The organism is Candidatus Binatia bacterium (assembly GCA_026415395.1).
Lineage (GTDB): Bacteria > Desulfobacterota > Binatia > HRBIN30 > HRBIN30 > HRBIN30.
On sequence record JAOAHD010000003.1, the window covers coordinates 1 to 54,071 of the forward strand.

Annotated in this window: 68 protein-coding genes (1 of these 68 running past the window's edge); 40 read left to right on the top strand and 28 right to left on the bottom strand. The window is 57.5% G+C overall.

The annotated features are described in order from the left end of the window. From tuf to N3C12_02975, 33 genes are all read left to right on the top strand, one after another. On the top strand, positions 1 to 142 hold a 142-nt coding region (gene tuf / locus N3C12_02815; protein ID MCX8071372.1), incomplete at its 5' end, for an elongation factor Tu. 38 nt (positions 143 to 180) lie between these two features. Continuing rightward, positions 181 to 489, top strand: coding sequence for a 30S ribosomal protein S10 (gene rpsJ / locus N3C12_02820; protein MCX8071373.1), 309 nt, complete (start codon positions 181 to 183; stop codon positions 487 to 489). A gap of 76 nt (positions 490 to 565) precedes the next feature. Then, positions 566 to 1,225, top strand: coding sequence for a 50S ribosomal protein L3 (rplC, locus tag N3C12_02825; protein MCX8071374.1), 660 nt, complete (start codon positions 566 to 568; stop codon positions 1,223 to 1,225). Next, positions 1,209 to 1,841 (top strand): 50S ribosomal protein L4, encoded by a 633-nt coding sequence (rplD, locus tag N3C12_02830; protein MCX8071375.1) that lies wholly within the window; start codon positions 1,209 to 1,211, stop codon positions 1,839 to 1,841. Before rplC ends, rplD begins: the two co-directional genes overlap by 17 nt. Continuing rightward, positions 1,838 to 2,128 (top strand): 50S ribosomal protein L23, encoded by a 291-nt coding sequence (rplW, locus tag N3C12_02835; protein MCX8071376.1) that lies wholly within the window; start codon positions 1,838 to 1,840, stop codon positions 2,126 to 2,128. Before rplD ends, rplW begins: the two co-directional genes overlap by 4 nt. Positions 2,129 to 2,134: 6 nt before the next feature. Then, on the top strand, positions 2,135 to 2,956 hold the full coding sequence (gene rplB / locus N3C12_02840; GenBank protein MCX8071377.1) for a 50S ribosomal protein L2: 822 nt from the start codon (positions 2,135 to 2,137) through the stop codon (positions 2,954 to 2,956). A gap of 36 nt (positions 2,957 to 2,992) precedes the next feature. After that, a complete protein-coding gene (gene rpsS / locus N3C12_02845; protein ID MCX8071378.1) occupies positions 2,993 to 3,274 on the top strand; it encodes a 30S ribosomal protein S19 in 282 nt (93 codons plus the stop codon). A gap of 18 nt (positions 3,275 to 3,292) precedes the next feature. Continuing rightward, on the top strand, positions 3,293 to 3,640 hold the full coding sequence (rplV, locus tag N3C12_02850) for a 50S ribosomal protein L22 (protein MCX8071379.1): 348 nt from the start codon (positions 3,293 to 3,295) through the stop codon (positions 3,638 to 3,640). A 7-nt stretch (positions 3,641 to 3,647) separates the two neighbouring features. Continuing rightward, the gene (gene rpsC, locus N3C12_02855; protein ID MCX8071380.1) at positions 3,648 to 4,316 is read left to right on the top strand and encodes a 30S ribosomal protein S3; all 669 of its coding nucleotides are present in this window, start codon (positions 3,648 to 3,650) and stop codon (positions 4,314 to 4,316) included. Between the two features lie 40 nt (positions 4,317 to 4,356). Continuing rightward, a complete protein-coding gene (gene rplP / locus N3C12_02860) occupies positions 4,357 to 4,776 on the top strand; it encodes a 50S ribosomal protein L16 (GenBank protein ID MCX8071381.1) in 420 nt (139 codons plus the stop codon). A gap of 13 nt (positions 4,777 to 4,789) precedes the next feature. After that, positions 4,790 to 4,987 (top strand): 50S ribosomal protein L29, encoded by a 198-nt coding sequence (gene rpmC / locus N3C12_02865; GenBank protein MCX8071382.1) that lies wholly within the window; start codon positions 4,790 to 4,792, stop codon positions 4,985 to 4,987. Further along, positions 4,987 to 5,253, top strand: coding sequence for a 30S ribosomal protein S17 (gene rpsQ / locus N3C12_02870; GenBank protein ID MCX8071383.1), 267 nt, complete (start codon positions 4,987 to 4,989; stop codon positions 5,251 to 5,253). The genes rpmC and rpsQ overlap by 1 nt, the downstream gene beginning before the upstream one ends. A 43-nt stretch (positions 5,254 to 5,296) precedes the next feature. After that, entirely contained in the window at positions 5,297 to 5,665 is a 369-nt protein-coding gene (gene rplN, locus N3C12_02875; GenBank protein ID MCX8071384.1) for a 50S ribosomal protein L14, read from the top strand. 17 nt (positions 5,666 to 5,682) lie between these two features. After that, entirely contained in the window at positions 5,683 to 6,003 is a 321-nt protein-coding gene (gene rplX, locus N3C12_02880; GenBank protein MCX8071385.1) for a 50S ribosomal protein L24, read from the top strand. 9 nt (positions 6,004 to 6,012) lie between these two features. Beyond that, positions 6,013 to 6,555, top strand: coding sequence for a 50S ribosomal protein L5 (gene rplE, locus N3C12_02885; protein ID MCX8071386.1), 543 nt, complete (start codon positions 6,013 to 6,015; stop codon positions 6,553 to 6,555). Between the two features lie 20 nt (positions 6,556 to 6,575). After that, positions 6,576 to 6,761, top strand: coding sequence for a type Z 30S ribosomal protein S14 (locus tag N3C12_02890; GenBank protein MCX8071387.1), 186 nt, complete (start codon positions 6,576 to 6,578; stop codon positions 6,759 to 6,761). Between the two features lie 11 nt (positions 6,762 to 6,772). Continuing rightward, on the top strand, positions 6,773 to 7,171 hold the full coding sequence (rpsH, locus tag N3C12_02895; protein ID MCX8071388.1) for a 30S ribosomal protein S8: 399 nt from the start codon (positions 6,773 to 6,775) through the stop codon (positions 7,169 to 7,171). Positions 7,172 to 7,179: 8 nt separating this feature from the next. Then, on the top strand, positions 7,180 to 7,725 hold the full coding sequence (gene rplF / locus N3C12_02900; GenBank protein ID MCX8071389.1) for a 50S ribosomal protein L6: 546 nt from the start codon (positions 7,180 to 7,182) through the stop codon (positions 7,723 to 7,725). Between the two features lie 3 nt (positions 7,726 to 7,728). Next, a complete protein-coding gene (gene rplR / locus N3C12_02905) occupies positions 7,729 to 8,091 on the top strand; it encodes a 50S ribosomal protein L18 (GenBank protein MCX8071390.1) in 363 nt (120 codons plus the stop codon). 19 nt (positions 8,092 to 8,110) lie between these two features. Beyond that, positions 8,111 to 8,644 carry a 30S ribosomal protein S5 gene (gene rpsE, locus N3C12_02910; protein MCX8071391.1) on the top strand — a complete coding sequence of 178 codons (534 nt, stop codon included), beginning with the start codon at positions 8,111 to 8,113 and terminating at the stop codon, positions 8,642 to 8,644. Beyond that, positions 8,637 to 8,822 (top strand): 50S ribosomal protein L30, encoded by a 186-nt coding sequence (gene rpmD, locus N3C12_02915; GenBank protein ID MCX8071392.1) that lies wholly within the window; start codon positions 8,637 to 8,639, stop codon positions 8,820 to 8,822. Before rpsE ends, rpmD begins: the two co-directional genes overlap by 8 nt. After that, positions 8,823 to 9,266, top strand: coding sequence for a 50S ribosomal protein L15 (gene rplO, locus N3C12_02920; GenBank protein ID MCX8071393.1), 444 nt, complete (start codon positions 8,823 to 8,825; stop codon positions 9,264 to 9,266). It abuts the gene before it with no gap. Position 9,267: 1 nt separating this feature from the next. Next, a complete protein-coding gene (gene secY / locus N3C12_02925; GenBank protein MCX8071394.1) occupies positions 9,268 to 10,581 on the top strand; it encodes a preprotein translocase subunit SecY in 1,314 nt (437 codons plus the stop codon). Positions 10,582 to 10,669: 88 nt separating this feature from the next. After that, entirely contained in the window at positions 10,670 to 11,431 is a 762-nt protein-coding gene (map, locus tag N3C12_02930; protein ID MCX8071395.1) for a type I methionyl aminopeptidase, read from the top strand. Positions 11,432 to 11,479: 48 nt separating this feature from the next. Further along, positions 11,480 to 11,593 carry a 50S ribosomal protein L36 gene (gene rpmJ, locus N3C12_02935; GenBank protein ID MCX8071396.1) on the top strand — a complete coding sequence of 38 codons (114 nt, stop codon included), beginning with the start codon at positions 11,480 to 11,482 and terminating at the stop codon, positions 11,591 to 11,593. Positions 11,594 to 11,628: 35 nt separating this feature from the next. Further along, on the top strand, positions 11,629 to 12,012 hold the full coding sequence (rpsM, locus tag N3C12_02940; GenBank protein ID MCX8071397.1) for a 30S ribosomal protein S13: 384 nt from the start codon (positions 11,629 to 11,631) through the stop codon (positions 12,010 to 12,012). A 38-nt stretch (positions 12,013 to 12,050) separates the two neighbouring features. Then, positions 12,051 to 12,473, top strand: coding sequence for a 30S ribosomal protein S11 (rpsK, locus tag N3C12_02945; protein MCX8071398.1), 423 nt, complete (start codon positions 12,051 to 12,053; stop codon positions 12,471 to 12,473). 32 nt (positions 12,474 to 12,505) lie between these two features. After that, positions 12,506 to 13,132, top strand: a complete 627-nt coding sequence (rpsD, locus tag N3C12_02950) for a 30S ribosomal protein S4 (protein MCX8071399.1) — start codon at positions 12,506 to 12,508, stop codon at positions 13,130 to 13,132. Positions 13,133 to 13,178: 46 nt separating this feature from the next. Then, positions 13,179 to 14,204 carry a DNA-directed RNA polymerase subunit alpha gene (locus N3C12_02955; GenBank protein MCX8071400.1) on the top strand — a complete coding sequence of 342 codons (1,026 nt, stop codon included), beginning with the start codon at positions 13,179 to 13,181 and terminating at the stop codon, positions 14,202 to 14,204. Between the two features lie 37 nt (positions 14,205 to 14,241). Beyond that, positions 14,242 to 14,643, top strand: a complete 402-nt coding sequence (gene rplQ / locus N3C12_02960; protein MCX8071401.1) for a 50S ribosomal protein L17 — start codon at positions 14,242 to 14,244, stop codon at positions 14,641 to 14,643. A 329-nt stretch (positions 14,644 to 14,972) separates the two neighbouring features. Next, complete coding sequence (locus N3C12_02965) at positions 14,973 to 15,227, top strand: hypothetical protein (GenBank protein MCX8071402.1); 255 nt, start codon at positions 14,973 to 14,975, stop codon at positions 15,225 to 15,227. A gap of 9 nt (positions 15,228 to 15,236) precedes the next feature. After that, the gene (locus tag N3C12_02970; GenBank protein ID MCX8071403.1) at positions 15,237 to 15,371 is read left to right on the top strand and encodes a hypothetical protein; all 135 of its coding nucleotides are present in this window, start codon (positions 15,237 to 15,239) and stop codon (positions 15,369 to 15,371) included. A 444-nt stretch (positions 15,372 to 15,815) separates the two neighbouring features. Continuing rightward, positions 15,816 to 16,349 (top strand): hypothetical protein, encoded by a 534-nt coding sequence (locus tag N3C12_02975; GenBank protein MCX8071404.1) that lies wholly within the window; start codon positions 15,816 to 15,818, stop codon positions 16,347 to 16,349. A gap of 1,628 nt (positions 16,350 to 17,977) precedes the next feature. Here N3C12_02975 and N3C12_02980 read toward each other — a convergent pair. From N3C12_02980 to N3C12_03000, 5 genes are all read right to left on the bottom strand, one after another. Beyond that, positions 17,978 to 18,760: an enoyl-CoA hydratase gene (locus N3C12_02980; protein MCX8071405.1), complete on the bottom strand. Its 783-nt coding sequence runs from the start codon at positions 18,758 to 18,760 to the stop codon at positions 17,978 to 17,980. Between the two features lie 34 nt (positions 18,761 to 18,794). Beyond that, positions 18,795 to 19,784, bottom strand: coding sequence for a GTP 3',8-cyclase MoaA (gene moaA, locus N3C12_02985; protein MCX8071406.1), 990 nt, complete (start codon positions 19,782 to 19,784; stop codon positions 18,795 to 18,797). A 28-nt stretch (positions 19,785 to 19,812) separates the two neighbouring features. Next, on the bottom strand, positions 19,813 to 21,273 hold the full coding sequence (locus tag N3C12_02990; protein ID MCX8071407.1) for an amino acid permease: 1,461 nt from the start codon (positions 21,271 to 21,273) through the stop codon (positions 19,813 to 19,815). Positions 21,274 to 21,287: 14 nt separating this feature from the next. Further along, the gene (locus tag N3C12_02995) at positions 21,288 to 22,682 is read right to left on the bottom strand and encodes an amino acid permease (protein MCX8071408.1); all 1,395 of its coding nucleotides are present in this window, start codon (positions 22,680 to 22,682) and stop codon (positions 21,288 to 21,290) included. An 85-nt stretch (positions 22,683 to 22,767) separates the two neighbouring features. Next, the gene (locus tag N3C12_03000; protein MCX8071409.1) at positions 22,768 to 23,562 is read right to left on the bottom strand and encodes an undecaprenyl-diphosphate phosphatase; all 795 of its coding nucleotides are present in this window, start codon (positions 23,560 to 23,562) and stop codon (positions 22,768 to 22,770) included. 29 nt (positions 23,563 to 23,591) lie between these two features. Here N3C12_03000 and N3C12_03005 point away from each other — a divergent pair, with 29 nt between their 5' ends. Further along, a complete protein-coding gene (locus N3C12_03005) occupies positions 23,592 to 24,422 on the top strand; it encodes an HAD-IA family hydrolase (GenBank protein MCX8071410.1) in 831 nt (276 codons plus the stop codon). Between the two features lies 1 nt (position 24,423). On the opposite strand, the gene N3C12_03010 is transcribed toward N3C12_03005, so the two are convergent. The 10 genes from N3C12_03010 to uvrB form a co-directional block, all read right to left on the bottom strand. Continuing rightward, the gene (locus N3C12_03010; GenBank protein MCX8071411.1) at positions 24,424 to 26,379 is read right to left on the bottom strand and encodes a GMC family oxidoreductase; all 1,956 of its coding nucleotides are present in this window, start codon (positions 26,377 to 26,379) and stop codon (positions 24,424 to 24,426) included. 104 nt (positions 26,380 to 26,483) lie between these two features. Beyond that, the gene (locus tag N3C12_03015) at positions 26,484 to 27,365 is read right to left on the bottom strand and encodes an alpha/beta hydrolase (GenBank protein ID MCX8071412.1); all 882 of its coding nucleotides are present in this window, start codon (positions 27,363 to 27,365) and stop codon (positions 26,484 to 26,486) included. A 17-nt stretch (positions 27,366 to 27,382) separates the two neighbouring features. Next, the gene (gene dapB / locus N3C12_03020) at positions 27,383 to 28,183 is read right to left on the bottom strand and encodes a 4-hydroxy-tetrahydrodipicolinate reductase (GenBank protein ID MCX8071413.1); all 801 of its coding nucleotides are present in this window, start codon (positions 28,181 to 28,183) and stop codon (positions 27,383 to 27,385) included. Between the two features lie 9 nt (positions 28,184 to 28,192). Continuing rightward, positions 28,193 to 29,071, bottom strand: coding sequence for a 4-hydroxy-tetrahydrodipicolinate synthase (gene dapA, locus N3C12_03025; protein ID MCX8071414.1), 879 nt, complete (start codon positions 29,069 to 29,071; stop codon positions 28,193 to 28,195). A gap of 25 nt (positions 29,072 to 29,096) precedes the next feature. Beyond that, the gene (dapF, locus tag N3C12_03030) at positions 29,097 to 29,933 is read right to left on the bottom strand and encodes a diaminopimelate epimerase (GenBank protein MCX8071415.1); all 837 of its coding nucleotides are present in this window, start codon (positions 29,931 to 29,933) and stop codon (positions 29,097 to 29,099) included. Positions 29,934 to 29,965: 32 nt separating this feature from the next. Beyond that, on the bottom strand, positions 29,966 to 31,246 hold the full coding sequence (lysA, locus tag N3C12_03035; protein MCX8071416.1) for a diaminopimelate decarboxylase: 1,281 nt from the start codon (positions 31,244 to 31,246) through the stop codon (positions 29,966 to 29,968). Beyond that, complete coding sequence (locus N3C12_03040) at positions 31,243 to 31,680, bottom strand: hypothetical protein (GenBank protein ID MCX8071417.1); 438 nt, start codon at positions 31,678 to 31,680, stop codon at positions 31,243 to 31,245. Before N3C12_03040 ends, lysA begins: the two co-directional genes overlap by 4 nt. Further along, positions 31,677 to 33,083, bottom strand: a complete 1,407-nt coding sequence (argH, locus tag N3C12_03045) for an argininosuccinate lyase (protein MCX8071418.1) — start codon at positions 33,081 to 33,083, stop codon at positions 31,677 to 31,679. The genes N3C12_03040 and argH overlap by 4 nt, the downstream gene beginning before the upstream one ends. Before the next feature lie 56 nt (positions 33,084 to 33,139). Further along, positions 33,140 to 33,538 carry a hypothetical protein gene (locus N3C12_03050; GenBank protein ID MCX8071419.1) on the bottom strand — a complete coding sequence of 133 codons (399 nt, stop codon included), beginning with the start codon at positions 33,536 to 33,538 and terminating at the stop codon, positions 33,140 to 33,142. Between the two features lie 69 nt (positions 33,539 to 33,607). Next, positions 33,608 to 35,617, bottom strand: a complete 2,010-nt coding sequence (gene uvrB / locus N3C12_03055; protein ID MCX8071420.1) for an excinuclease ABC subunit UvrB — start codon at positions 35,615 to 35,617, stop codon at positions 33,608 to 33,610. 225 nt (positions 35,618 to 35,842) lie between these two features. On the opposite strand from uvrB, the gene N3C12_03060 reads away from it, so the two are divergent. Continuing rightward, entirely contained in the window at positions 35,843 to 36,733 is an 891-nt protein-coding gene (locus N3C12_03060) for a hypothetical protein (protein ID MCX8071421.1), read from the top strand. 105 nt (positions 36,734 to 36,838) lie between these two features. On the opposite strand, the gene serS is transcribed toward N3C12_03060, so the two are convergent. Both serS and N3C12_03070 read right to left on the bottom strand, forming a co-directional pair. Beyond that, on the bottom strand, positions 36,839 to 38,116 hold the full coding sequence (gene serS, locus N3C12_03065) for a serine--tRNA ligase (GenBank protein MCX8071422.1): 1,278 nt from the start codon (positions 38,114 to 38,116) through the stop codon (positions 36,839 to 36,841). Positions 38,117 to 38,176: 60 nt separating this feature from the next. Beyond that, positions 38,177 to 38,548: a YraN family protein gene (locus N3C12_03070; GenBank protein ID MCX8071423.1), complete on the bottom strand. Its 372-nt coding sequence runs from the start codon at positions 38,546 to 38,548 to the stop codon at positions 38,177 to 38,179. Positions 38,549 to 38,690: 142 nt separating this feature from the next. Here N3C12_03070 and gatC point away from each other — a divergent pair, with 142 nt between their 5' ends. From gatC to gatB, 3 genes are read left to right on the top strand one after another with little or no spacing between them, the layout of a single operon-like run. Next, positions 38,691 to 38,978: an Asp-tRNA(Asn)/Glu-tRNA(Gln) amidotransferase subunit GatC gene (gene gatC / locus N3C12_03075; protein ID MCX8071424.1), complete on the top strand. Its 288-nt coding sequence runs from the start codon at positions 38,691 to 38,693 to the stop codon at positions 38,976 to 38,978. A 45-nt stretch (positions 38,979 to 39,023) separates the two neighbouring features. Further along, a complete protein-coding gene (gatA, locus tag N3C12_03080; protein MCX8071425.1) occupies positions 39,024 to 40,484 on the top strand; it encodes an Asp-tRNA(Asn)/Glu-tRNA(Gln) amidotransferase subunit GatA in 1,461 nt (486 codons plus the stop codon). A gap of 6 nt (positions 40,485 to 40,490) precedes the next feature. Further along, a complete protein-coding gene (gene gatB / locus N3C12_03085) occupies positions 40,491 to 41,936 on the top strand; it encodes an Asp-tRNA(Asn)/Glu-tRNA(Gln) amidotransferase subunit GatB (protein MCX8071426.1) in 1,446 nt (481 codons plus the stop codon). A 164-nt stretch (positions 41,937 to 42,100) separates the two neighbouring features. Here gatB and N3C12_03090 read toward each other — a convergent pair whose 3' ends face one another. The 4 genes from N3C12_03090 to N3C12_03105 form a co-directional block, all read right to left on the bottom strand. After that, entirely contained in the window at positions 42,101 to 42,769 is a 669-nt protein-coding gene (locus N3C12_03090; protein ID MCX8071427.1) for a tetratricopeptide repeat protein, read from the bottom strand. A gap of 46 nt (positions 42,770 to 42,815) precedes the next feature. Continuing rightward, on the bottom strand, positions 42,816 to 43,337 hold the full coding sequence (locus N3C12_03095; GenBank protein MCX8071428.1) for a bifunctional nuclease family protein: 522 nt from the start codon (positions 43,335 to 43,337) through the stop codon (positions 42,816 to 42,818). A gap of 60 nt (positions 43,338 to 43,397) precedes the next feature. Then, positions 43,398 to 44,807 carry a VWA domain-containing protein gene (locus N3C12_03100; protein MCX8071429.1) on the bottom strand — a complete coding sequence of 470 codons (1,410 nt, stop codon included), beginning with the start codon at positions 44,805 to 44,807 and terminating at the stop codon, positions 43,398 to 43,400. Positions 44,808 to 44,900: 93 nt separating this feature from the next. Continuing rightward, complete coding sequence (locus N3C12_03105) at positions 44,901 to 45,881, bottom strand: MoxR family ATPase (GenBank protein MCX8071430.1); 981 nt, start codon at positions 45,879 to 45,881, stop codon at positions 44,901 to 44,903. Between the two features lie 956 nt (positions 45,882 to 46,837). On the opposite strand from N3C12_03105, the gene N3C12_03110 reads away from it, so the two are divergent. Continuing rightward, the gene (locus N3C12_03110; GenBank protein ID MCX8071431.1) at positions 46,838 to 47,695 is read left to right on the top strand and encodes a hypothetical protein; all 858 of its coding nucleotides are present in this window, start codon (positions 46,838 to 46,840) and stop codon (positions 47,693 to 47,695) included. Here the strand turns inward: N3C12_03110 and N3C12_03115 are convergent. Genes N3C12_03115 through N3C12_03125 form a run of 3 tightly spaced genes read right to left on the bottom strand, consistent with a single transcriptional unit; the run spans position 47,692 to position 51,004 of the window. After that, positions 47,692 to 49,254, bottom strand: a complete 1,563-nt coding sequence (locus N3C12_03115) for an ABC transporter substrate-binding protein (protein ID MCX8071432.1) — start codon at positions 49,252 to 49,254, stop codon at positions 47,692 to 47,694. The genes N3C12_03110 and N3C12_03115 overlap by 4 nt on opposite strands. A gap of 12 nt (positions 49,255 to 49,266) precedes the next feature. After that, positions 49,267 to 50,061 carry an ABC transporter permease gene (locus N3C12_03120; protein MCX8071433.1) on the bottom strand — a complete coding sequence of 265 codons (795 nt, stop codon included), beginning with the start codon at positions 50,059 to 50,061 and terminating at the stop codon, positions 49,267 to 49,269. A gap of 19 nt (positions 50,062 to 50,080) precedes the next feature. Continuing rightward, positions 50,081 to 51,004 (bottom strand): ABC transporter permease, encoded by a 924-nt coding sequence (locus N3C12_03125; GenBank protein ID MCX8071434.1) that lies wholly within the window; start codon positions 51,002 to 51,004, stop codon positions 50,081 to 50,083. 667 nt (positions 51,005 to 51,671) lie between these two features. Here N3C12_03125 and N3C12_03130 point away from each other — a divergent pair. Continuing rightward, a complete protein-coding gene (locus tag N3C12_03130; protein ID MCX8071435.1) occupies positions 51,672 to 52,241 on the top strand; it encodes a tetratricopeptide repeat protein in 570 nt (189 codons plus the stop codon). Positions 52,242 to 52,384: 143 nt separating this feature from the next. Here N3C12_03130 and N3C12_03135 read toward each other — a convergent pair whose 3' ends face one another. The 4 genes from N3C12_03135 to N3C12_03150 all read right to left on the bottom strand — a co-directional run. Continuing rightward, positions 52,385 to 52,843, bottom strand: a complete 459-nt coding sequence (locus tag N3C12_03135; GenBank protein ID MCX8071436.1) for a nuclear transport factor 2 family protein — start codon at positions 52,841 to 52,843, stop codon at positions 52,385 to 52,387. Further along, positions 52,836 to 53,309: an OB-fold domain-containing protein gene (locus N3C12_03140; protein ID MCX8071437.1), complete on the bottom strand. Its 474-nt coding sequence runs from the start codon at positions 53,307 to 53,309 to the stop codon at positions 52,836 to 52,838. Before N3C12_03140 ends, N3C12_03135 begins: the two co-directional genes overlap by 8 nt. 15 nt (positions 53,310 to 53,324) lie before the next feature. After that, on the bottom strand, positions 53,325 to 53,750 hold the full coding sequence (locus tag N3C12_03145; protein MCX8071438.1) for a hypothetical protein: 426 nt from the start codon (positions 53,748 to 53,750) through the stop codon (positions 53,325 to 53,327). Positions 53,751 to 54,053: 303 nt separating this feature from the next. Continuing rightward, positions 54,054 to 54,071: the 3' end of a lipid-transfer protein gene (locus tag N3C12_03150; GenBank protein ID MCX8071439.1), read on the bottom strand. 1,176 nt of this gene lie beyond the right edge of the window; the window shows 18 of its 1,194 coding nt (coding positions 1,177-1,194); its start codon lies beyond the right edge, outside the window — the gene reads right to left on this strand; it ends in the stop codon at positions 54,054 to 54,056.

Below are 54,071 nucleotides of genomic sequence, written 5' to 3' on the forward strand. Positions count from 1 at the left end.
GGAGATGGTGATGCCTGGGGATAATGTGCGTTTGAGCGTGGAGTTGATCACGCCAATTGCGATGGAAGAAGGACTGCGCTTTGCCATCCGTGAAGGAGGCCGCACCGTCGGTGCCGGCGTCGTCACGAAGATTATGGAGTAAAGGGCTGGGGTGTCCTCCCGGTCGTTGGTTCGGGGACTATGAGCCAGAGAATTCGGATTAGACTTAAGGCCTACGATCACAGACTGCTTGATCAGTCGGTGAAGGAGATTGTAGATACAGTGCGGCAGACGGGAGGCAGGGTTGCTGGCCCGGTGCCGCTCCCGACGAGAATTGAGCGGTTTACCGTCAATCGGTCCCCCCATGTGGATAAGAAATCACGCGAGCAATTCGAAATAAGGACGCATAAGAGATTGATCGACATCCTCGACCCCACTCAGCAGACGATGGATGCGCTCGGGAAGCTTGAGTTGGCTGCGGGGGTAGATGTGGAAATTAAACTCGCCTGACGGCGGAGAGCTCATTAGTTGCTGTGGAACCTCGGCGCCGATGTTAGGCGTTGGGGGGCGATAGACGAGGGATAACATGACGGGATTGATCGGACAGAAGCTCGGAATGACTCAAGTGTTTGATGCAGGCGGTCGCCTAGTGCCTGTCACCGTTCTCCGGGTGGGTCCGTGTACAGTCGTCCAACTAAAAACAGAGGCATCGGACGGCTACGCCGCAGTTCAGTTGGGGTTTGGGGAACAGAAGAAAAGCAGGGTGTCAAAGGCTTATCGTGGGCATTGCGAGCGCGCTGGTGATCGCGTCTTTCGCGTTCTCCGAGAGTTCCCCGTGGAGCAGGGGGTGGACTGTGCGGTCGGGCGTGAAATTCGTGTCGGTGACGTTTTTTCAGTCGGGCAGTACGTCGACGTCACAGGAATTTCAAAAGGGCGGGGTTTTGCGGGCGTAATGAAGAGGCATGGGTTTGGTGGATTTCCGGGAAGCCACGGAACGCACGAATACTTTCGCCACGGGGGATCCATTGGGAACCGCTCGTTCCCGGGGCGCGTTTTCAAGGGGAAGCGCATGGCAGGTCACTACGGAGCGGAGCGGGTAACCATCCAGAATCTGTCGGTCGTGGCGGTTGTTCCCGAAGAAGATTTGCTTCTTGTTCGTGGCGCGGTTCCGGGTCCCAATGGCGGGATCGTGCTGGTGCGGCGCGCGATTAAGCACCAGGAGGTGGCCGGTGCCCAACTCGGCTAGTGTCGCGGTGGTTTCTCCGGAAGGTGGCCAGGTTGGGGAGCTTCCTCTCCCAGCGGAAATCTTTGGTGTACCAGTACGTGTGCACCTGTTGCATGCCGCAGTTCGTTGGCAGCTTGCGAAGAGGCGGGCTGGAACGCACTCTACCAAAACGCGTGGCGAGGTTAGCGGGGGAGGAAAGAAGCCGTGGCGGCAGAAGGGGACCGGCCGGGCAAGGGCAGGGAGCATCCGCTCTCCGCTGTGGGTGGGTGGTGCGGTAGTGTTTGGGCCGAAGCCGCGCGACTACTCGTATTTGCTGCCCCGAAGTGCGCGTATCGCAGCCCTCAAGTCGGCTGTGTCGGCCAAAGTCAAGGAGGGGACGCTGCTAGTAGTGGAGCGCATCGGCCTCGAGCAACCTAAAACTCGGTTGTTTGCGCAGTTTTTAGGGAAGCTCGGAGTGAACAGTGGACTGATTGTTTTGCCTGATCGTGACGAAATGTTAGAACGGGCCGGACGAAATCTCCCTTGGGCGAAGGTGATTCCAGCGTCGGGGCTGAACGTTTACGATGTGTTGCGTTACCGGCATCTGGTCACGACCCCTGAGGGGCTACGGGCGATTGAGGAGAGGTTAGCCCAATGATGGAACCTTCTGATGTGATTCGGTCTGCACTTGTGACAGAAAAGGGAACCCTGCTTCATCAAGAGGGCAACCAGTACGTGTTTGTAGTGCACCCGAAGGCCAACAAGTACGAGATTCGGAGTGCAGTGGAAAAAATCTTTAGGGTGAAGGTGCTTAAGGTGAGAACTGCTAATTATCTCGGACAGGTGCGCCGGACGGGCCGGACTATGGGACGTCGGCCCAGTTGGAAAAAGGCGTACGTGACATTGGCCGAAGGGCATAAAATTGAACTGTTCGAGCTGGGTTGATCCATTATGCCGGTGAAGCAATACAAACCAACATCTCCAGGGCGGCGGTTTCAGACGGTCCTGGATTTCTCGGAACTGACCCGAAAAGAGCCTGAGCGCGCTTTGCTGGAGCCGAAGAAGAGCTCGGGAGGGAGAAATTCACTCGGGCGCATGACCGTCCGTCATCGCGGTGGGGGGCACAAGCGGCTGTACAGGGTCCTAGACTTTAAACGGGATAAAATCGGTGTGCCGGGGAAAGTGGCGGCAATCGAATATGACCCCAATCGGTCCGCCCACATAGCACTCATCCACTATAAGGATGGAGAGAAGCGGTACATGTTGGCCCCTCTAGGTTTGTCTGTAGGGCAGGAGGTTGTTTCTGGGCCTGATGTGGATGTCCGTGTGGGCAACTGCTTGCCGTTACGCAGTATCCCAACGGGGACCGTTGTGCACAACGTAGAACTGAAACCTGGTGCTGGAGGGCAACTGGGTCGGAGCGCAGGTGCGGCAATTCAACTAATGGCGAAAGAAGAAGACCGTGCCTTGCTCAAGCTGCCATCGGGCGAGCTGCGGTACGTTAGGATCGATTGTCGGGCGACGATTGGACAGGTCGGCAACGTGGATCACGAGAATGTATCCATTGGCAAGGCTGGACGCTCAAGGTGGTTAGGTCGCCGGCCGCATGTGCGGGGAATTGCGATGAACCCAGTGGACCACCCCCATGGTGGTGGTGAGGGTCGTTCGAAGGGCAACCACCCGCAATCTCCCTGGGGTCAGCCGGCGAAAGGATATAAGACCCGCAGAAACAAGAGAACAGATCGGTTCATTGTCAAGCGGCGGAACGCGTAATCGCCCGAACCAAAGGAAATTCAGAAGGAGCTGTCTGTGGCCCGTTCGTTAAAGAAAGGTCCCTTCATCGATGAGCACCTGCTGAAAAAGGTGCAGGCGCTCAATCAAGCTGGCCAGAAGCAGGCAATCCGGACGTACTCTCGAAGATCAACGATTAGCCCGGAGATGGTGGGTCATACCTTCATGGTTTACAACGGCCGCAAGTTCATCCCGGTGTTCGTCACGGAAAATATGGTTGGGCACAAGCTTGGCGAATTCGCACCGACGCGCACCTTCCACGGACACGCAGGTGATCGGAAGGCGGAAGTGAAGAAGTAGGGAAGCTGGAACGTGACGATGGAAGCTCGTGCAAGAGTCAGATACTTACGGATCGCTCCTCGGAAGCTCCGGTTAGTGGCAGATTTGGTGCGTGGCAAGCCGGTAGAGCAAGCGCTCCAGCTGCTGCAATTCACGCCTAAGCGCGGGGCTCGACTACTTGCTAAGGCACTGCGTTCCGCAGTTGCGAATGCGGAGCAGGCAGGAGATCGGATTGACGTTGATGCGTTAGTTGTCGCGTCAGTGACGGTAGACGGGGGTCCGACGCTGAAGAGGTTTCTGCCGAGGGCACACGGTCGCGCCACCCCTATTCGAAAACGAACGAGTCACTTAACGGTAGTCCTGTCGGATCGGGCTGCATCGAGTTGAGGTGATCATGGGCCAAAAGGTTCACCCAAAGGGTTTCAGGCTGGGCGTAATTGAGCAATGGGAATCTCGCTGGTTCGCCAAGAAGGAGTATGCCGACTGGCTGCATGAGGATCTCAAGTTGAGAAAGTTTCTGAAAGAAAAGCTCTATCAAGCAGGGATTTCGCAAATAGAGATTGAGCGCTTCGCCAACAAACTCCGCGTCAACATTCACACAGCGAGGCCCGGAATCGTGATCGGGAAGAAGGGCGCTGAGATCGATAAGCTCAAGCAAGAGATCTTTCAGCTGACGAAAAAGGAACCGATTGTCAACGTACATGAGGTCAGACGTCCCGACCTCGAAGGACAGTTGGTAGCTGAAAATGTTGCCCTCCAGTTGCAGCGGCGTGTTGCATTTAGAAGAGCGATGAAGGAGGCGGTAAGCCGAGCAATGCGTATGGGGGCGCAAGGGGTCAAGATTCAATGTGCCGGCCGCCTTGCGGGCGCAGAAATTGCCCGCACGGAGTGGTACCGTGAGGGTCGCGTGCCCCTCCACACGCTTCGAGCGCGGATCAGCTACGGTTTCGCCGAGGCGAAGACGACTTACGGGGTGATTGGGATTAAGGCGTGGATCTTTCGAGGCGAGGTTTTGTCGCGTGAGGAAAACCCATTGTTTGGACAGACTGGCTCATCCAGTTAACGTCGTGACTGTGAGCGATTTACCCTCTTAGGAAAAACTCATGTTAGCTCCCAAGAAAACTAAATACAGAAAGCAGCAACGGGGTCGACGCCGGGGAACTGCCTGGCGGGGGTGCACGTTGGCGTTTGGAGACTTCGGCTTACAAGCCACAGAGCGTGGTTGGGTGACGGCGCGGGAACTGGAAGCGGCGCGCGTGGCGCTCACCCGGCACATCAAGCGCGGGGGTCGCGTCTGGGTGCGAGTTTTCCCGGATAAACCGGTGACGAAAAAGCCCGCAGAAACCCGAATGGGCAAGGGGAAGGGGTCGCCCGAAATGTGGGTGGCCGTGGTGAGGCCGGGAAGAATGTTGTTCGAAATGGAAGGTGTGCCTGAACCGGTTGCACGCGAGGCGTTTAGGCTAGCGGCACATAAGCTCTCGGTTGGAACGCAATTTCGAAGTCGAGCGACGGCGCTCCTTTAGTGGATCGGTAGCCATGCGAGCAAAGGAACTCCGTGAAATGCCAGACAGCGAATTGCACGCAAAGCTGCAAGAGCTTCGCGAGCGCTTGATTGCTCTTCGTATGAAAAAGCGAATTGGTGGCTTAGAAAACCCTGCCCTGCTGAGAGCCACACGGCGGGATGTTGCCCGTATTCTGACGATCTTGCGAGAGCGGAGGGAGGTCGCCAAGTGATGACTACCGAGGTGCGGCGGGGGCAGCAAAAAACCAGAGAGGGCATCGTTGTAAGCGACCGCATGGATAAGACTGTTGTGGTGGTGGTTGAACGGGTCGTCCAACACCCAAAGTATAAGAAGAGAGTACGACGTCGGGCGCGAGTGAAGGCACATGACCCGCGAAATGAATGCCGGGTGGGCGACCGAGTTTTGATTCGCGAAACACGGCCTCTGAGTCGCGAAAAGCGATGGGCGGTGAGTCGTATCCTAGAGCGTGCGCAGTAGGGCTCGATCAGTGAGACTTTAAGGGACCGGAGAGAGGTATCCAATGGTTCAGGCGGAGACGGTTTTAGACGTTGCGGATAATTCTGGCGCTCGAAAGGTCCTGTGCATTAAGGTGCTGGGCGGTACGCGGCGGAGGTATGCCACGGTCGGTGACATCATTGTGGTCTCTGTGAAGGAGGCAGTGCCGAACGGTAAGGTGAAAAAGGGGGACGTTGCCAAAGCAGTCGTGGTGAGAACGGCAAAAGAAATCGGCCGCCCCGACGGCTCTTATATTAAGTTCGACACGAATTCGGCGGTGTTGATCGACAACCAGAGGGAGCCGATTGGAACTCGTATTTTCGGTCCTGTGGCCCGGGAGCTGCGTGCAAAGCGGTTCATGAAGATCCTTTCTTTGGCGCCGGAAGTTATCTGAAGAGTTTGACGGACTGTATGGCTGCGAAGATTAAGAAGGGTGACCTGGTAATGGTTATTGCGGGAAAGGAACGTGGTAAGACCGGACGTATCCTCAGATGTGACCCGCGAAAGTCAGTTGTTCTCATTGAGCGGCTCAACATGGTGAAGAGGCACCTGCGAGCACGCGGTTCTCAGAGCCGGCAGGGGATCGTGGAGAAAGAGGCGCCGATCCATGTTTCGAACGTGATGATCATGTGCGAGCGGTGTAACGCGCCGGTACGTGTCGGTTTCAAACGTACTGCCGAAAACCGGTTGGTACGGGTCTGCCGCCGGTGTGGTGATCAATTGGATAAGTGAGCCGGATCCATGAAGTCGAGATTACGGGAGCGTTACGAGAAAGAGGTGGTCCCAAAGTTGATGCGGGAGCTTGGTTATCGGAATCGGTTTCAGGTACCCCGCCTAGAGAAAATCGTTGTGAATGTGGGTCTTGGTGAGGCCACGCAAAACGCCAAGCTCCTGGAGGCCGCAATGGCTGAATTGGCGGCGATCAGCGGACAGAAACCCGTCGCAACCCGCGCCCGGAAGGCTATTGCGAACTTCAAGCTGCGAAAGGGAATGGCCATTGGGTGTATGGTGACATTGCGAGGGGAGAGAATGTACGAATTTTTCGATCGTCTTGTTAATGTCGCGCTTCCGAGGGTGCGAGATTTTAAGGGCGTGTCAGACCGTTCTTTTGACGGGAGGGGAAATTACTCTTTAGGCATCCGGGAGCAGATCATTTTCCCAGAGATCGACTTAGACAAGGTGGAGAAGGTGCACGGCTTGACAGTTTGCATCGGCACAACTGCGCGCACCGACGCCGAGGCACGGAGTCTCCTGCAAGAGTTGGGAATGCCCTTTAGGGGTTAGGGAAACGGAGAGAACGTTAAATGGCGAGGAAATGCCTTAGGGTTAAAGCGGAACGAGTTCCCAAGTTTCGGGTGCGAGCGCGAAATCGCTGCCCTCGCTGTGGGCGACCTCGTGGTTTCTACCGGCGTTTCAGGCTTTGTCGTCTTTGCTTGCGTGACTTAGCCCGGAAGGGTGAAATCCCAGGCCTTGTGAAGGCTAGTTGGTGAGGTGGGTTCGCATGGGAATGACGGATCCAATTGCGGACATGCTTACGCGCATCCGAAACGCGTGCCAGGCGCGGAAAGAGTCAGTAGAAGTGCCTTGGTCTAAGCTGAAAGAAACCATTCTTGATATTCTCCGACGTGAGGGCTTTATTGACGGCTACGTCACGGTTGAACAGGATGGGAAGCCGTGGCTACAAGTGACGCTCCGGTACGACGCCGAAAATCGGCCGGTGATTAACGGGCTGAAGCGCGTCAGCAAGCCGGGCTTGCGTGTCTACGTGACCGTAGATGAAATCCCACTCGTGCGTCGTGGTTTGGGCATTTCTATCCTCTCAACCTCTTGCGGTGTATTAACAGATCGGGAGGCTCGCCAGCGTCATGTGGGAGGCGAGCTTCTTTGTTCGGTTTGGTGAAAAGAACTATGTCGCGTATTGGCAAGCAACCCATTCAGATACCTGAGGGGGTCCGACTCAACGTTGACGACAGTGTGGTTAAAGTCGAAGGGCCCAAGGGTTCGTTGTCCCAACCCCTTCCTCCGTACGTGAGGGTGGAAATAGAGGGGAGCGTGGCGCGAGTGGTCAGGACGGAGGAGTCGCGAAGAGCTCGTGCGATGCATGGTCTCGCGCAACGGCTCGTTGCAAACGCGGTCACGGGTGTCTCCAAGGGGTTTTCGAAGACCTTGGAGATCGTTGGCGTGGGGTACCGCGTTGAACCCCGAGGGCAGGCTTTGTACTTCACGCTAGGGTACTCGCATCCGATCCTGTTCCAGTTGCCCCCGGGGGTGTCAGCGAAAGTGGAGCGTCAGACCCTTTTAACGTTGGAGGGTATTGATAAGCAGCTTGTTGGGCAGTGCGCGGCAATGATTCGGAGTTTGCGTCCCCCGGAGCCCTACAAGGGGAAGGGCATCCGGTATCAGAACGAGGTCCTGCGCCGCAAGGCTGGAAAAGCTGCTGGTGGTGGAGGTTGATCTATGGCTTTGGCCAAAAAGGTCCTGGCACGGTACCGCCGCCAGGCGCGCGTTCGTAAAAAGGTTCGGGGAACGGATACCAAACCGAGGTTGTGCGTATTTAGGAGCAACAAGCATATTTATGCTCAGGTGATTTCGGACCAAACGGGTCGGACGCTCGCCGCTGCATCGACGTTAGAGCCAGAGTTGAGGGCTACTGGCAGGACCGGGAACAAAGAAGCGGCTCGGAGAGTCGGCGAACTTGTTGGTCAGAAATGCAGGCAATTGGGAATTACCGAGGTTGTGTTCGATCGGAACGGGTTTTTGTACCACGGCCGTGTACAGGCGGTAGCAGAAGGGGCCCGACAGGCTGGCCTGAAGTTTTAAGTGGTGGAAGGGTAGGTTCATGGCGTTTAGAGTCAGGGAGCGGCCGGAGTTAGGTGGCACTGAGCTTCGCGAACGAGTAGTTCAAGTGAACCGCGTCGCCAAAGTAGTCAAAGGTGGGCGACGGTTCAGCTTCAGCGCTCTGGTGGTAGTGGGAGACGAACGGGGCCACGTGGGTTATGGGTTAGGGAAAGCTAACGAAGTACCGGAAGCGATTCGCAAAGGGATCGAAGCAGCGAAGAAAAATCTGGTTGAGATTCCCATCACCGAAAATGGATCGATCCCATACGAAGTGGAAGGGCATTTTGGGTCGGGGCGAGTTGTCATGCGGCCGGCCGCAGAGGGTACTGGGGTGATTGCTGGTGCGGGGGTAAGGGCCGTGGTTGAGCTTGCCGGTGTGCGGAATGTTCTCACGAAGAGCCTCGGTTCGAACAATCCCCACAACGTAGTAAAGGCGGCGTTTGACGCCCTAGCGCAATTGCGGAGGCCAGAAGCGTTGCTTAGGGCGCGAGGGAAATTGTCCGATTCGAGTCTGGGCGAGGCAGTCAATGACTGAAGTGGAGAAGGTGCGGGTGCGATTGGTGCGCAGCCCAATCGGTGCCACGGAGCGACAGCGAGCGACCTTGCGGGCCTTGGGGCTGAAAAGGCGAGGCAGAACAGTCTCTGTGCCGGCAACCCCACCAATGCTCGGTCGGATTGCTGTCGTTCGACACCTGGTGGAAGTGGAAAAGTAAATGGTCAACTTATCTACGCTCAAACCAAAAGCGGGTGCAGTCAAGAAACGAAAACGAGTCGGGAGGGGACCTGGGTCGGGGCACGGAAAGACCTCTGGTCGCGGTCATAAGGGCCGTCGCTCTCGTTCGGGAGGTAACACACCACCGGGTTACGAGGGTGGGCAAATGCCCTTGCAACGGCGCCTTCCGAAGCGCGGCTTCCGGAACCCCTTCGGACGCGACTACGCAGAGGTGACTTTACGAGTGCTCGATGCGAAGTTCCCTGAGGGTGCGGTGGTGGAGCCCAACGCTCTGGTGAGCCAAGGCATCGTGACGAAGAAGCTGCCCATTAAGGTTTTGGCGACCGGCGTTATCACAAAGGCGCTCACAGTGCGCGCTCACGCATTCAGTAAAAAGGCGAAAGAGCTGATCGAAGCAGCAGGCGGGTCGGCCGAGGTTATTTGAAGTGTTTCAGGGGTTTCAAAACGTACCCAGGATTCCCGAATTGCGTCGGCGCGTCGGCTTCACTTTGCTGATGCTTGCCGTCTACCGAATCGGTGTGCATGTCCCCACTCCGGGTGTCGACGGAAAGGCTCTCGCCGATTTCTTTGCCCAACACAGCAACTCGATGGTTGGTATGGTGAACATGCTCTCCGGCGGAGCGCTCGAGCGCTTTTCGATCTTTGCGCTCGGTGTCATGCCATACATTAGTGCCTCGATCATCTTGCAGTTGCTGACAGTGGTCGTCCCGCATCTGGAGAGGCTTTCTAAGGAAGGAGAAATTGGCAGGCGAAAAATCACGCAGTATACGAGGTATGCGACGGTATTCCTTTCTCTGATCCAAGGCATCTTCATTAGCGTTGGTTTGGAGCAGCTTACTTCGCCCGGAGGCAGCCCCGTGGTTTATAACCCAGGGTGGAGCTTCCGCACCATGACCGTGTTGACGCTGACTACGGGTACCGTCTTCCTGATGTGGGTTGGGGAGCAGATATCCGAGAGAGGCATCGGCAACGGAATCTCCCTAATCATTTTTACAGGGATCGTAGCGGGCCTCCCCTCGGCTGCAGCGACTGTCATTGAATTCGTCCGAGAGGGTGAAATGGGCGTTCTGGTGGTCGTGGCTCTGTTGGCCTTCATGGTCGCCGTAGTTGCGTTCATTATCTTCATGGAGCGAGCGCAGCGTCGGATCCCAGTCCACTACGCGAAGCGAGTGGTGGGAAGGCGTGTCTACGGGGGGCAGAGTTCCCATTTGCCCTTAAAGCTGAACACCGCGGGGGTAATCCCTCCGATTTTCGCAAGTTCATTGCTGGGTTTTCCGGGGACAATTGCGGGGTTTGTGGATCGGCCCTGGGCTCGCGCAGTCCAAAACTGGCTTGTGCCGGGCGCTGCCGTCTATGAGGTCTGTTATGTCGCGCTGATTATATTCTTTTGCTATTTTTACACGGCCGTGACGTTTAGAACCGATGACGTTGCGGACAACATGAAGAAGTTTGGCGGGTATATTCCCGGTATCCGACCAGGTGCCAGAACCGCGGAATATATTGATCGAATTCTGGCGCGGATCACCCTTGTGGGTGCGCTGTATGTCTCGGCTGTATGTGTGCTGCCGACGATTTTGATCCAGAGGTTCAACGTTCCGTTCTACTTTGGCGGCACAGCCCTGTTGATCGTGATCGGCGTCGCCCTTGATACCGTAGCGCAAATTGAAACCCACATGCTCACGCGCAGTTATCAGGGGTTCATGCGTCGCGGGAGGATCAAGGGGCGGCGCGAGTTGTGAAGACTGTCCGGCACCTGAGCAGCCCGACTGGGCGGCCGCTGGCGACAAAAAAGCGAGCTTGCTCGCTCTCGGCTATCGAACGCTTGGAATGGTTAAGATTAAAACAAATGACCAGATCAAAGCCATGCGCAAGGCGGGCGAGATTGTCGCGCGCGTGCTGGCGGAGCTCCAGGAGCGGGTTAAGCCGGGAATCACCACTGGTGAGTTGGATCGTGTTGCAGAGGAACTCACATACAAGTTCGGCGCTGTACCTGCATTCAAAGGTTACCAGGTCGGAGGTCGAGTATACCCGGCGGCGCTCTGCATTTCGGTCAACGAGGAGGTGGTTCACGGGATTCCGAGCCGGTCGCGGCGACTCCAAGAGGGAGATATTGTTGGTTTGGACTTTGGTGTTCGATACCAAGGGGTTTACGGCGACGCTGCAATTACCGTGGCGGTTGGTTGCGTGGACGAGGAATCACAACGACTCATCCGCACGGCAGAGGCAGCCTTGTGGGCGGGCATTCAAGAGGCTCGGCCTGGGAAAAGAGTCGGGGACATTTCGGCCGCCATTCAGGAAACCGTCGAAGCTGCAGGGTTCTCAGTGGTGCGGCAGTTTGTAGGGCATGGGATCGGCGAGAGACTCCATGAGGATCCACAGGTTCCGAACTTCGGCCGGCGCGACCGGGGCGAGCGGTTGGTGGAGGGGATGGCGCTGGCGATTGAGCCGATGGTGAATGCCGGCAGTTGGGAAGTAGAGATCTTGCAGGATGGATGGACGGCTGTTACGCGAGATCGCCGTCGTTCTGCACACTTTGAGCACTCCGTGCTGATAACGCGTGACGGCGCTGAGGTGCTCACACAGGTTTGAACGGCAGGGTTAGACCTCAAGAACGAACTGCCCGGAGGAGAGTGGGCGATGAAGGTAAGGGCATCAGTGAAACCTATCTGTAAAAAATGCAAGGTAATTCGGCGCGAAGGCGTGGTACGCGTGATCTGCGAAAATCCCCGCCATAAGCAACGGCAGGGTTAAACCGGAAAGTTAATTGCACCAAGGACGGAGGGTGAATGGCGCGTATCGCTGGGGTTGATCTGCCGCGGAATAAGAGAATGGAGGTGGCGCTGACGTACATCTACGGAATCGGCCGCTCCACTTCGCAAAAGATATTGCTCGAGGCCGGAGTACCGTTCGACCGAAAGACCGATCAACTGTCTGACGAGGAGCTGGTGCGGCTTCGACAGATTATTGATACAAAATATAAAGTTGAAGGCGATCTGCGCCGGGAAGTCGCCCAGAACATCAAACGGTTGATGGACATTAACTGCTACCGGGGAATCCGGCACCGTCGAAATCTTCCCGTGCGCGGTCAACGAACACATACAAATGCGAGAACTAGGAAGGGCCCGCGGCGCACGGTGGCAGGAAAGAAGCCACCCCCTCCTAAGGGTTGATGAGTATTTAAAGATGCGAGCTCGTTTTGGGAGCTGACATGGCGAAGAACGATGCAGGAGTAAAAACCACTGCGGAAGCAACCACTGGGCAACGTCGCAAGCGAACGAAGCGGGTGGTTCCTGAAGGAATCGTGCATATTCACTCCACGTTTAACAACACCATTGTTTCGATTACTGACCCGGTGGGCAACGTCATTGCCTGGGCTAGCGCAGGCACTGTCGGGTTCAAAGGGTCCCGAAAAGGGACGCCGTTTGCCGCGCAGCTTGCTGCCGAAAGTGCAGCCCGAAAGGCGGCAGAAATGGGCATGAGGACAGTGCAGGTGCATGTCAAAGGGCCTGGCGCGGGGAGAGAGTCGGCCCTTCGGGCTCTTCAGAACTCGGGTTTTACCATCACAGTGATAAAAGATGTCACTCCGATCCCTCACAATGGCTGTCGGCCGCCAAAGAGGCGCCGTGTTTGAGTCGGACGGAGTCTTTTGAGGGAGGATAAGGATTGGCGCGTTATCGAGATCCGGTTTGCAGGCTTTGCCGACGAGAAGGTGTGAAGCTCTTCCTGAAAGGAGAGCGTTGCTACTCGGATAAGTGTGCCCTGGAAAGGCGAAATTACCCCCCGGGCCAGCACGGCCAGGCCCGTACGAAGCACTCTGAGTACGCAATGCAGCTTCGGGAGAAGCAGAAGCTAAAGCGGATGTATGGCTTGCTGGAGGGGCAATTTAGGCGGTACTTCGAACTCGCGGAGCGCAGCCGTGAGGTTACGGGCGACCGGCTTTTGCAGATTCTTGAGCAGAGACTGGATAACATGGTTTACCGGCTCGGGTTTGCTCGGTCGAGGGCCGAAGCCAGGCAGTTAGTCCGGCATGGACATTTCCTGGTCGATGGGAAGCGCGTGAATATTCCATCTTTCCTCGTAAAACCTGGTCAAACGATCGCTGTGCGTGAGAAGAGCCGCCAACTGCTCCCGATCCAGCAGGCACTGGAGACCGCAAAGCGCCGTGGCGTGCCGGATTGGTTGGAGTTGGACGAGGCGAATTTCTGCGGCAGGGTGAAGGCACTGCCGACCCGCGAAGAAATTCCGGTCCAGGTCAATGAGAAGCTAGTGGTCGAGCTGTATTCCAAGTAACGGGATCTTGAGCGAAATCGGAAGCTCGAGGAGGGTCAGCAAGAAAATGCTACCACAAGAAAACTGGCGAGGCCTTATTAAACCGCGAAAGCTGGAGCCTGATACAAAGGAACTCAGCCCAACTTACGGTAAGTTTGTCGCTGAACCGCTGGAGAGGGGATTTGGAACAACTTTGGGGAACGCCCTCCGCAGGGTTTTGTTGTCTTCGTTACAGGGGTGCGCAGTTACAGCGGTTCGGATCGAGGGAGTCTTACACGAGTTTTCGACCGTCCCGGGTGTGCGCGAAGACGTAGCTGATGTGATTCTTAACTTGAAGGAAGTTCGCTTCCGGATGGACGAGGGGCACGAAGCTATTGGACGCATTGAAGCGAAGGGTGAAAAGGTGGTCACCGCAGCAGACATCATCCTGGGGCCTCATGTACACGTGCTGAACCCCGAGCAGCACATTGCGACACTCTCTCGGGACGGGCGACTACAGATAGAGCTTACCATCAAGCTAGGAAGGGGGTACGTCCCCGCGGAGCGTAACAAGCAGGAGGGGGCACCGATCGGTACGATACCCGTCGATGCAGTCTTCTCTCCAATCCGAAAGGTGAATTACACCGTCACGAATGCTCGCGTTGCCCAACGGACGGACTACGATCGTTTGACCCTCGAGGTCTGGACGGATGGAAGCGTTAAGCCTGATGACGCGGTCGCCTACGCCGCGCGAATCTTACAGGATCAGTTGGCGATCTTCATCAACTTTGAGGAACTGCCGGCGCCGGAAGAGGCGAAAGAGGCCGTCCAACAACCGCAATTTAACGAAAACCTGTTTCGGAGTGTCGCAGAATTGGACTTGTCCGTCAGGGCGGCAAACTGCTTGCAAAACGCCGGCATTAAGTACATCGGCGAGTTAGTGCAAAAGACCGAGCAGGAGATGCTCAAGACCAAGAACTTTGGCAGAAAATCGCTGAACGAGATTAAGGAGATCCTTCGTCAGATGGGCCTCGAATTGGGGATGAAGCTAGAAAACTTCCCTTCCCGAGCCGAATTGGATGCGCGCTGGGCACGCGAGAAGGAAAGTGCGTGAACGTCCCCCTGACACGAGCGAGGAGTGGGGTTGAAAAATGAGGCATCTGAAGGCCGGTCGCAAGTTGAGTCGGACGAGTGCTCATCGTAAGGCGTTGCTCCGCAACTTGGCAACAGCACTTGTAGAGCGGGAACAGATCAAGACCACGGACGCAAAAGCCAAGGAGCTTCGTCGGGTGGTTGACCGCTTGATTACGTTAGGAAAACGGGGCACGCTGCACGCGCGTCGGCAGGCCGCAGCGGTGTTGCGGACGAAAGCGGCGGTTAAAAAGCTTTTTGACGAGTTGGCTCCGCGGTTCAGTCAACGGAACGGCGGATACACGCGAGTGCTGAAGTTCGGTCGCCGGGTGGGAGACGCCGCTCCCATATCCATCGTAGAGTTCACGGAACGCTCGGAAGCAAAAGAGGACCGACGCGAACGTCGCTCTCTAGAGTCGTGAAGCCCGTCTGAAGCGGTGTACCGATTCTCGGCCCCCGGGCATCGTTAAAGGGCAGCCCGGATGGATTCTTGGCGCTGTTGAATCCTTCTGTGGAGTGTACCCTACCCAGTGCCTATAAATTGTTTGAAACAGCGACACTGAGGCCTCGTGGCGCCTGAAGTGCTCTGACCAAGAACACAAGGTCTGCGCTGGACAAACGGCTGTCGTTGTTCAGGTCCGCGCTTCGGGAAAGAGCCCTTGGCGTAAAAAGCTGCCCGACCAATAGCAGTACGTCTGCTTCTGTCACTCGCCGGTCGCCGTCTAAGTCCGCTGGGTTTTGTGGGGATGGCGTGGCAGTTGGTGTTTTCGTTGGCGAGGGGGGGGACGTCAGCGTTGGCGTTACGGATAAGCTAGGTGTGGCCGTCGGAGTCGCTGTGGTGGATGGGCTAAGGGAAGGGGTGAGCGAAGGAGTCGGACTGCATGTTGGGGAGTCTGTTCTGGTTGGGCTGACAGTATTATTAGTGGTTGAGGGAGTCGAGGCAGGCGACGCGGTGGCAGAGGGCGTTCTTGACGCCGACGGTGCGGGAGTTCCCGAAGGGCTTTGAGAGGGCGTTGTGGTAGGCGAGCGTGTCGCTGTGATGGTAGAGGTGCGTGTCGATGTGGTGCTCATGGTTGCGGTGCTGCTCGGCGAAAGGGTGGCGGTGGCTGAGGGTGACACCGTCGGGCTGACGGTGAAAGTGAAAGTGTAAGTCGCACGGGGGGGCTGGGTTGAGCTAGGCGATGCTGAGGGAGTGGGGGATGGGATCCTACTCGAGGCGAGTGTTGGAGTTGGGCTGTTTGTTGTTGTGGCGGTAGGGCCTCCGGTAGTCGGTGACAACGAGGGGGATGCGGTTTGCGTGGGGTTTTCCTCCGCAATTGTAGGGCTCCATGTGACGATCGGGGTTGCGTGAGTCGGTGTTTCTGTCACGGTCGGCTGCGGAGTGCCAAGGGAAGTGGCGGTGAGCAATGGCGTGATGGGTGAGTGAGTGGCTGACGGGGTTTGTAACGCCGGGGAGGATGTTGCCGTGGTGAGGGTTGGGCTCGGCGGTGGTGCCATGTCCTCGGAAGGGGTGGGGGAGGGCGTGGCGGTTTTTGAACTACCAATGGTACGATTTGTTGTCGCCGTCCGGGTGGGTGTCGAAGTGGGATAAGGGGTGGTCGTACGGGTCATTGTCCGGGTGCGCGAGCTCGTGCGCGTTGGAGTTATCGTGGGAGACGCGGTGGCTGTTCGCGTAAATGTGGTGGTCGATGTGTTGGTCGGCGTGCGTGAGGGCGAGCTCGAGGGTGTTGGGCTACGCGAGGGGGTCGCAGTGCCGGTCGCGGTCGGAGAAGCAGAAAGCGTGGCAGTGGGTGAAAAGGATGGCGACGGACTGGCAGTTCGCGTGGAAGTGCGAGTCGGTGTCCTGGTGGGAGATAAAGTTCGGGTTGCGGTGGAGCTGGGGGTGCGTGTTGGACTGCTCGTTGGTGTCCCGGTGAGGGTTTGTGTCGGTGTCAGCGATGCTGTGGCCGTGGCACTCGCTGTAGCTGTCTTGGTCGGTATTCGGGTTGCGGAGCGAGTGGGAGTGGGTGTCGGCAAGAAAAATGCGATGTGGCTGACCCAAGTGCCCCATCGGTTTTCTGTTTCGTCAGCGTATTCGCCGAAAATCCAAAAGGTGTCGTCCACGGGATCTGTGGCAACCGCATTGTAATCCCCCCAGCGGTTCCGTCCTTGGGAGTCCAGCAAAACAAAGGGGGCAAGCCCTGGGCGTAAGGCTAGGACGTCGGTTAACTGATTGCGGGGGGCGGTACGACGCTGGCCCCCGACGAAAAGTGAAGCGAAGCGACCAATGCTGGACTGGTTGTACGCCACCAAGAGATTGTTGGCGCGGTCTACACTGAGGGCGGGATAGTATGTGTGCTCACCGGGCGCGGTATGGGTGAAGTCTTGAATGAGGGTCGCGCTGGGAAAGCCAGTCGTGTCGATTTGCCAAATGCGAATTGCCGCGAGTAACTCATCGCCAGCGGGCACCCCCACAGTTGCGGCGAACCAGAGGAAGTTGTTGCGCAGTACCGCGGTCGTAATGCGGGGACCACCGGTTTCGATTCGTGTGCCTGTTGTCGGCTGAGTCGCGTTAGGCGGAGACCCACAAGGCAGAACAACAGGAAGCTCCCGACCGGTGAGCAGAGGATCAGCGGCGGCCGGCACGATGATCCGCCAGATATTGAGCGTGCACGCATTTGGGAATCGGGTGTTGACGATGTATCCGGCGGGAGAGTCATCTAGAGCCTGAGCGGCGTGGAGGTGGAAGACAAACGATCCCGCCACCTGTAGTCCATGAAAATCGAAATAGGATGCCGGCTCTCCTCGGAGTAACGGATCTTTTCTCAAAACGCGAATGCGTGCTCCTTGAAACTCCAACAGATCCACGTCGAACACGTTACCTGTCAGGTACACCGCGTTCCGGTCCGTTCCGATTGAAGGCAGGTCAATAAAACCCCTGCTTCCCTCTGTGTTGACGTCGAGAGCATAGAAGTACCATGGTTCGCTTGCGGTTGGTCCCGCCGATACCGCAAGGAGCAGGAAGGAGGCGAATGGTTGGGCACGTCGGGCAGCAACCACAAGCCAAAATCGCCCGCTGTCATAAATGGCGCGCGGATCCGTGAGAAAGTCTCCGGGTGCAGACACGGGGCTAAAGAAGGTCTGCAGGGTCGTTTCAGCGATGAGGCGTCCATCCCGAGAAGTTACCCGGACGGTCCCGTTCGTCACCAACAGAATCTCGTTCGTGCCCACTGCGATCGTCGGGTTCGGAGGATTCTTGAGGTCAAACGGGATGCCAGGGTAGCTGTCTAGTACTTCGAAAGGGGGCCCCTCTTGGTAGGACAGCCCGAACAGAATCCCTTGTCGCCTGATCTGCTGTCGCAAATCGGCGCCAAATGGTTGAGCAATCACAGGGTGGACAGGACCCTGCCATTTAGCCTCTACCGGAAACGCCATTAGAAACACGACTAGGTGAGCTGCGAACCGTCGGCCTACTTGCCCAGCCACATGCATAAGTTTGCTCGACTACGCTTGTTACTCTGCTTAAATTCGTCGCTGCAGCTAGCCCATTGAGGGAAACTCCAGTTACGTCCGGTAAACGTACCTTGGGCGCGCGAATGGCCGCAACTAGCTAAGGGTGTGCTTCGGTGGTTGTCGGGGATGGCCGCAATCGTTGGCTTGAACGGAAGAGTGCCCTCCTTGCGAGGCTCCAGGCCTCAGTTGGTTGCGCAAGCGAGTTCAAAGCCCGTGTGGAGCGGCTGGCGCGGCAGCTCTACCGACTTGCCCAGCAGAAACCTCTCAGCTGAGCTGCGATCGGCCTCGGTCCAGCACAGCTCGGCGACGATTTTCGATTTCGGACGTTGAGAGCTTGCGAGAAAAGGCCCGGGAGCAGTTTGATTCCAGTGCTCTCCCTGCGGCATAGGTGAGGCTAAAGCCGCTGTCGATCAGATTTTTATACGCCCGCACAAGCTCTTGGTCACAGGACAAAATGTCGCGCGCTATTTTTTCGCATGTGCTGAGGAGCTGCGACGGTTCCACGACGCGGTTGACTAACCCCCACTCGAAGGCGGTCTGAGCGTCGATGAAGTTACCGGTGAGGGACAATTCCTTCGCCCGGTAGATGCCGACGAGGCGAGAGAGCTTCTGACTCAATCCCCACCCTGGCATGATCCCGACGCGTGCGTGCGTGTCAGCGAAGCGTGCCTCCGAAGACGCGATCAAGATGTCGCAGGCGAGCGCCAACTCGAAGCCGCCCGTTATCGCAAAGCCGTTGATCGCGCCGATGATCGGCTTACGACAACGCTCCATAACGGCCACAACGTCACGCTCGCTTACCGCTGCCTGTGTCTCTTCAGTCGGGCTGCCGCCGAGCTCCTTCAGATCTAAGCCCGCACAAAAAGCCCGCCCAGCACCGGTAATTATTGCCACACCAATGGCGGGGTCCCTGTCCACTTGTTCGAAGGCTCGCACCAGCTCGGCACGCAGCAATCGCGAAAGCGCATTGAGCACCCGAGGACGGTTCAGTGTCACCCAGGCTACCCCGTGGCGTACCTCAAAGAGAAGGACGTCGTTGTCAGCCATTCCCACTATCCTCAGGTTTCTGCTCGGCCGTGCTCTAGCCGCCAATCTGATACATCGAGCGGTCAGCTGGGGCGATGCCTTGTTGGAGCGAGTGCCCTGTCGGCTTCCGTTTCACGCCGACCATAATGACTTCGGCTAGATCTTCGGCAGACGCTCCCGCCCGCAACAAGCCACGCACGTCGACTTCGTCGTCGTGCAGAAGGCAGAGGTGTAGCTTACCATCCGCAGTGAGTCTCATCCGATTACAAGTGCCGCAATAAGGGCGACTGACGGGACTAATCAAGCCGATCAGGCCACGAGCACCGGGCACACGGTAATAGACCGCCTCGTCGGCTGGGTTTGAAGACGGTACGGGCTCGAGCGCGCCAAAGTGCAGCTCGAGCCGCCGTAACGTGTCCTCGTTCGAGACGAAGTGTGCAACCGCGATGCGTGCTTCTTCACCGCCTCCCAACGGCATGAGTTCGATGAATCGTACGTGCCAATCCCTGTCTACGGTTAGCTGGGCTAAATGGATAACGTCGTCTTCGTTGTAGCCGCGCGTCACAACTGCGTTGAGTTTGATAGGAGCAAAACCCGCTCTTTGGGCTGCCTCCAAGCCGGCCCAAATCTCCTCGACGGTACCGAAGCGCATCACCCGCTGGAGGCGTCCACTGTGCAGGGAGTCGATGTGGACATTGACTCGCCGCAAGCCGGCGCGACGAAGCCGCTCTGCCAGCTTAGGCAAAAGGATACCATTGGTCGTCATCGACAAATCGGTGATGCTCTCGATCGAGGCTATGCGCCGGACAATGTCTTCGAGATCCGGCCGCATCGTTGGTTCGCCCCCCGTGATACGAACTTTGGAGAACCCAATCATGGCGGCGGCTTTGGCAACCTTTTCGATTTCCTCGGCGGTGAGCAGCTCGTCTGGCCGGGTTAAACGAAGCCCTTGAAGCGGCATGCAGTAGACGCAGCGCAAGTTGCAGTGATCAATCACCGAAATCCTGAGATAGTTGATCGCACGGCCGAATCGATCTCGCGGCATTGGTTCGGAGCTTCTCTGGATAAATGGATTATGTCAAGCTGCCGGCGTTTTCTGAGTTTGAGCGGCGCGCGATGAAGTAAATTGGAATCCCGGCCGCGACAATCAACAGCCCAGGCCAGGTGTAGCGCGGTTTGACCACGAGGAGGTCGATCAAAATGGCGAGTGTAACCGTTATATAGAGGCAGGTAAGCCAAGGGTAACCAAACGCCCTGTACGGTCGGGGTAGATTAGGATGCTTGACTCTGAGTACGATAACAGATCCGGCTGTAAGGGCGTAAAAAAGCAACGCAGCAAAGATGACGTAATCCAGCAAATCGCTATAGGTGCCCGACAAGATTAGGACGGTAGCCCATACGCTTTGAAGCATGAGAGCGACGGCTGGAACTCGTTTCGTGTTGAGGAGCGCAGCAGCTCGGAAAAATAGGCCGTCCTCCGCCATGGCCTGGTATACTCGGGCTCCCGCGAGTATGAGTCCGTTGGCACAGCCAAAGGTGGACACCAGTACCGCGGCCGCCATCGCTAAAACCCCAGTCTGACCAAGGAGCACCTCCATGGCAGCCGTGGCCACTCGGTCATTTGCCGCATACTGAATTCCGCGTTCGATCGCCGTTGCTCCCGCAGGGCTACCCCAAAGGGGCAGAACACTCAGGTAAGCAACGTTAGCGAGAACATACAACAGTGTCACGCTGGCGGATCCCAACAACAGACTGGCCGGGATGTTACGTTCAGGATCCCTTACTTCAGCAGCGGTGAATGTCACATTGTGCCACGCATCTGCAGAGAAAAGCGCCCCAACCATAGCGGCGCCAAGCAACGGCAGTATAGTGAGGAAATCGAGTGGTTCGCGGCCCCAGAAGTAAGCCCAGTTTACTGCCCCGTGTCCGTATAGTGGCCCTGCCGCGCATCCAACCAGTACCACAGCCAAAAGAGATCCTACCTTCGCTGCCGTGAAGACATTTTGTACCCAGCGGCCGGCCTGCAGACCGACGCAGTTCACGACCGTGAGAATGACAATCACGACGATTGCTAGGAACCTTTGACCATCGATGGCGAAGAAACCCGTAGCTGTTGCTTGCAACAGGTCAGGAGTGAACACTGCGGAGAACTTCGCAAAGGCGACGGCCACGGCCGCTATCGTTCCAGTTTGGATAACGGTGAATAAGGTCCAACCGTACAGGAAGCCCGCCAGGGATCCGTAGGCTTCTCGGAGGAAGACATATTGTCCTCCGGCTTTCGGGAACAAGGCCGCCAGCTCTCCGTAGTTCACCGCTGCGGCTAGGGTGAGCAACATCGTGGCGATCCACACGGCGAGCAGCCACGCTGGCGCGTCGACAACCCGGGCAATGTCCGCGCTGACAAGAAAAATCCCCGAGCCGATCATCGACCCAGCGACAATCGCGGTTGCATCCCACAAACCAAGAACACGGACAAATTCGACCTTCGAGTTCTGGACCTCGCGGCGGCGCTGATTGAGATGAAGCGGCCTCATGGGTGGCGCGCGATCTATCGAACCCTCAGAGTAGCAGGACGGGTCGATGCAACTCGATTCAGCCGACTGTGGTACCGGCTATAGCGGAAATAAATGACGAGCCCGATTAAAAGCCATATGCCCAGGCGCATCCAATTGTGGGAGCCCAGGGAAATCATCATGCCCAGATTGAAGAGGATCCCCAGGATCGGGACGAGCGGGAACAGCGGGGTCCGAAACGGCCGGGGTTGGTTCGGGTTCGTGTACCGCATGATCAAAACTGCTGTGCAAACGACCACAAAGGCAAACAGAGTGCCAATGTTCACCATCTCCGCGAGGGCTTGAATCGGCAGGAGCGCAGCCACGGTTGCCACGACGAGCCCCGTCAAGATTGTCGAACGATGGGGCGTCCGAAAACGCGGGTGGACGCGTCCAAAAAATTCCTCGGGGAGGAGTCCATCGCGCGCCATGGCGAAGAACACGCGGGGCTGGCTGAGCATCAGCACAACGAGAACACTTGTGATGCCAGCAACGGCACCCACTGAAATGATCAGTACAGCGGCGTTGTAACCGTAACGGGCGAAGGCGGCTGCTAAAGGGGCGTCCACGTCAATTTCTGTGTAAGGTACCATACCGGTAAGGACGGCGGCGACTCCAATGTACAACGCAGTACAGATGGCGAGCGAAGCAATTATTCCAATGGGGACGTCGCGCTGGGGATTCCGTGCCTCTTCGGCTTGAGTGGAAACAGAGTCAAAGCCGATGTAAGCAAAGAACACATAGGCAGCTCCTGCGGCCACGCCTTTCCAGCCGAAGGGCAAAAATGGGGACCAGTTCTTGGGGTCAACGTACCACGCTCCCACAGCAATAACGAACAGGATCACGGCGAGTTTCACCGCAACCATTACGGCATTGAAGGTCGCACTTTCCCGGATTCCCACCACGAGAACGGCTGTGACCACGAGCACGATCACCGCGGCTGGAAGGTTGAAGTACGCTCCAGGGGCGCTGAATGGATCAGAAGCGATCGCGGTCGGGATGTGAATTCCGAAGAGTTCCAGGAGGTGTAAGAAGTACTTGGACCAGCCGTGCGCGACCGTGGCGGATGCCATGCCATACTCAAGGATGAGGTCCCAGCCGATGATCCAGGCGAGGAGCTCGCCTAGTGTTGCATAGGCGTAGGTATATGCGCTTCCAGCCACGGGGATCATCGCTGCAAACTCTGCGTAACAGAGCGCTGCGAAAGCACAGCCGAGTCCGGCGATAACGAAAGACAGGATCAGCGCCGGCCCGGCGTGTTGATGTGCCGCGAGTCCGGTAAGGACGAAAATACCAGCACCGATGATGGCGCCGACACCCAGCGAGGTGAGTGCCCACGCGCCAAGTGCACGGCGCAGCCTATTTTCTCCCTCAAGGTCGGCCCGCAACATGGCAATTGGCTTCACTCGAAAGAGCTGTTGCAGCAAGCTCATCCACATCTCCTCACAGTTCGTTTGCAGCCCTTTGGCCCGAAACTCAGCTTGAAGCAAGGTAAAGGAGCACGATCGCTCCTAAGACGACGCGATAAAGCGCGAACGGAAGGAAGCTATGATGTTGGACGAAGCGGATGAATCCCTTGACCACCAGCAGAGCGGCCAAAAAGGCAGTGACAAAGCCGACGGTCAGCGCAAATGCGTCGTCCATTACGAGGCTGTGGCGCGCCTTGAACAGGCTATAGAGGCTAGCCGCCGCTAGAGTGGGGATGGAAAGGTAAAATGAGAACTGCGTCGCAACCGGACGACTCAATCCTGAAAGCAAACCGCCAACGATGGTAGCTGCTGCTCTGGAAACGCCGGGAACCAAGGAGAACGTTTGCGCAAGCCCGACGTAGAAAGCTTGTTTCCAGGTGAGCTGCTCGAGTTCCAAAGTGTGCCTTTGGCTTCTCCCGCGGTCCACCAAGGCCAAAACGATGCCCCCGCCGATCAAGGCATAGGCCACCGTAGTTGGATTAAAGAAGCTGGCCTCAATGACGCGATGAAACAAGAAGCCAATGCCCGCCGCGGGAGCGAAGGCCAATGCGAGCTTCCCTAGGAACGAGCGTGCCTGAAGGTTGCTGGCTGCGTTAGCGACGATGTACCACAAATGATGGCGGTACAGCCAGACGACAGCCAGAATGGCGCCAAACTGGATAAAAATCTCGAACGTAACCCGCTGCGGTTCGGGATAGTCGACAATCGCTGACACGAGGATCAGATGACCTGTGGATGACACGGGTACAAACTCCGTGGCACCCTCAACGATCCCGAGGATCACTGCCTTCCACCAGAGCATATGAGTCAGCCTCGATAGACTCTCACGACATGGGCGCAAGGCCGGGAGCGCTGAATGCGGACATCCAAAATCTAGACGAGATCGATACCGTATGCTTTGTGCTCCGCATGCCGATCCGTGCTGTGTCGTTGGACTTCGGTTGGACCCTGGCATATCCACGCCAATCGATGTGGGAGATCTTGGCCGAGGTATGCGGAGAAGCCGGGACCGTAGCCAGTCCCGCTGCAATTGAATCATTCGTACGCTCCGTCTGGAGTGTTGGGCAGCAGCGCGCCGAGGAGGAGCTCCGAAAGGGAGTCGAGTACTCCGACTCTGACGAGCAGTTCAATGCACAATTCCGATTCTTAGGCGAGCTGGTCTTTCAACAGCTAGGGGTATGTGGGGAAAGGGAGGCGTTGTTGGGAGAATTCTTTCGTCGCTTCTGGAACCCCGAGCACTGGAGCCTCTTTTCGGACGTCAAGGATGCTGTGAGGATGCTGCGCGCAAAAGGACTCCGCGTCGGGGTGACCTCTAATGCCCCCTCCAATATGCCGGTTCTTTTAGAGCGGCTCGATCTTTTAGACCGGTTGGACTTTGTCGTCGTTTCCGCAGCGGAAGGTGTGCGGAAGCCTGACAAACGGATCTTCGTCCGCGCGCTACGTCGAGCTGGAGTTCAAGCTGATGAAACCGTCCATCTGGGTGATATGTACGTCGAAGACCTGCTGGGGGGCCGGAATGCGGGCTTGGCAACCTTCTTGATGGAGAGAGGCAAACACGCACTCTTCCCTAGTTTTCGTGAATCCGAAGGTCGCGAAGTACTAGAGGGCGAAATTGTGCAAGACTTGGAACAATTCGTCCAGCGCGTGCTCGATCGCTTGTAACTTAGTTGGCTAAGCGGCCACTGATCCCCTCAGCGATTTTGGTAGCCAGCGCCATAATTGTTTCCTGAGGATTCACTCCGGGGCATGTGGGGAACAAGCTCGCGTCCGCCACGTAAAGTCCCTCTGCATCATGAACCCTTCCTTTGAGGTCCACCACTGAGGAATTTCCCTGAGGCCCCATCCGACACGTTCCCACGGGGTGGAAAGCGGCAACATGAAGGTCCTTTGCATCCCAACGAGGCGACTCCCTCAACACACGGAGGTCTCTCGGGTTGTCGACTCGCTCTAGTCCGGGCAGGTTTGTGTGCACGGCCACGGCGCCGGCTGCAAAGAAAATTTCGCCTACGAGGGCCATCCCGCGTAAGAGCCGAACAACGTCAAAGCGACTCAGGTCGTAGCGAACTAATGGCCGCCGGAGGCCAGGAAGAAAGGAGATTTCACCACAGCGGGAATCAGACGCGAAAAGCCCGGCAGAGGCCCGATTAGGTAAATCGGCTAAAAATTCCTTTAGCTCCCAGCCGACTGCTTTCGCCGCACTAAGAGCCATCGCGGGGTGGACGGTTGTGACTTCGATCATCACTCCGTCCGAAAGATGGAGGTGGTCTACAAAGTAGGACTGCAAGGTGCCGTTCCAATGGTGCAGCGGTTCCTTAAAGGTCGCCGTCACCCCGATTGCCGGATGAAGTGCTAGATTCTTACCAAGTTGGCCACTTCGTAGCCCGAGCCCTGCACGGCGCAACAAAGTGGGGGTGTGCAGGGCGCCGCACGCGAGTACCACGCTCTCGGCAAAAACTCGGAGCCTCCCGTGCGGTTGCGAGTCCGTGCGAGGACCAAGAATCCTCGCTTCCACTCCGCGCACGCGTTTGCCTGCGACGATCAGGCGGTCAACGCGGCAGCGTGCGTAAATGGTGGCGCCACCCCGTTCAGCGATCGGCAGGTAGCTGAGATGCATTGCTTGTTTGGCATCGCTCGGGCAACCGAAAACGCAGACACCACACCCCCGACAGCCCTTGATGTTGCGCCTGAGCGGCTCACCGTGGAGCCCTAGGACACGAACACCACGATCGAAAACGAGCGCATTGTTACCGATGATTTCCCAGGGCACGGGCTGCACGTGGAGTATGTGTTCCACCCGATCGAAATAGGGGGACATGCTTTTTTCGTCGAACCCCTCCAAACCATATTGCTGCTCCCAGAGCCTCAGAATGGGTTCGGGCGTGCGAAAACACGTTCCCGAGTTGATGACGGTAGTTCCACCTACGGCTTTACCCAAAGGGATCGGGATCGGTGGCCGGCCGAGCGACGCCGTTGCACCGTGGTCTCGATACATTTGAAGCATCCTGCGAAAAGGTGAGGCCTGGAAGTCGTGCTGGGTGTAGTAGTCGCCTTCCTCTACGACGACTACCCGTAAGCCTGCACGTGCACACTCCGCGGCGACGACCGCTCCACCTGCCCCCGACCCGACAACGCACACATCACACGAAACGATGACGTCGCCCCGGAGTTCAGGAAATCGCTTTGGGTGCAAGCGGGGGCCGGTCGCAGCCGGCGTGCCAGAAATACACTGTGTGGCGGCGCTCATCGCTTGCGTCATCTGCGGTGTGGCCATGAAAGCAAAGCCGCAAAGCTGCTTGAGGGCTTCTGCGATGGTTCGTGGTAGGAGGTGCCGACTGTGATATGAGGCACTCAGGCGTCCAATACGCTCGCGGAGATCCAACGAGGAAAAACGTTTGAAAGGGGGCCACAACAGATTCCCCCACTCCCATACCTTGAGAAGCCAGCGGACCTGATCTCGGAAGGTCGGCTCGAGCTGTGCCAGTTCTTCTTCCAGGCTGGGAAGAAAATCCACGTCGCGTGCACCGAGCGGGAACGGGCCACCGCTTGGGATCAAGGCTTCGGCAATCGCTAAGAGGCTGCGTCGTTCCGAATCATTAAATACCTGATTTTGTACGGACATATGCGATGTCCGTTTGGCAACATTGCCGGGGCAACGCAAGCCAATCCGGCCTGGAAGCCCGCCGGACACGGTGGTGACTTATGCGCCCGTTCGTGACGTGGCTGTCAGGCGAGAAAACGCGCGATCCGCTGATTCACTGCCTCGGGCTTTTCTTGATGGACAAAGTGTCCGGCTCCCTGGACGACGTATTTTTCGAGTCCTGCGGGGAACAGCGCTTCCATTCCTTCGAGTAGATAGCTTCCCATACAGCCATCCTCCGCCCCGTGGATCACGAGTGTGGGCACACACACGGGAGCCATGCTCAAAGTCGTTTGGATTTCCGCTAGTGCAGGGTCTTGCCGGGAAGGATCTAGCGTGCAGCGATAGTAGGCGAGGGCGGCTTCGAGAACCCCGTCGTGGCGAAACGTTTGCTTGACGCTTTCCAAGACTTCTCCGGGAAAGTCCCAGTTCGGTGACCAATCGCGCCACAAGCGCTCAATGAATTCAAAGTCGTTGTGTCGTACGGCTGCCTCCGCGAATGGGGTTTGAAAGAAGAACATGTACCAAGAACGTCGGAGCTGCTCGTAATCAGAGAGGAAGGCCTGTAACACGGCTGGCCCGTGTGGCACCGCGATTGTCACCAGACGGCGGACGCGTTGCGGCTCCAAGATTGCAGCCCCATACCCTCCGATCGCGCCCCAATCGTGTCCGATAACATCAGCACTTTCGTACCCGAGGGCTGAGATGTGCGCCAACAAGTCGCGGGCAAGGACTGCACTTTGATACCGCCCGTCAGGAGATGCGCTTGTCGGGAAGTAACCGCGCTGGAACGGGGCCACTACGTGGTACCCAAGCTCCGCAAAGTAGGGGAGTTGGTGTCGAAACGTCCACGCATTGTCGGGAAAGCCATGTAAGCAGAGCAGTAACTTGCCCGGCTCGCCTGCTTCGAGGAGCCCCACCGAGAGCTCCCCAACTGGAACCATACGCTCGCGAATGAACGCTCCCATAGTCGGATACGCTTCCCTCAAAGGCCGAGGACGTCACGCATCGTGTATCGGCCATTTGGTTGGTTTTTGAGCCAAACCGCGGCCCTGATCGCTCCCCGAGCAAAGCACTCACGGCTTTGGGCACGGTGGGTAAGCTCAATCCGCTCCGCGTTACCAGCAAAGAGAACAATGTGATCGCCAACAACGTCCCCTCCACGCGCGGCGAGGATACCAATCTGGTTGCGAGGTCTCGGGCCAACGCGACCTTCGCGCCCGTAGCAAAAGGTGGTGTCACTCAGGCCCTTTGCTTGGGCGATGACCCTAGCGAGAGAGAGAGCTGTTCCGCTGGGTGCATCCACCTTATGGCGGTGGTGAAGCTCGAGGATTTCGACGTCAAAACCATCGCCTAGAGCTCGCGCCCCGAGCTCGACTAGCTTCGTCAGGAGTGCAACCCCGAGGCTCATGTTGGAAGAAATCAGGCAGCGCGTTTGCGGAGCAAGTCGCTCAAGTTCCGCCTCCTGGGCAGCGGAAAAGCCGGTGGTTCCAACTACGATGGGCGCTTGATGATTCACAGCGATACGAAGGTGCTCTAGTGTGGCTTCTGGCGAGCTAAAGTCGACCACCACGGTATCGCGCGTAATCAGCCGGCTTAGGTCGCTCGTGATCGCCACGCCACTAGCCGGGGCTCCGGCGGTGACTCCTGCGTCTTGCCCAAGTAAGGCGTGGTGAGGAGCCTCGATCGCTCCCTTGAGGACGACATCCCGATGCTGCGCCAGCAATCGGACGATCTCGCGGCCCATGCGGCCGGCGGCACCACAAACAATCAGCTCAGTTGTCATGAGCTTTCCTTACACTCGGAAGTCGTAGTCCTGCAAAACCGCACGGAGGCGCGAGCGAGCCGGTTCACTCATGGGAACCAACGGCAGGCGCAACTCCTCGCTGCATAGGCCAACCATGGAGAGAGCCGCTTTGATAGGAATCGGATTCGTTTCCAGAAAAAGTGCACGGTATAGCGGTAGCAACGAAAAATGAAGTTGGCGCGCTTTGTCCCAATCCCCATCGAGGGCAGCTTGCACCATGGCTACGCAGCGCTCCGGTACTAAGTTGGAGGCAACAGAGATGACGCCGCTCCCACCGACGGCCAAAATTGGCAGGGTCAGAGAGTCATCTCCGCTGAGGACGGAAAGTCGGCTTCCGCACAAGCGAAGGACGTCCTGAAGCTCGTCTAACGAGCCGGTCGAGTCCTTGAGACCAACAATCTCCTCCAGTTCACTCAGGCGAGCTATGGTTGCCGGTTCAATCTTGCACGCTGTGCGTCCGGGAATATTGTAGAGGATCAAGGGAAAGCGCGTTGCTTCCGCGACGGCTCGGTAATGTTGGTAGATGCCTTCTTGCGTTGGTTTGTTGTAGTAGGGAGAAATTAAGAGGGCTGCGCTGGCGCCAGCTTGCTTTGCCGCTTGTGTAAGAGCAATTGCCTCGGCGGTGGAGTTTGAGCCAGTCCCGGCGATTACGGGCACCCGCCCGTTTGCAAAACGCACGACCCTCCGAACCACTTCAGCGTGTTCCTCGTGGGTCAGCGTGGCCGCTTCGCCGGTGCTGCCACATGGTACCAATGCGCTCACCCCAGCTTGCACTTGGGCTTCCACCAGGCGCTCCAGGGCCTCGAAATCGATGGCGCCATTACGGAATGGCGTGACCAGCGCTGTCATACAGCCTTGAAGTTTCATCGACGCCCTCCGGAATTTGCCGCTGTCAATACGCGGTTCTTGGCCAGAGAAGTTCTCCTTCAAATACTTCTTCGGCAGGGCCGGTCATATATACGTGGTTATCCGTTTCGCGCCATTCGATTCGCAAGATACCGCCACGAAGCTGCACGTCCACCTTCCGCCCGGTTACGCCGAGCAGCGAAGCGGCGACCACAGCGGCGCAAGCCCCTGTGCCACAGGCCTCTGTTTCTCCGGAGCCGCGCTCCCAAACCCGCATTTGTAACTCTGCTGGACTGGTGACAGCAACGAACTCTACGTTCACGCGTGCCGGAAATAGCGGATGGTGCTCGAGAACTGGGCCCAATTCGTGGACCGGTGCCGTGGCCACATCCGGAACAAGGAGGACGCAGTGAGGGTTGCCCATGGAGACCGCAGTAATTTGGACTTCATGGTTGCCCACGCGCAACGGGTAACGGAGCACTGGCGACCGATCCAAAGCTACGGGAATCGAGCGCGCGTCCAAAATCGGTTCGCCCATGTCCACAGTGACAGCATCGACTTTGTCGTCGTTGTTGATTGACAGAAAGAGCGTCTTGACCCCAGCGTCGGTCTCCACCCGCAACGGGTTTCTCTTCGCAATTCCGCGCTCGTAGACGTATTTCCCCACACAGCGAATGCCGTTTCCGCACATTTCGCCGCGACTACCGTCCGCGTTGTACATTTCCATGCGGCAGTCAGCCGTGACGGAAGGAAGAATGAGGATCACCCCGTCGGAGCCCACGCCGGTGCGGCGTGGGCTCACCGCGCGCGCTAGGGCCGCGCCGTCGGGTTTGGGTTGCACGAAGCAGTCGACATAGACGTAGTCGTTGGCAATCCCATGCATCTTGGTGAAACGGAGGCGTTGCACTTCTGCCCTCAGCAAATCCACTCGGGAAAAGTTTCTCCGCGCACGAGATCAGCGGGGGTTTCCCGTTCTCGCACGACAGCAAAAGCTTCACCACGAACAAGAACCTCGGCTGGCCGTGGGCGGGTGTTGTAATTAGAGGCCATTACGAACCCGTAAGCTCCCGCGCTCATGACTGCGAGCAAATCTCCGGCCTTAACATGTGGCATGGCTCGGTCCCGGGCGAGGAAGTCGCCGCTTTCACAGACTGGGCCAACGACGTCGACCACAGCCGTTGTTCCTTCAGCGGACTCTTGCACGGGCAGGATCTCTTGGTAGGACCCGTACAAAGCAGGGCGGATGAGGTCGTTCATGGCTGCATCTACGATGACGAACCGTTTGTCTCCCGTGCTTTTTAAGTAGTGTACTCGGGTGAGAAGTACCCCGGCATTCCCGACTAAGCACCGTCCCGGTTCCAGCACAATGGTACCAGCGAATGGCTTCAGTGATTGCGTGACGACTTCGGCGTAGGACTCGAACGAAGGGGGCGTTTCGTCCCGATACCTGATGCCGAGACCGCCGCCCACGTCGATGTATTGTAACGCGTAGCCGCGACGCTGGAGCGCCTCCCACAATTCACGCATGCGCGTGAGTGCCTCTCGAAAAGGACTAACGTCCGTGAGCTGCGAGCCGATGTGGCAATCTAACCCTACGATTTCCAAGTGGGAGAAGCCCGCAGCCGTGCGATAGGCTTCTAAGGCCTGCGCCATCGGAATTCCGAACTTGCTCTTTTTCAGCCCGGTGGAGATGTAAGGATGGGTTTTCGGGTCGACGTCAGGATTGATGCGGAGCGCGACTGGGGCGCGACGCCCCACCGCGGCCGCCACCGTGTCGATTAATTCGAGTTCGGCCAACGACTCTACATTGAAGAACAGGATCCCCGCGTTTAACGCGGCGCTAATCTCCTCGGCCGTCTTCCCGACCCCCGAGTAGACAACCTTCGACGGGTCACCGCCGGCACGCTCAACCCGATAGAGCTCGCCTCCGGAAACGATGTCGAAGCCTGCCCCCTTGTTGGCAAACGTTTTTAAGATGGCGAGATTTGAGTTTGCCTTGACGGAGTAGCACACCAAATGCGGTGTGGAACCAAAGGCGTTGCCGAGCGACTCGATCTGGTGCTCGAGCGCCGTGCTGCTGTATACGTACACAGGGGTTCCGACTGATTCGGCAATCTCGCGCAGAGGAACATCTTCGGCCAGCAGCTCTCCATTTCGGTAAGTAAACCAAGGCCAGCAATTTCGGTCGACAGTCATGGTCCGATCTCTACAACGTTGGACGGTTGGCTAAGGTATCCGTCATAAGTCTTCGAAACAACGCGATAACGGCAGGGCAGGGACGCTGGATCAAGCGCGTGCCGATAGCGGTAAGAACCCACCTTTCTAAATCGTCCCCGCTCCCCAGTGGCGACTGTGGTGAACGCAGAAAAAGTCGTTTCCTGGAGCCCAAGGCACTGCCGTTCAATGATGAATGCAGCAATCTCCTCTAATCGTCTGCCTGCTTCCGACTTTTGGGGACGAGACCAACTCAGCTCTACCTCGCCGTTTAACTGCCGAACCTGAAGATCGCGCACCGGCGCAGGGCGGATCTCCTCAGGTGCACGAAGAGGCGCACGTCGGGCGCAGCCGCCAGTGAGTAAAAAGAAGAGTGCCAGCAGAGCCGATAACAGCAACTCTCGCCTCCCACTCACGCTCGTTTGCTCCTGACCGCCTGGCGTAGTGCATCGAGTTGCGCGATCACGTTTTCTTTCGCCGTGCCACCCGCTACCCTCCGGCGGGATACAGCTCTCAGCGGGTCCAGCCACTCTTTGACGTCAGCTTCGAACTGCGGAGAGAAGTCACGGAGTTCCGCGAGGCTTAACTGTTCCAGTTTGCAGCCTTGGCGGATGCAATAACGGACGATCCGACCGACGATTTCGTGAGCCTCACGGAAGGGGACACCTCTCGAGGCAAGGTAGTCAGCTAGCTCAGTGGCTAGGGTGTAGCCAGCGGTGGCTGCTTCCCGCATCCGATCCCGATGAAAGCGGAGCGCAGGTACCAGCCGCGCCAGCACCTCCAGACTTGCTTCAATGGTATCTACGCTGTCAAAAAGAGGTTCCTTGTCCTCCTGTAGGTCCCGATTGTAAGCCATGGGTAGCCCTTTGAGCACCGTCAGAAGAGAGACCAAGTTGCCCACCAGCCGGCCACTCTTGCCACGTATCAGCTCTGCAACGTCTGGGTTCTTTTTTTGAGGCATCATGGAGCTACCTGTCGCAAACGCATCCGGCAGTTCGACGAAACCGAACTGCGGGGAACACCACAAGATGAGATCCTCGCAAAAGCGAGAAAGGTGGATCCCGATGAGAGCCAAAGTGGCTAGAAACTCAACGACGAAATCTCGGTCACTCACGGCATCCAGACTGTTGGTCGAGATCCCGGAGAAGCCTAGTGCTTTCGCCACGTAGTCCCGATCAAGGTCGAACGTTGTGCCAGCGAGAGCTCCGGAGCCTAGTGGAAGCACGTTCACTCTGGGCAACTGATCTCGCAGCCGCTGCCGATCGCGCTCGAGCATGGTCGCATAGGCGAGCAGATGGTGGCTTAGTAGAACAGGTTGTGCGGGTTGTAGGTGGGTGAAACCTGGCATCACCGTCGACAACTCACGCCGGGCCACAGCTGCGAAGGCTTGCTGAAGTTTGTGTACCCGAACATCGGTCTGATAGATGTGGCGTCGGACAAAAAGCCGAAGGTCCGTGGCAATTTGGTCATTACGACTGCGCGCCGTGTGCAATTTCCCTGCAATTGGTCCGACCAGCTCGTAGAGCCGTCTCTCCACTGCCATATGGATGTCCTCGTCAGAGACCTGAGCGGGGAATATTCCTTTGCGGAACTCCTCCCGGATTCGCTGGAGGCCGCGGACGATGGCGCGGGAATCTTGTCGGGAAATAATTTTTTGCTTGGCGAGCATCCGGCAGTGGACAATGCTGGCGGCAATGTCTTCCTCATAGAGCCGCTGGTCAAACGGAAACGAGGAGGTGAAGTGTTCGACCACGGGGTCGGTCGGCGATTCGAAGCGACCGGACCAAGCCTTTTTCGCCGAGCGCTTACGAGTGCTCATGGCCAAAAACGAAAGGAGCGTGGGACAAGCGCTAGCCGACGTTTCGGCCGGAACGCCTAGTAAACCCACTTTCCTTTCGCATAGCGAAAGATCTCCGTTACCTCGGTTGTCTCGATTGCTCGAGGTGGGTTGCGTTCCGCCTCCTCGCGGGTGGCCCCCCGCTTTTCATAACGGACTTCCAGGTAGGTGATTTTCCCCACCGGTGTGGCGTCCGAGCTTTCCTTATAGACACATTGATGTTGGTTGCTGTACCCAACGTATGTGCCTCGAACCTCTCCTTGCTCCTCTTGCCAAGCTATCTGAGAGCGGTTGCGACGTTCGCGCTCGGCGAGCTTCTGCATCCATTCTTCGCAAAACTGCGGGAACGAGTCCTTCGCAGGTTGCGCAACGGCTGGTCGCCCCAAAAGCCCGATCGCGAGAAACAGCGCAAGCCAAACGAAAACGCGCGGAGTCATTTCCTAAACCTCCTGCTTCAGATTACGGTTCCTTAATCAATCGCCGCAGAGCAGCGGTGCACGGTACAATCACACGCTCCGCCAAGCAAGCTCTTGTTCCTCAAGCCGGCGAATTTCGTCCCGCAGCTGCGCCGCTCGTTCAAAATCGAGTTGACGGGCTGCCGCCTTCATCTCCTTGCGGAGTTGTTCAATATGTGCCGCAAGATCATCGACAGCCCGCCATTCACCGACGGGCTCAGCGATACGGTCAAGGTTGACATAATCGGCTTCTGTAACCGCAACCAGCGGCTCTGCGATGGCTTTTTCCACCGTCTTTGGAACGATCCCATGGACGCGATTGTAGTCCGCCTGCACTGCACGGCGGCGGTTTGTCTCATCAATGGCCCGGCGCATCGATTCAGTGATTTGGTCAGCGTACAGAATCACAGTTCCATTGGCGTTGCGGGCTGCCCGGCCGATCGTCTGAATAAGAGACCGCTCAGAGCGCAAGTATCCTTCTTTGTCGGCATCGAGGATGGCGACCAGAGATACTTCAGGAATGTCCAGCCCCTCCCGCAAGAGGTTAATACCCACGAGAACATCGAATTTGCCGCGCCGAAGGTCCCTGATGATCTCGACCCGTTCGATTGTTTCGATGTCAGAGTGCAAATAACGAACCCGGATGCCGAGCTCCTGGTAATAGTCGGTGAGGTCCTCCGCCATTTTTTTTGTCAAAGTGGTGACGAGCACACGCTCGTTCCTCTCGATTCGCTTGCGAATTTCCTCAAGCAGATCATCGACCTGCGTACTTGCTGGCCGCACTTGAACCTCTGGGTCCATCAGGCCTGTTGGCCGGATCAGCTGCTCGACGACCACCCCACCCGACTTTGCAATTTCGTAGTCCCCTGGTGTAGCCGAAACGTAGATTACCCAGGCTAAGTGATCTTCGAATTCCTGAAAGTTAAGGGGCCGGTTGTCGAGTGCCGAGGGCAGACGAAATCCATATTCGACAAGTGTCTCCTTGCGCGCGCGGTCCCCGCGGTACATGCCGCCGATTTGGGGGACGGTTACGTGGCTCTCGTCGATGAACAGTAACCAGTCCTCAGGAAAATAATCGAGCAGGGTAGGGGGCGGCTGTCCTGGGGCACGGCCTGTAAGATGACGAGAGTAGTTTTCGATTCCCGGGCAAAAGCCCATTTCGCGGAGCAACTCCAAATCGTAGCGGGTACGCTGCTCTAGCCGCTGGGCTTCAAGGAGTTTGCCTTGCTGCTTGAGCTCTGTAACTCTTTGCTCGAGCTCCTCTTGGATACTTACCAGCGCCGCCTCGAGTCGTTCTCTGTGTGTCACATAATGACTGGCGGGGTAGATGGCGATCTTATCGAGGCGGCGCAGAACAGTTCCCCGCAACGGATCGATTTCGCTGAGCTGCTCTACTGTGTCGCCAAAGAATTCCACGCGAATTGCATGGCTGTCTTCTGATACTGGAAAGATCTCAATGATGTCGCCGCGGACGCGAAAACTGCCTCGGTAGAAGTCGAACTCTGAGCGCTGGTACTGAATTTCGATCAGTTTGCGGATCACCTGGTCCCGGTCGGCAAACGCGCCACGCTCCAAGAAGAGGAGCATTTCGAAGTAGGCTTCCGGAGAGCCGAGCCCGTAAATGCAAGAAACACTGGCCACAATGAGCACGTCGTTGCGCTCAAGCAACGCCTTGGTGGCGGAGTGCCGCATCTTGTCGATTTCATCGTTGATGGACGCATCCTTCTCGATGTAGGTGTCTGTGCTCGGCACGTAGGCTTCGGGTTGGTAGTAGTCGTAATAGCTTACGAAATAGCGCACCGCGTTATCTGGGAAGAGCACTTTAAACTCGTTGTAGAGCTGGGCCGCCAGCGTTTTGTTCGGGGCAAGCACGAGCGTGGGTTTCTGCACGCGCGCAATTACGTGCGCCATGGTGAAGGTCTTACCAGAGCCCGTAACCCCGAGCAGGACTTGGTGCCGCCGACCGCTCTGGATGCCTGCAACCAGTTCCTCGATTGCTCGTGGCTGGTCGCCGCAGGGCTCAAAAGGTGCCACTAGATGAAAACGCCCCTCGCGCTGCATGACTCGAGGCATTCTTAGCGTGTGGAAGAAAGGAAGCGAAGTTTCTCGTGCGAGTTGCCCGTAGCTTCAGGACCTTCCTGATTCTTCAAATTGATAACCGCGGGTTCGAAGGTTCCTCTCGGAAGGGAGAGGCCTTCACGTCTTCGTTGCAGGGGAGGCACGTAACCTCGTGGCTCTCCGTTTGCACGGGGGAGAAAGGGAGACCTTTTCAAAAGGAGGTGGCCGATGAGGACGAAGACAAGCAGGATGGTCTTGATGTTTACCGGACTCTTATTGGCAACCGGTGTTGCAAGAGATACCTGGGCCAAGGGATTCGATGATTTAATAAGTCCCGTTTCCAACCCGACGCTCTTTGAAGACCCTCGAGTGACGACGGAGGTCCGGCCAATCTTTGTATACCATGAAATTAGCGACCAGTTTGTGAGCAGCGGTGGAAATGCGAAGGTCGCGGCTGTGCAACTGCGCGTGGCATTGACTGACAGGTTGGGATTCATCGCAACGAAGGATGGCTATGTGTGGTTAGAGCCGGATGCGGTACTTCCACGCAAAAACGGATGGGCGAACGTTGCACTTGGCTTTAAATACAACCTTCTCGACGAGGAAAGCCTGGGAGTCTTGGGAAGTGCTGGGATCCGATATGAGGCACCGTCAGGGGATAAGGATGTGTTTCAAGGTCGCGGCGACGGTCTGCTGAATCCGTTCTTAAGTGCCGGCTGGGTGTACGAGAACCTCCACTTGATCGCGTATACCGGCGGTCGCCTCCCCATTTCCGGCAATGACACCTCGTTCTGGGATACGTCGGTGCACGTAGACTATCGAATCGGCAAGTTCTACCCTCTGATTGAGGTCAACTGGGTGCATGGACTTGACGGTGGCCGCCGACTACCAATCGACCAAGAAGGTTTTGACTTCTTTAACCTTGGCGCGAAAAGAGCAAGTGGTCGTGGCGTGGTGACGCAAGCCTATGGATTTCGATATCGATTGATCGACGACGCAACCCTTGTGGGGCGCGTTGCCGGTGTTGACTTCGGGGCGGCGTACGAGACCCCTTTGACCGATCGCGAGGATCTGTTCGCCTGGCGCGTCACGACCGACCTGGTATTTTGGCTGCGCTAAGATGACAGGGTGGTCCGGGGCTGGGCCAGTTCGTACGGCACGGCCCCGGACCGCAAAATATTGCTCGGCGACCCTTGCTTCTGCTGTTTAAGAACTTGGCAGTGTTTACCCGACAGGAGGGTGAATTCGGTCTGCACCAACATACGGCTGCAGCACCTCTGGAATCAGCACGCTTCCATCCGGCTGCTGGTAAGTTTCCAAAAGAGCGATCATGATCCGGGGCAGTGCGAGTCCGCTACCGTTAAGTGTGTGGACAAACTCGGGCTTGTGCCCAGGTGCCCGTCGGAAGCGGATGTTGGCACGGCGGGCTTGGTAGTCCGTGCAATTGCTACAAGAACTCACTTCCAGCCACTCGTTACACCCGGGGGCCCACACCTCGAGATCGTACTTTTTTGCAGCAACAGCACCCAAGTCGCCCGTACAAATGAGCACTACACGGTACGCAAGGCCTAAACGCTTGGCGATGTCCTCCGCGTCCGCAACAATTTGTTCGAGCGCGGTCGGAGAGTCCTCCGGAGTGGTGATCTTATACATCTCTACCTTGTCGAATTGATGACCTCGTTTGATGCCCCGTACGTCTCGCCCGGCAGACATTTTCTCTCGGCGAAAGCACGCTGTGTATGCGACATAGGACAACGGAAGCCGAGTTCCGTCGAGAATCTCGTCACGGTGAAGGTTGGTCAGAGGAATTTCGGCCGTGCCGATGAGCCACAGGTCGTCTTCTGCGTCGTGATAGATGTTGTCGGCAAAGCGGGGGAGCTGGCCGGCGCCCACAAGGCACTCTCGTCGAACAAGGTAGGGAGGGTAGATCTCGAAATAGCCATGATCGCGGGTGTGCACGTCAAGCATCCACGTGATGAGCGCTCGTTGCAGTCGCGCCCCCCAGCCCTGGAGTACATAAAAGCGTGAACCTGAAATTTTCACCCCACGCTCAAAATCAATGATCCCTAACGCAGGCCCCAGCTCCCAGTGGGGCCTTGGTGTGAAGGAATACTGCGGCGGCTCTCCGCCAACACGGACAATCTGATTATCTCGCTCGTCTCGCCCTACCGGGACTGAGGGGTCGGGAATGTTCGGCAGCAGCAAAAGTTTCTCTTCAAGTTCTCGCTCAGCTTTCTCAAGTTCGGATTCTAGTTGCGCGAGTTCGCTACCCAGTGCTCGCACCTCTGCTTTGCGTAATTCCTGTTGCTCTGCAGAGAGCTTCGGAATCGCTCGGGAGAGCTCGCTACGCCGCGCGCGGAGGGCCTCGACTCGCTGTAACAGAGTGCGCCGGCGCGTGTCAGCACTGATCACGGCGTCCACATCTTCTGGCGGACAGCCAACCTTGGAAAGCTCTGTCTTGACCCAATCAGTTCGTTCGCGGATCAACCGGAGGTCAAGCATGGACCTGCGCTAGCATGGGCCCCCAGGCGGCTCAAGCAAAGGTTCCCAAGCGCTCACGGATCAGGCGTCTTCAAAAGCTCCGAGAATCAACTCGCATTGCGTATTTTCGCCAGTGCCGGTAACGATGACGAGGTCGAAGCGCGTCTCTGCAGGGGCAAGTTGTGTTCTTGCGAGGTAGGACCGTGCCGCACGAAGGAGACGGCGTTGCTTCCGCTGGTCGACAGCTTGTAGGGCGAGCTCCCTGCTGGTGTGCTTGCGCGTCTTGACTTCGACGAACACGAGTGTCCGGCCGTGCCATGCCACGACGTCAATCTCTCCACCCTGGCAGCGCACATTTGTTTCAATCACGCGGTAGCCCAACGACTTCAGATATTGCGCGGCGATTGCCTCACCAATTTCCCCGGTGGCAAGAGCACTCGGCTTGTGGCGCATGCTCTTTGTTACACCGTGGCAACCCGCCTGACTAGTGGGCGATGAGCGATAGGCGAAGCGACTCTGCATTGGCTCAAGGGCAAGAGGGTTCTACAGGGCGCATAAATTGAAGGGTCATGACGGCTGTGTTAACCGCCCCGCCATGACGTTGAACCACGAGGTTGTGCGGGCGATCGCGCACCTGGCGCGGTTGGAGCTAAGCGCTACCGAGGAACAAGAATACCTTGAGCAGCTTGAACACATCCTCGGTTACTTCAAGAGCCTGGATGAGGTTGACACGACGGGTGTGGAGCCGGCCACCGAGATGGTCAACCCTGGCGATGTTCTACGGGAGGACGTCGCTGTGAACCCACCTGCGGAGGATGAATTTCTCGCGAATGCACCCGCGCGACACGGGCGGTTCTTCCGGGTACCGAAAATCATCGATTAGGAACGTGCAGCGTGTCCATCCCTGTGCTTCAAGTGACTGAACGGTATGTCTGACCTTGTTTGGCTATCTCTCGCGGAAGTGTTGCGGCTTCTCGACGCGAGAGAGATCAGTTCCGTTGAGTTGACCAAGAGTATCCTTGCGCACATTGATGCAGTGGAGCCGAAGATTCGCGCATTTCTCACGGTCACGCCAGAAGCCGCATTGGCGGGCGCCGAGGAGGCTGACAGGCGGCGCGCAACCGGCGAACGAGGCGGCTTGCTCGGCGTGCCGATCGCTGTGAAGGATGTGATTCTTACAAAAGGGGTGCGAACCACAGCGGGTTCGAGAATTTTGGAAAACTTTGTCCCTCCGTACGATGCCACGGTGATTACACGCTTGCGTCAAGCTGGGGTTGTCTTTCTCGGCAAACTCAACTGCGACGAATTTGCGATGGGATCGTCCACGGAGAATTCCGCATTCGGCCCGACGTACAATCCATGGAGCACGGATCGTGTCCCGGGAGGCTCCTCGGGGGGCTCCGCTGCTGCGGTTGCCGCTGGGCAGTGTTACGCGGCCTTGGGAACGGATACTGGTGGTTCGATTCGTCAACCAGCGGCATGCTGTGGGATCGTCGGTGTGAAGCCAAGTTACGGCCGTGTGAGTCGGTACGGTTTGATCGCATACGCGTCCTCGTTCGATCAAATCGGGCCCATGGCCAGAACCGTCGAAGATTGTGCCCTTTTGTTGGAAGTGATTGCTGGCCGCGATGAGCGCGACGCAACTTCGACGGCACATCCGGTGCCACGTTATTCGCGGTCGCTCGCATGCTCGCTTCGCGAGATCCGATTGGCGGTCCCTCGCGAGTGTTTTGGTGATGGCGTGCAGCCCGAAGTAAGGGATGCGGTGGAATCTGCGATCCGGTGGTACCAGGAGCAGGGAGCCACCGTGACAGAGACGTCGCTCCCGCACACTCGGTACGCGGTTCCTACTTACTATTTAGTTGCCACAGCAGAGGCGAGCTCCAATCTGGCGCGGTACGATGGGGTTCGTTTTGGATTCCGTGCCGGGGAGGAAGGAGGGCTATTGAGCATGTATAGCCGGACCAGGGCTCTGGGATTCGGTGCCGAGGTTAAGCGGCGAATCATGCTTGGGACGTACGCCCTCTCCGCTGGATATTACGACGCGTATTACCTCAAAGCATTAAAGGTCCGCACCCTGGTTCGCCGCGATTTCGAGGCCGCGTTTGAGAAGGCCCACATCGTGATACTGCCGACAGCGCCGACGACTGCATTCCGGTTAGGAGAAAAAACGGGCGATCCTTTGCAGATGTATCTCTCTGATATTTTTACGATTGCCGCCAATCTCGCGGGCCTGCCTGCGCTCTCACTCCCTTGCGGGTTCGACCGGCAGGACTTGCCGATTGGCCTGCAATTGATTGCCCGGCCTTTTTGTGAAGCGCAGCTTTTGGCGGTGGCGCATGCTTACGAGCGAGCGCATCCGTGGGTGGCTCGGCACCCGTCGTTGTGAGGAATTATGGAATACGAGGCGGTGATAGGGCTTGAGGTGCACGCGGAGTTGCTAACAGCCTCCAAAATGTTCTGTGGGTGCTCCGCGAAATTTGGGGCGCCTCCCAACGAAAATACCTGTCCAGTGTGCTTGGGCTTGCCAGGGTCGTTGCCCGTCTTAAACCGCCGCGCTGTCGAGTTCGCAATTCGGGCGGGCCTGGCGACGAACTGCAAGATTCAGTTGTTTAGCCGCTGGGCAAGAAAAAACTACTTCTACCCAGACCTGCCGAAGGGCTACCAGATTAGCCAATATGAGTTGCCGATTTGTGTTGCGGGTTGGATTCCCATCGATACCGCACAAGGAGAGAAGCGCATCCGCTTGGCTCGCATCCATATGGAGGAGGATACCGGAAAAAATATCCATGATGCGTATAGCGAGGCGAGCTTAGTTGACTTTAATCGCTCCGGAGTTCCACTGCTGGAGATCGTGTCGGAACCCGACATGCGTTCTCCTCAAGAGGCTGGGGCTTACCTGCGGAAACTTCGGCAACTCCTTCAGTACCTAGAGATCTGTGACGGTAACATGGAGGAGGGGAGCTTCCGGTGCGATGCCAACGTTTCTGTGCGGCCTAAGGGCGTGGAAACGCTAGGCACTAAAGTCGAAATTAAAAATATGAACTCTTTCAGGCACGTGGAGCGCGCGATTGAATTTGAGTTCAGTCGCCAGGTTCGAGCCTTAAATGACGGCGAGCCCATCGTTCAAGAAACGCGGTTGTGGGATCCAGATCGGGAAGTAACGCGCCCCATGCGCTCCAAGGAATATGCTCATGATTATCGGTATTTCCCCGAGCCGGACTTGCCGCCCGTTCGGCTGGACGCCGCGTGGGTAGAAAGTATTCGGGCCAGTTTGCCGGAGCTGCCGGATGCGCGTCGAGTTCGGTTTGTCGAGAGCTACAACTTGCCGATCTATGATGCCGAGGTTTTGACCTCTCGTCGTGACTTGGCAGAATACTTTGAGGCAGTCGTCGCTTCGGGGGCACCGCCGAAGGCAGCGAGCAACTGGATCATGGGGGAGCTCCTGCGTGTGATCCGGGAGCAAGGCCTCGATCGCGATCTACGAATTCAGCGTTGGCCCGTATCACCCGAGCACCTGGCCGAACTCATCCACCTGATCGACAGGGGCGAAATTAGTGGGAAAATCGCTAAGACGGTCTTCGAGCGCATGCTGACGAGCAACCGCACGCCCCGTGACATCGTGCAGAGAGAGGGCTTGGTCCAGATCACCGATGATGAGGCGCTTCGGAGCGAGATCCGCAGTCTGCTCTCTGAACATCCCGACAAGGTCGCGCAGTATCGGGCTGGGAAAGAGAAGCTCTTCGGCTTCTTTGTGGGTCAACTCATGAAGCGGACCGAGGGGCGAGCAAACCCACAAAAGGTCAATGAGATCCTGCGGGAGTTGCTCCAAGAAAACTGACGAGTGGCCAGTACGACAGTTAGTTAGGGCGCGCGGTTAATGTAGAGGTTGAGGAAAATTGAAATTGGTGGCAAGTGTCCGATAATATGCCTTATGGGACTATTTGCTCCTTCTGGCCCGGTGGGCACACTCTTACGATTGTCCTGCTACTGCAATCCTTTGCCCTAGTGGGCGTTCCCGCTGGCTAGGAGCGCAGTGGCCCACTGTGCTTCTGGCGCGCTCCCGTGGTCTTTCTTGAGCCGCTCAATGAGCTCGCCAGCCTTTCCGGTGTTGCCAGCCCGGAGGTGTAGGCGTGCTGATTCGTAGAGAGCCGTTGCCGCGTAAGGACCGGCGAGTTTGGCTGCTCGCTCCGCCACAGCGGCGGCTTCCGGGTAATTGCCGGCATGCTCCAGCGTGAACGAACGAGTTAGGAGAAGTTGCTGTTCGAGGTACGGCGATGGCTCAGAGATTTTGTCGGCAGTTCCGAGACGAGCACTAGCCCGTTCGTGCTGTTGCGCATGGAGATCTGCGGCGCTTGCAAGAAGCACGGCAATCCGGCCGGCCGGAGTGTTTGGCCATTCGGTCGCTACGCGGGTAAACGTATCGGCAGCGCGATCCCACTCGTTGGAGCGAAATGCAACGAGGCCTTGTGCAAGCAGCTCGTTGGCCCGGCGCAAATTGGCGCTGCGGTAGCCGTTGTAAATTCCGATGACCAAGAGCAGCCCAGCAACGAGCGCGGCCACTTGGACAAGTGTTCGCCGGTGAGTCTGCGACCAAGCAAGGACCCGCTGGCCAACGTGGACGAACTCGTCTGGCTGCTTAAGGTCCTTCCTGCGAATACGGGTCTTTGCCATACGGGACGACGACAGGGAACTACAAGCGATCGAGATCAGGAAAAGTTCACATCTTGTATTTGAAGTCTTCGGGATTCAGTTTCTCCAGGATATCTGCCCACTGGTCTCGAGAAACGTTGGAAATGTCGGTCGTGGCGGCCTCCTCTTGGCTTTCCTGCAAGATACTCGATCGCTCTAAGACATGCTTTTGCACGTAGATCGGGCTCTTTGTTCGCAGGGCCAAAGAAATGGCGTCACTAGGCCGTGCATCGATTTGCAAGACCTCGTCGCCGACTCGCAAATGAATCGTTGCGAAATAGGTATTGTCTCGAAGGTCGCTGATTTCGACCGCCTTGACCTCGACCCCGAGCTCGGACAGGATGTTGCGCAGCAAGTCGTGTGTCATCGGCCGCGCGACCTTCACACCTTCAAGTTCTGTTGCCATGGCTGTGGCCTCTAGCAGGCCAATCCAAATCGGCAGGTTGAGTTTGTTCTCCCGATCTTTGAGAATGACGATTGGGCTCTTCGTTACGGGATCAAGCGTGAGCCCACCGACGACCATTTCAATCGCGTTCTCTAAAAGTGCCATGGCTCTAACTCACTCACGCCCATTCTGTGCAAAAACTGCTGGCCTGGTCAATGCCTGTGACTAGTGAACGATCCGATCGATCACGCGGTAGAGCTGATTCAGGTTTCGACATTCTTCCACAATATCGCAGTACACTAGGTAGCGATCCATCTCACTATCTCCAAAGCCCCACGTGAGGCGATTTTCGGGATTGAGCCAGATGAGTTGCTTGGCACGGTGCCGGATATCTCTCAGTGTCCACTCGTGGGGCAAATTATAGTTGTTACGGGCGTCCCCGAGAATGATGACTGTAGTTTTCTTGTTAACCGCCGATAAGAAGTCCCGGTGAAAAATGCGAAACGCCCGCCCAAAATCAGAGTGGGCAAAAACGTTAATCACTTGCCCACTGAGCGCCTGCTCGATAGCTGTGTGGATGTCTTGCTCCTCGAACAACCGAGTGACCTCCCCTAGTTCACTGACAAACACGAAGCTACGCACGCGAGAGTACAGGTCTTGCAACGTGTACACGAACTGCAGCATGAAGCGGGAGACGTTACGAACAGAGTCCGACACGTCACACAGGACCATAATCTGGGGTTTGTCTTTGACACGCCGGTCAAACTGAATACGGAACGGCACCCCGCCGTACTGCAGGTTTTTCCGCAGCGTATCCTTGATGTCGAAACGGCCCCGTTTTGCGCGCTTTCGCTTGACTGCGATCACGTTCTTCAGACGCTCCGCCAGTTTTGTCACGGCTTCCTTCATCTGGCGGATCTCTTCCTCGGTCAGGTAATAGAAGCTCTTCTCCCCCAAACGATCCAACCGCTCGGTCTCACGCAACGAGGGCTCTTTTTTCTCCAGTTCCTGGCGCACGACTCGCTTGATCGCCTGCGTGAGGTGCTGCAGGCGCAGATCGATCAGCCTTTGAAGCTGCTCGAGTTGCGCTGGCGCGAGGGAAGCAGTTGCTAGCTGGCGCTTCAGTTCCTCCAGCTCAGCAGCAATACCAGACAGTCCCACCGCTTGCGCTAACATGTGCGCGTAGCGCCCTTCTTGAAACGGACGCTCGATTGCTTGCAAGCCAATTTGTTGCGCGGCCTGGCGCAAGAGTTGGTCGAGTCGACCGTGATTCGCCTGCAGCAATTCTCGAGTGAGCTCAGACAGCGACAGCCCGAGCTGTTCGACGTGATCGGCAAGAAGTTCCAGAAGGTTTTGTAGCTCCGCGGCTTCCAGCCCAAGGGCACTCTCGGTCGCTGCCAGTTGCTGTGCAAGCTCGCGGGCGATTCCATGGAAGTACAAGTCGAAGAGCGCATCAAACGTGCCATCGTCCACGTGACGTTTCACGAGGGTAGCCCGTAACGTTTCCCGGAAGTCCGTTGGGTTTGCCAAACCCACCGCTGCCACAGCGCGGAGGCTGTCTAGGTCTTCCGCCATCGATACACGGACGCCGTTGCGCCTTAACAGCTCGACGAAGCCAAGGATTTTGCCTTCCATAAGCAGAATTTGCGTCGCTGCGCCTCTCGGAAGACGGAAGCGCGCGATTTCGATGATCTAGTCATCCGTTGGAGGGGCCGCCGGGGCGCGTGCTCAATGAAGCAGGTCCTTGTCGGCGTCGGGCCCTCTGGCAGCACGCTCCGCTTGACGGCGAGCAAGGTAGTCTTTGAGTTCTTCTTGCGCCTTGCGAATGTCCCCCTCGTATTTGAGGATTGCGTTAAGAGTATCTTGGACGAGTCGCTCTTCTAGGGTGTCAGCATTCAGCAGCACTAACGCCCGGGCCCAGTCAAGAGTCTCGCTGATGCTCGGCACCTTCTTCAGATCGAGCTGTCGCACCCGTTGCACAAAGTGGACGAGCTCCTCTGCCAACCTGGGGGGAATCTCTGGAACCTTCAGTCGAACAATTTCGAGTTCTTGGGATGCAGAGGGGAAGTCAATGTACAGGTGCAAACAGCGCCGTTTGAGCGCGTCCGACATTTCCCGCGCGTTGTTGCTCGTCAACACAACCAGCGGGATATGGCGTGCCGTGAGGGTACCTAGTTCGGGGACGCTAACTTGAAAATCACTCAGCACCTCTAACAAGAAAGCCTCGAACTCGGGGTCCGCTTTGTCGATCTCGTCGACAAGCAGCACCGTTGGTTGCTCGGCGGTAATTGCGCGTAAGAGCGGCCGCGGCAGGATGAAGCGGTCCGAGAAGAATACATCGTCTTCACGAGCGATCCGTTCGACGGCCTCCCTCAGTGACTTGGCACCCCCGATAACCTCGTTGATCTTGTCCTTCAAAATTTGCGTGTAAAGTAGTTGCTTGGCGTACTCCCATTCGTACAACGCCTTCGCCTCATCTAAACCCTCGTAGCACTGTAGGCGAATCAAGGCGCAATCGAGGCTGGCAGCGAGTACTTTGGCCAGTTCGGTCTTCCCTACCCCGGCCGGACCCTCGACAAGGATCGGTTTGCGTAGGCAAGACGCGAGGTAAATGACTGTGGCAATTCGCCGGCTGCAGATGTACTTATGGGCAGCAAAACGTTCGATGACCTCGTCGATTGAGCGGAACGATTGCGCGGATGTTGACATACGCGGTAGCTAACACAGCGACTAGCCCCACTCAATCGAACCCTCAGCCTCACTCTGCACCCAAGCATAACGAGATTGGATTGCCGGCGAACAAGCGAAAAAACTATAGTGTTGGTTTGTGTGTACCTTGGCCGCGTTTGTTGCTTGCCACCCCGAGATTCCGCTCGTAATTGGCGCGAATCGGGACGAATTTTTCGCGCGACCGACCACTGGGCCGACTTGGTGGGCGGAGCCACGCCGCGTAGTTGCGGGAGTAGACCTGCAAGCCGGTGGAACCTGGTTGGGCGCTAACGAACATGGTGTGGTCGCAGCGGTACTCAATCGTCGAGGAGCACTTCCTCCTGATCGGACGCGCCGCTCCCGTGGAAGCCTTGTTGTCGATGTTTTGATGCACGAGACGGCTGCTCAAGCGGTTACCACCGCGACTGCATTGCCGCCGGACGAATTTAACCTATGTACGCTCCTAATTGCGGATCGGCGCGTTGCGGTGCTGCTTGCCAATCAATCCGGAGCTTGGCGCAGGCGGGACTTGGAGCCAGGTTTGCACGTGGTAACCAACCGAGAGAGTGACTTGCTGGAGTGTCCCCGGCACGAGCGCACCGTGAAGCTACTTACGCCGGTGGTACCTCTTTTACGGAAGCGGGCGATGGACCAGGTGCTAAAGGAGATTCAGTCAGCGCTGGCAGACCATGGCGGTGGATCCACGGCAGTGGGAGACCCCCTATCGGTTCCTTGCGTGCACACGGAAGCATACGGCACCCGTTCCTCTTCTGTGCTCGTGATGGAGATGGTGCAGGTGCGTTTCTTCCACGCGGCGGGCCCACCCTGTCAAAATGAATTTCACGAGCTGCTCCCCCTCCCCCTGCGACGTCGGTCCTAGACTTTCCGCTCGTTCGTGGTAGGCTTGCGGCTCTACGATGGTCTCGACCTGCTCGGGAGCACAAAGGTGGGCGGTTTTGGCGGTCTTATGTGCGGTGACGGCAGGTTGCGCCATCCTTCCGCGGTCAGGCCCGAAATTGGAGGCGAAGGAAGGGGCCAGTGGGGTAGCGCAAAGTGTCGAGCTCGGAGCGGCAGACGCTGGCGGTCAGATTGCAGAGTTGGAAAGCCGATTACGCGAACGTGAGGCGGAGCTGTTAGCCGTCCGTGCCGAGCTGGAAGCGCTGCGACGACAGCAGGGAACTGTCCTGGTGAAACCGAATCTCACACCTCGCGGAGGTGACGAGGCCGGGCGTCCGGAGGAAACAACGTCTGGTACTCAGGCTGAGAGTGAGCTGGCGCAGGCGCTGGCGCGGGAGCGCGCTGAGCGGTTGGCTTTGATGGAAGAATTAGAACGCCTCCGGCAGGAGGTGAGTTCGCCATTTGGCGAGAATTACGTTGCAGAGCGAGATTACCTCGCACTGAAACAAGAGTTGATCGAGCTGCGTCGGTCGCTGCAGGAACAGGAGCAGCAGCGCAATCTAACGGCGAAAATCTCCGGCTCGGCAGAAGCAGAAGACCGCAAGGGCCCCTCTGAGCCGCACCCTCCGACAGAAGGTGAGCACATCCGCATTACCGCGGAAACTCAACAGGAGCTAGCGGAGAGCCGCCGGCGCATTGCCGAACTCGAGGCTGCGCTGCAGTCGGCTAAGAAAGAGGGAGATCAGGCAGCGGCACTCGCCACCGAGAATGAATCGTTGCGCTCCCAACTGGCGGAGGAACGCAGACGAGCCGAGGCACTGGAGGCCAAGCTCAAGGTCGCGGCACGAGTAACGGACCTGATCTTCCGTATGCAAACGCAGCAGCGGGGGGGAGGTGGGGGCCCGCCGTCGCCTTAGTGCGGTGCGTTTTGGTTGGCTAACTCCAGAAATTGCAGCCGAGGCGGCCGCCAAGGATGGAGGCGAAAATGCCGAACTCGAGGGCTCACCATCACGAAAGCTCGCGGGTGGTAGAGGAACACCCACGGTGCGTCAGCGACAACGATGTGCTCGACCTGGCGGAAGAGTTCTAAGCGAAGCTCGGAAGACGTGACAGAGGCTGCACGGTCTAGCAGCTCGTCCACTTGGCGGTTCGAGTAATAGGTGTGGTTATTCGCGCTGATCTGGCGGGAGTGGAAAAGAACCTCGAGAAAATTGCTCGGATCGGGGAAATCCGCTTCCCACCCAAGGAGGAACATCTGAACTCGAGGATCGTGCCGGACAGCTTCCAAGAATGGCCCCCAAGCCAGTGGCTTGAGGCGAATATCGATCCCAACGGCTGCCCAATCCTGCTGGAGTGACTGCGCAATCCTCATGGCCGTTTCATCGTTGCGCAGCCATAGGGTGGCCTGGAAGCCTTGCCCCCAACCGGCTTCGCGAAGAAGTTGCCGGGCGCGGTCGCGGTCGAGTGGATACGGCGTCGGCCCGGCAGGAAATCCAGGCATTGTGGGGGGAATGACCCCTCGTGCCGGAGCGGCACGCTGGTGTAGCAACGCGACGAGCTTCCCGTGGTCGACAGCAAAGTTCATCGCTTTCCGAACTCGGACGTCACTGAACGGAGCCAGCCGGCAGTTCATGCCAACGTACTGAGTCCGAAGCGTGTCGCCGCTTCTCAACAGAGGCAGGAGCCGAGGGTCGCGGAGAACCAAAGGGGTTTCAGCCGGAGGCAGAGAGACGACGTCGAGCTGGCCTGAGCGATACCTCATCCAAGCGAGGTCGTCTTGGACGCCCACAAAGCGCACAATACCCTGTAACCGCGGCTTCCTCTGCTTGTCGTAAAACGGGTTCGGTAAAAATACGAGGCGTTGGCCAGGCACACGCTCCGCTAAGTAGAATGGTCCGCTGCCAACTGGGTTCAACGGGAAGTCCTCGCCGCGCTGCAGGACGACCGAACGCGGCACCGCGGAAGCAAACGGAAGAGCCATCTTGTGGAGGAAGAGCGGGTCTGGATGGATAAGGTTGATTTCCAACACACGATCGTCCTGAACCGTAAGGCCAGAAATGCTGCACCCAGGCGCGTTGCACGAGTCAGCGCCGCGAATCGACCGGAAAAACTCCCGCCCGGGAGACCCTGTTTGCAGAGCGAGTACACGAGTGAGCTGAAAACGCACATCTTCTGCGGTTACGGGGTGCCCATCGGAAAAGGTCGCGTCGTCGCGAAGGCGAAAGACGTAGCGCGTCCCGCTCTCGTCCACGATCCATTCGCGAGCCAGTTCCGGCTCAAATTCGCCTCTGTCGTTATAATCCACGAGGGTTTCGAAAATGAGGTCTTCGAACTGCCAAGAAGATGTGTCGTATCCGTGCGCTGGATCCAGAGTCGGAACGTCGTCTCGATCAGCAATCCGAAGGAACCCAGCGTAGCGGTCGTGGTGACCCCCGCAGGAGCTGAGCAGGAGGACTAAGATGAGAAGGTTCCGCATCGGAAAGAGCCATCAGCTTGGCCGTCGCTTCAAACCTAGGGCAACGAGCTGGAGGGCAGCCACCGTGTACGTGAGCAGTAAACCCGGGAACAGCATCAGCCACGGAGCCACGCGATAGTACGCCTGGCTTTCACTCAGCATGCGCCCCCAGCTAGGCGCTGGAGGTGGAACGCCCAGACCAATGAAACTGAGCCCTGCGTCGATCAACAAGGCGTGACTAGCGGTGAGCGCTCCCAGGGTGATTAGCGTTGGTAACGTAAGCGGGAGAATATGCCGGCGGAGTGTGGCTACGTGGCCGGCCCCTAATGCGATAGCGGCCTGCACATGATCCGAGCGAGCGATGGATAGAACCTCGGCACGGATTGTTCGCGCCGTTGTCGTCCAGCCGACGGCGACGATCACGAGAATCAAGACCGTGGTGCTGGGTTCGAACAAGGCGGCTACCGCGATCGCAAGGAGTAGGACTGGGAACGATAGCACCACATCGGTACAGCGCATGAGCAGGTGATCGAGAAACCCACCCGAGTAGCCGGCAAGCAAGCCAACAAGAGCACCAATCGAGATACTGGCAAGGCTCGCCGCCGTTGCGACTGCAAGCGAAAGCCTCGCTCCATGAAGGAGCCTGCTGCAGACGTCTCGACCTAGCTCATCCGTGCCACATGGAAAGCTCCGTTGCGGGGGCCACGGTTGTCCGAAAGAAGGCGCCGTAGGTTGCACAGGATCACGCAGCGGCAACACGGGTGCCAGGGCAGCAAGGGCGGCAAGCAGCATGAGCATGCCGAAGCCAAGTTTGGCGCTCTTTGTCACCTCCTCTCCTCCACGCACTTTAGCCTTCTCGGCGCACTCGCGGGTCGAGCCAGGCGTAACACGCGTCGACCAGAAAATTTACGCAGACAACGAACGTAGTTGCAAGCAAGACCGTGCCCATAAGCACTGGAATATCTTGGTTGAACACGGCCTCTACAGCTAACCGCCCCAAACCGGGCCAGTTGAACACGGTCTCTGTTAGCGTCACACCTCCTAGGAGTGCGGCTAGATCGAGACCGACAAGGGTCAGAAGGGTCAACAGCACATGACCCATCGCGTGCCGGAGCACGATTCGCTGGCGCGGCACCCCCTTTGCTCTCGCAGCCTGAATGAAGGGTTGCTTCATGACATCCGCAAGGCGCGCCATCGTGACCCGGGCATAGTTTGCCGCCAGCCCAAGACCTAAGGCACATGCCGGCAGAACGACGCCACGGAGCCCGAATCCACCCAGCGGGAAAAGTGGCCAGCGAAACGCGAACACGTAGAGCAAGAGCAAACCGGCCCAAAACGCAGGAACGGACAGGCCGAGCACGGTGACACCGAAGGCCCATTGGGCTGTGCGAGGAAACAAGATTGGAATGCAGCCAAGCGCGATTCCCAACGCTGCTCCGATACTCCATGCCGCGATTGCTAGGAACGAGGTGGCTGGGAGACGTTCCAAAACGGCGCTCAGTACGGGTTCTTGATTCACGTACGATCGTCCAAGATCTCCGCGCATCAAACGGCTCAGGTAGCGCCCGTACTGGACAATGAACGGTTGATCCAGCCCAAGGTCTCGCCGAATTCGTTGTAGAACTTCAGGCGATGCTTTTGGACCTGCGACGGTAACCGCGGGGTCTCCCGGAAGAAGCAGCGTTAGAGAAAAAGTGAGCAAGGTCACGCCCAGCAAGACCAACAGTGCAGAGATGACCCTGGCAGCTAAAGCTCTCAACACTATGAGCATAAGCGCTCTCCTACTTGCTGGTCGGAGCCGTGCCAACCACTCTGCACTGTTGCTCGGGGCTGCCGCTGTTGGCTTGCGGAGGCCCTTAGTAGGGATCGCCTAGGTGACAAGAAGGTATGAGCTTGCACCGCAAGGATCACCCACAGCACTTTCGCAGGCATATCCCCTACCCTGCGGATACGACGCGTCAGCCCAGCATCAAACCTCGGTGATGGTTTCGCGTAGAGCTGCTGTGGGTGTCGAAATCGCTTGTCAGAGGTCTGTGAGTTTGGCACACAGCGGGCTGACGAGGGCGACGTGCTTCACAGTTTGATACTGAAGCGGGGAGTTGAAAGCATCTGTGGAACGACGAGCGAGGCGTAGCACGCGGTACCAAGGGCAGCCGCTTGAGTTGTTCACCACAACTCAAGTCGGCCGTATCTTGGGGATCCCTTCCGCACGTGTCCGGCAATTGGTGCGGCTTGTAGATCTGCACGTGCGTCGGCACGGCAAGAGGTGGCTTCTCTCTTTCCGGGAAATTGCTCTTCTGCGACGCGTGCTGCGGCTGACAACGTCTGCGGGCTCTCTCCGGGAACTACAGCGGGCAATTGCCGCATGGCGGCAACACGGATTTCGCGAAGGTAGAACTGATAGCGTCCAGCTTCGCACATCATCCCAGTGGGGACTCGTGGCGGAAAGCCAGGGCCGGTACTGGGATTTGGGGAGCGGGCAACTTCTCTTGCCTTTTCTTGGATTGACCGACGAACGCCCAGGCAGGCCTGCTCCAGTTACGGACATTGTCCAGCACCGGAGCGTTAGCGGCGAGCAAGCTCGGGAGGACCCGGCGGAACGGTGGTACTCATTGGCAATTGCCCGGGAGGAAGCGGGCGATGTTGAAGGCGCTCGCCAAGCATATCTTGCCGCCCTGGGTTTCGACCCATCGCTTTCCGATGCCTGCGTAAATCTCGGCCGCTTGGCTCATTATGAAGGATCTGTGCAGAGAGCTGCGAGCTGGTACCGGCGCGCTCTTGAAATAGCGCCTGACGATCCGATTGCGCACTACAATTTAGCGATCGCTCTCGAAGATCTGGGGGATATGGCGGGCGCGATCAAGGAATATCAGCGAGCCTTAGAGTGTGATTGGGAATTTCCAGAGGCACACTTTAACCTCAGCCGGTTGTTGCGGGTGCTTGGGCAACAGCTCGCCGCGATGCGGCACTTGAAGGTTTACCGCCAGCTCACCGGCTCCAGCCACTGAATCCGTAGATGCGTAAGAGAACGAGCTGTCGGATCGAAAGTCCGCAATCGCAAAGTGCATGAAGCTGGGGATGGCAAGCCGAAGCGACGTCGCTTCGTCCAGTATCTTCCCGCTTACGCACGAGGGCAGAGGCTTGCGGAGGGTTACGATGGGTTACGAAGCAAAGCGGCGGCTTCGGGATGGCCAACGGCGCGCGTTACACGGCGTGAAATGCGCCATCGTCCCTGTTCTCGAACGAACTCCCAGCGGTTGAAACTCAGCCGCCATAGGGTCACCCCGTCGCCCTCCGCTACGTACAGACGAGAGTAGCCTCGGCCGACCGCACGATCTCCGTCGACGTCGATCACCACAGGTCCAACAGTGTGAGCCGTGGCAACGAAGGCGGGATCGTCGCGTTGTCCGACAACCGTTGCCACGATTTGTTGCCGGCCCTCCAGCCGAAGTTCATCAAGTTCGTAAACGGCATCGGAGATAAACATGGTCGAGAGCGCCTCAGCATCTCCGATGTCTGCTGCGAAGCTGTATTCAATGAGCAGTCTTTGGAGGGCGCCAATGTCCTCGAGATACTGCACCCGAGTGTTTAAGTCCGCCGGCTCAGTCATGTGTTGGTCCCTGCCCTTCTCGACCCGCTGGTGCCCAAACGGGAAGGACGACGGCGTCGTTCAACCGCTCGAACACAACGCGAACGGGCATGCCAAAGTGTACCTGTTCTGGCGGACAATTGACAATGTAAGTGACCAGCCGAGCACCCTCGTCCGTTTCGACGATGGCTAAGACCATGGGCAGCCGATGACGGAACGCCGGAAGGAATGGTTCGTACGCAATGACATAAGAGAACACCGTGCCGAAGCCGGAAGCCTCAAACCATTCCAATTCCGCCTCTCGCCAATAAAGTGGTTTCGGAGGCCAGTGTAAGCGACCAGTGTGTCGCTCTCGCTGCAACATCAACTTCCCTTGGCGCGCACCATCCCAGAACGGTCGCATGATCGGGTCTTCCAAATCCGGAAGCGGATAGTCGGGATGGAGGCCATCGTTGGACTCAAGGAGTATTGGTTCACATGTAGTCACGCTCCAAGACCTCCGTTACTCGCGTGTGCTCCCGGAATCGCGAAAAACTGCTCCCTTGGTGGTTTGCGGCGTTTTGTGGCTTGGCAAAGCCGTAGGGTCACGCTCTTTTGCTGCATCTGCCTCTCCTGTGGAGCGGATGGTGGACTCGCTTGCGAAACGGACAACTGTGGGTCGCGGCCGGCGTGGAATGGGTCGCAAGGTATCGACGAGAGTCTGGCGGATCACCCGAAGTTCCTTCTCCCCTGGGCGGCATTCGAGGACTATCCGGATGCCAGGATCTTTGGGGCCTCGCTCGAAATGAAAGCCGAACACGATGCCAAGGCGTCGGAGAGTGGGCAGCAGCACACGCTCGATCTCACGGACCCGCTCCGTCGGAAGTTGTTCGCCGTCGGTTTGGAAGTGCGTGTGGATGAAGCTTTGCCATTCGTCAATGACGCGCATAACCGTTATCCCCTATTCGCGCGTATCCAAGATCTTGCGTCGTATTCCTTCTGGTAGTCACTTGGGCTAAGGGGGCGCAACGGGATGCGCCGTGGAGAGTGACCTCGGTTGTTTGAGGCCGGGAGACGGGAGAGAGGCGAACTCGGCGGAGTTGTGGCAAACCTCGTGTTGGTCCGCCCTAGTTGCCCGCGGCTTTCGTGCGGTTTCCAAGCACGGCCGATGCCTTTGCTGGCTTGCGTAGAAGCGATCCATCTGGTTGGGTTCGAACGGACCGCCTCAGCGATCACTTCGCTGTGGAATTTCTTAAGGGCTGCGCAGAAC

Bases quoted from the DNA above. Each gene is read 5' to 3' on its own strand.
- rpsJ (MCX8071373.1), top strand. From the start codon at position 181: ATGAGCCAGAGAATTCGGATTAGACTTAAGGCCTACGATCACAGACTG.
- rplC (MCX8071374.1), top strand. From the start codon at position 566: ATGACGGGATTGATCGGACAGAAGCTCGGAATGACTCAAGTGTTTGAT.
- rplW (MCX8071376.1), top strand. From the start codon at position 1,838: ATGATGGAACCTTCTGATGTGATTCGGTCTGCACTTGTGACAGAAAAG.
- rplB (MCX8071377.1), top strand. From the start codon at position 2,135: ATGCCGGTGAAGCAATACAAACCAACATCTCCAGGGCGGCGGTTTCAG.
- rplV (MCX8071379.1), top strand. From the start codon at position 3,293: ATGGAAGCTCGTGCAAGAGTCAGATACTTACGGATCGCTCCTCGGAAG.
- rpsC (MCX8071380.1), top strand. From the start codon at position 3,648: ATGGGCCAAAAGGTTCACCCAAAGGGTTTCAGGCTGGGCGTAATTGAG.
- rplP (MCX8071381.1), top strand. From the start codon at position 4,357: ATGTTAGCTCCCAAGAAAACTAAATACAGAAAGCAGCAACGGGGTCGA.
- rpmC (MCX8071382.1), top strand. From the start codon at position 4,790: ATGCGAGCAAAGGAACTCCGTGAAATGCCAGACAGCGAATTGCACGCA.
- rpsQ (MCX8071383.1), top strand. From the start codon at position 4,987: ATGACTACCGAGGTGCGGCGGGGGCAGCAAAAAACCAGAGAGGGCATC.
- rplN (MCX8071384.1), top strand. From the start codon at position 5,297: ATGGTTCAGGCGGAGACGGTTTTAGACGTTGCGGATAATTCTGGCGCT.
- rplX (MCX8071385.1), top strand. From the start codon at position 5,683: ATGGCTGCGAAGATTAAGAAGGGTGACCTGGTAATGGTTATTGCGGGA.
- rplE (MCX8071386.1), top strand. From the start codon at position 6,013: ATGAAGTCGAGATTACGGGAGCGTTACGAGAAAGAGGTGGTCCCAAAG.
- N3C12_02890 (MCX8071387.1), top strand. From the start codon at position 6,576: ATGGCGAGGAAATGCCTTAGGGTTAAAGCGGAACGAGTTCCCAAGTTT.
- rpsH (MCX8071388.1), top strand. From the start codon at position 6,773: ATGGGAATGACGGATCCAATTGCGGACATGCTTACGCGCATCCGAAAC.
- rplF (MCX8071389.1), top strand. From the start codon at position 7,180: ATGTCGCGTATTGGCAAGCAACCCATTCAGATACCTGAGGGGGTCCGA.
- rplR (MCX8071390.1), top strand. From the start codon at position 7,729: ATGGCTTTGGCCAAAAAGGTCCTGGCACGGTACCGCCGCCAGGCGCGC.
- rpsE (MCX8071391.1), top strand. From the start codon at position 8,111: ATGGCGTTTAGAGTCAGGGAGCGGCCGGAGTTAGGTGGCACTGAGCTT.
- rpmD (MCX8071392.1), top strand. From the start codon at position 8,637: ATGACTGAAGTGGAGAAGGTGCGGGTGCGATTGGTGCGCAGCCCAATC.
- rplO (MCX8071393.1), top strand. From the start codon at position 8,823: ATGGTCAACTTATCTACGCTCAAACCAAAAGCGGGTGCAGTCAAGAAA.
- map (MCX8071395.1), top strand. From the start codon at position 10,670: ATGGTTAAGATTAAAACAAATGACCAGATCAAAGCCATGCGCAAGGCG.
- rpmJ (MCX8071396.1), top strand. From the start codon at position 11,480: ATGAAGGTAAGGGCATCAGTGAAACCTATCTGTAAAAAATGCAAGGTA.
- rpsM (MCX8071397.1), top strand. From the start codon at position 11,629: ATGGCGCGTATCGCTGGGGTTGATCTGCCGCGGAATAAGAGAATGGAG.
- rpsK (MCX8071398.1), top strand. From the start codon at position 12,051: ATGGCGAAGAACGATGCAGGAGTAAAAACCACTGCGGAAGCAACCACT.
- N3C12_02955 (MCX8071400.1), top strand. From the start codon at position 13,179: ATGCTACCACAAGAAAACTGGCGAGGCCTTATTAAACCGCGAAAGCTG.
- rplQ (MCX8071401.1), top strand. From the start codon at position 14,242: ATGAGGCATCTGAAGGCCGGTCGCAAGTTGAGTCGGACGAGTGCTCAT.
- N3C12_02980 (MCX8071405.1), bottom strand. From the start codon at position 18,760: ATGGCTGACAACGACGTCCTTCTCTTTGAGGTACGCCACGGGGTAGCC.
- moaA (MCX8071406.1), bottom strand. From the start codon at position 19,784: ATGCCGCGAGATCGATTCGGCCGTGCGATCAACTATCTCAGGATTTCG.
- N3C12_02990 (MCX8071407.1), bottom strand. From the start codon at position 21,273: ATGAGGCCGCTTCATCTCAATCAGCGCCGCCGCGAGGTCCAGAACTCG.
- N3C12_02995 (MCX8071408.1), bottom strand. From the start codon at position 22,682: ATGTTGCGGGCCGACCTTGAGGGAGAAAATAGGCTGCGCCGTGCACTT.
- N3C12_03000 (MCX8071409.1), bottom strand. From the start codon at position 23,562: ATGCTCTGGTGGAAGGCAGTGATCCTCGGGATCGTTGAGGGTGCCACG.
- N3C12_03005 (MCX8071410.1), top strand. From the start codon at position 23,592: ATGGGCGCAAGGCCGGGAGCGCTGAATGCGGACATCCAAAATCTAGAC.
- N3C12_03010 (MCX8071411.1), bottom strand. From the start codon at position 26,379: ATGTCCGTACAAAATCAGGTATTTAATGATTCGGAACGACGCAGCCTC.
- N3C12_03015 (MCX8071412.1), bottom strand. From the start codon at position 27,365: ATGGGAGCGTTCATTCGCGAGCGTATGGTTCCAGTTGGGGAGCTCTCG.
- dapB (MCX8071413.1), bottom strand. From the start codon at position 28,183: ATGACAACTGAGCTGATTGTTTGTGGTGCCGCCGGCCGCATGGGCCGC.
- dapA (MCX8071414.1), bottom strand. From the start codon at position 29,071: ATGAAACTTCAAGGCTGTATGACAGCGCTGGTCACGCCATTCCGTAAT.
- dapF (MCX8071415.1), bottom strand. From the start codon at position 29,933: ATGCATGGGATTGCCAACGACTACGTCTATGTCGACTGCTTCGTGCAA.
- lysA (MCX8071416.1), bottom strand. From the start codon at position 31,246: ATGACTGTCGACCGAAATTGCTGGCCTTGGTTTACTTACCGAAATGGA.
- argH (MCX8071418.1), bottom strand. From the start codon at position 33,083: ATGAGCACTCGTAAGCGCTCGGCGAAAAAGGCTTGGTCCGGTCGCTTC.
- N3C12_03050 (MCX8071419.1), bottom strand. From the start codon at position 33,538: ATGACTCCGCGCGTTTTCGTTTGGCTTGCGCTGTTTCTCGCGATCGGG.
- uvrB (MCX8071420.1), bottom strand. From the start codon at position 35,617: ATGCAGCGCGAGGGGCGTTTTCATCTAGTGGCACCTTTTGAGCCCTGC.
- N3C12_03060 (MCX8071421.1), top strand. From the start codon at position 35,843: ATGAGGACGAAGACAAGCAGGATGGTCTTGATGTTTACCGGACTCTTA.
- serS (MCX8071422.1), bottom strand. From the start codon at position 38,116: ATGCTTGACCTCCGGTTGATCCGCGAACGAACTGATTGGGTCAAGACA.
- N3C12_03070 (MCX8071423.1), bottom strand. From the start codon at position 38,548: ATGCGCCACAAGCCGAGTGCTCTTGCCACCGGGGAAATTGGTGAGGCA.
- gatC (MCX8071424.1), top strand. From the start codon at position 38,691: ATGACGTTGAACCACGAGGTTGTGCGGGCGATCGCGCACCTGGCGCGG.
- gatA (MCX8071425.1), top strand. From the start codon at position 39,024: ATGTCTGACCTTGTTTGGCTATCTCTCGCGGAAGTGTTGCGGCTTCTC.
- gatB (MCX8071426.1), top strand. From the start codon at position 40,491: ATGGAATACGAGGCGGTGATAGGGCTTGAGGTGCACGCGGAGTTGCTA.
- N3C12_03090 (MCX8071427.1), bottom strand. From the start codon at position 42,769: ATGGCAAAGACCCGTATTCGCAGGAAGGACCTTAAGCAGCCAGACGAG.
- N3C12_03095 (MCX8071428.1), bottom strand. From the start codon at position 43,337: ATGGCACTTTTAGAGAACGCGATTGAAATGGTCGTCGGTGGGCTCACG.
- N3C12_03100 (MCX8071429.1), bottom strand. From the start codon at position 44,807: ATGGAAGGCAAAATCCTTGGCTTCGTCGAGCTGTTAAGGCGCAACGGC.
- N3C12_03105 (MCX8071430.1), bottom strand. From the start codon at position 45,881: ATGTCAACATCCGCGCAATCGTTCCGCTCAATCGACGAGGTCATCGAA.
- N3C12_03115 (MCX8071432.1), bottom strand. From the start codon at position 49,254: ATGCGGAACCTTCTCATCTTAGTCCTCCTGCTCAGCTCCTGCGGGGGT.
- N3C12_03125 (MCX8071434.1), bottom strand. From the start codon at position 51,004: ATGCTCATAGTGTTGAGAGCTTTAGCTGCCAGGGTCATCTCTGCACTG.
- N3C12_03135 (MCX8071436.1), bottom strand. From the start codon at position 52,843: ATGACTGAGCCGGCGGACTTAAACACTCGGGTGCAGTATCTCGAGGAC.
- N3C12_03145 (MCX8071438.1), bottom strand. From the start codon at position 53,750: ATGCGCGTCATTGACGAATGGCAAAGCTTCATCCACACGCACTTCCAA.